The sequence below is a fragment of the Streptacidiphilus anmyonensis genome (assembly GCF_000787855.1).
Lineage (GTDB): Bacteria > Actinomycetota > Actinomycetes > Streptomycetales > Streptomycetaceae > Streptacidiphilus > Streptacidiphilus anmyonensis.
Genome location: NZ_BBPQ01000005.1, coordinates 45,654 through 98,763 on the forward strand (window position 1 = coordinate 45,654; position 53,110 = coordinate 98,763).

Sequence of the window (53,110 nt, forward strand, 5' to 3'; positions counted from 1 at the left end):
GGCCGCGCCATCGGCCTGTGCGCGGCCCCCGAAGCGCTGGTGCTGGACGCCCTGCACCGGGCCTGGCCCCGGCTGCGCGCGGCTCTCGCCGCCCAGGGCCCGGACGCCGGCGGAGCACCCGGCGCGTCCGGGTCACCGCTCCGCTCAGGGCTCACCGTCCACGGCCGGGGCAGCGGCACGCGACCCGCACTCCCCGCCGCCGTCCGCGCCCCCCACAGCGGAGCGGGTGATGCGAGCGCTGCGGGCGGCGGAAACGGCGCAGGGAACGGCGGGGCGAGCCGAACTGACGGCGGCACCGCGACGCTCGCCCGCTCCGCGGACCTGCCGCCCACGACCGGGGGCGCGCCGGGCCTCGCGCGCCTCGATCCGGCCGCGGGCCCTTCGGCCGGCCTTGCGGCGGGACGGGCGACGGTCTCCCCGGCGGGTCCGGTGAGGGGCCCGGCGGGAGGCGCGGCGTCGGGCCGGGCAGGCGACGGGTCGGCGCTGACCGGGGCCGTCGGCCCGTGCGCCGCGCCCAGCCTCGCCGCCCTGCGCGCCGCGCTCGCCCAGGCCGACTGGACGCTCGCGTCCCTGCCCGGCGACGGCGTCGGCGCGAGCGACTCGCTGGACTCCCTCGCCGCGCTGCTGCGCGGCGTGCCCGCCGAGGTCCGCGTCGCCTACCGGGAGCGGCTGCTCGGGCCGCTGACGGCGCACGACCGCGTCAACTCCGTCTCCCTGCTGGAGACCCTGGCGGTCTTCCTGGAGCTCGACGGCTCCTGGTCCCGGGCGGCCCGCGCGCTCCACGTGCACGTCAACACGGTGCACTACCGGGTGCGTCGCATCGAGGAGTTGACGGGGCGTGACCTGGCGCGGCTGGAGGACCGGGCGGACCTGCGGGCGGCCCTGCTGTGCGAACCCTTGTTTAACTGATCGGGTTGAACTATTTTCTCGGCACGCCACCCACGCCACCCATCTGCGCCCCGCACCCGCACACCCGCGCGCGAAGGAGCATGCCCGTGTCCGAGCAGACCGTCGCCTCCCCCACCGTCAGAACCCAGCGCCTGAACGGCGGCGTCCTGGGCATGGTCGACATCGCGGCGGCGACCATGGCCAACATCGGCCCCGCGATGAGCTTCTTCTTCGGCTTCGGCTTCCTGGCCACCACCGCCGGGGTGGCCTCCCCGCTCACCGTCATCGCGGCGGGCATCGCCGTGGCACTGCTGGGTAACACGCTCGCGCAGTTCTCCCGGGCGCACCCCTCGGCGGGCAGCTTCATCACCTTCGTCGGCAAGACCTTCGGCCCCACCAGCGCCGTCACCACCGCGCTGCTGGCCGGCCTCGGCTACATCATCGCGATGGCGTCGGTGATCGCCGTCTCCGGCGGCTTCCTGGAGACGACGCTGAACCACTACCTGAAGTGGAACGTCCCCTGGATCATCTGGACGCTGGTGCTGACCGGCCTCGCCGTGGTGCTGATGGTGCGCGGCATCGCCGTCTCCACCAAGCTGGCCGGGCTCTTCTTCGGCGTCGAGATGCTGGTGCTGGTGGTCGTCTCGGTCGCGGCCATCGTCGACCACGCCGGGCACCTCTCGCTCGCCCCGTTCGAGCCGAGCCGGATCAGCGGCGGCTTCCAGGGGCTCGCCGAGGGCTTCCCGCTGGCGGTCTACCTCTTCATCGGCTGGGAGAACTCCGCCGCGCTCGCCGAGGAGACGCAGGACCCGCGGCGCAACGTCGGGCGGGCCGTCTTCCTCTCCATCGGCGTTATGTCCGTCAGCTACGTGCTCTTCTCCTACGCCACCCTCACCGGCTTCGGCTACGACGTGACCAAGGTCGGCGCCTCCGCCGTCCCCTTCATCGACGTCGCCCAGGGAACCCTCGGCGTGCTGGCGTTCTTCGCATACCTCGCCGGGCTCACCTCGACGCTCGGCGCGCTGATCGCGGGCACCAACTCCCAGGCGCGGCTGGTCTTCAACGCCGGACGCGAGGGTCTGCTGCCCAGTGCCGTCGGCGCGGTCCACCCCACCCGGCGCACGCCCACCCGGGCCATCCTCACCTTCGTCACCATCTCACTGCTGATCATCGGCGGCTGGGGCCTCGGCCACCTGCTGGGCGGGCACGCCGCTTCAGGCGCGATGGACCCGATGGTCTTCTTCGCCGAGTCGTCCACCATGGGGACCATCCTGGTGCTGCTGGTGTACCTCGCGTCCAACGTCGCCCTGCCGTTCTACTACCGGCGCTACCGGCCCAGCGAGTTCCACTGGGCACGGCACGCGCTGCTGCCCGGCCTGGGCGCGGCGGCGATCCTGGTGCCGCTCTACTACCTGGTCAAACCCGGCCAACCGAACCCCTACGACTGGTTCCCCTATCTCGCCCTCGGCATCCTGCTCGCGGCGCTCGGCTACGCCGCGGTCCTGGTCCGGCGCGATCCGACGCTGGGCGACCGCGTCGGTTCGATCGTCGCGGACAGCCACGCGGGCTGAGCGTGCCGGCCGAGGGCCGGCACGGGTCGGAGCGAGGCGGGTCGGAGCGAGGGTTAGGGTGACCGCGTGGTGAGCACCGCGGGCAAGTTCGGCCCCTACAGCCAGGCGGCTCCGTTCCCCGCCTTCACCGGGGCCGGACCGCAGACCGGCGCCGACCTGGTCCGTTCCCGCATCGCGCTGCTGGTCCGGCTCTCCGCGCTGCGGCCCGGCGACCGCCTGCCGGACACCGGCCGTCTCGCCGAGCAGCTCGGCGTCGGCGAGATGACGGTGCGCCGCGCGTTGGAGGGGATGTGCCAGGACGGGCTGCTGGACCGGCGGCGCGGCCGCACCGGCGGCACCTTCGTCTCCGCCGAGTGGTACGCCGTCGTCCCCGCCTGCCACGACCCGGTCGCGGCAGGCGCGGTCGACGCGTTCCTGCTGCTGCTGGAGTGCGGGCTGGTCGCCCACGCCTCCGGCGAGGTGGCCGCCGAGCAGCTGAAGGGCCTGCGCGATCTGGCGGCCGGCACACGGGAGGTCGGCGCGGACCCGGACCGGCTGCTGGAGCTGGAGTCCCGCTTCCATCTGGACCTGGCCGAGACCCTCGGCGGCCCCGCCGTGCGCGAGGTCACCGCGGACCTGCTCGGCCGGCTCAGCCTGCTGCGGCCGCTGCCGGACGCGGACGCGATCCTGCGCCGGAACCGCTGCCGGGAACGGCTGTTGACGCACCTCGCGGCGGGCAGGACGGACCGCGCCATCGGCGCGGTCAAGGAGCTCCACGCGCCGACGTCCGGACCGGCCGAGGAGGCCGGTCCGGACGTCACGGGCTGAGACGCGCGGACTGTCAGGCGCGGACTGAGAGGCGCGGGCTGAGAGGCGAGCAGTACCGCGTCAGCGCGCGTCGAAGCGGTCGAGGTCCATGACCTTGGCCCAGGCGGCGACGAAGTCCTCGACGAACTTCTCCCTGGCGTCGTCGCCCGCGTAGACCTCGGCGACGGCGCGCAGCTCGGAGTTGGAGCCGAAGACCAGGTCCGCCCGGGTCCCGGTCCACCGGACCTTGCCGGAGGCGTCGCGGCCCTCGAAGGTGCTCGCGTCCTCGGCGACGGGGGCCCAGCTGGTGTCCAGGTCGAGCAGGTTGACGAAGAAGTCGTTCGTCAACGTGCCCGGCCGGTCGGTGAACACGCCGAGGCTGGACCCCTGGTGGTTCGCGCCCAGCACCCGCAGGCCGCCGACCAGCACCGTCATCTCCGGCGCGGACAGCGTCAGCAGGTTGGCCTTGTCGAGCAGCAGGTACTCCGCGCGGAGCGTGTTGCCCTTGCCGAGGTAGTTGCGGAAGCCGTCCGCGAGCGGCTCCATCGCCGCGAAGGACTCGACGTCGGTCAGGTCCTGCGTCGCGTCACCGCGGCCGGGCGTGAACGGCACCTCCACCGTCACCCCGGCGTCCTTCGCGGCCTGCTCCACGCCGACGCCGCCTGCCAGAATGATCACGTCGGCGAGCGAGACCTGCTTGCCGCCCGACAGTTCGGCGTTGAACGCCTGCTGGACGCCCTCCAGGGCGCTCAGCACGACCGCCAACCGGTCGGGGTCGTTGACCTCCCAACCGGCCTGCGGCTGGAGGCGGACGCGGGCGCCGTTCGCGCCGCCGCGCTTGTCGCTGCCGCGGAAGGACGCCGCCGAGGCCCAGGCGGTGGAGACCAACTGCGCGACCGACAGACCCGCGTCGGCGATCTTCTGCTTCAGCTTGGTGAGGTCCGACGCGTCGAGCCGCGAGCGCGACGCGGCGGGGACCGGGTCCTGCCAGAGCAGCTGCTCCTCGGGGACCTCGGGGCCGAGGTAGCGGGCGATCGGGCCCATGTCGCGGTGGGTCAGCTTGAACCAGGCGCGGGCGAAGGCGTCCGCGAAGGCGGCCGGGTCGGCCATGAAGCGGCGCGAGATCGGCTCGTAGATCGGGTCGAAGCGCAGCGAGAGGTCCGTGGTCAGCATCGTGGGCTGGTGCCGCCTGGCCGGGTCGAAGGGGTCCGGGACGGTGCCCGCGCCGCCGCCGTCCTTCGGGCGGTACTGGAACGCGCCGGCCGGCGACTTGAACAGCTCCCACTCGTAGCCGAAGAGGATCTCGAAGAAGCTGTTGTCCCAGGTGGTCGGGGTGTTCGTCCAGATGCCCTCGAGGCCGGAGGTGATCGCGTCGCCGCCCTTTCCCGTGCGGTAGGAGGACTTCCAGCCCAGGCCCTGCTGCTCGATCGGCGCGTCCTCCGGGTCCGGGCCGATGTTGTCGGCGGGGCCGGCGCCGTGGGTCTTGCCGAAGGTGTGGCCGCCGGCGATCAGGGCCACGGTCTCCTCGTCGTTCATCGCCATCCGGTAGAACGTCTCGCGGATGTCGCGGGCGGCGGCGATCGGGTCCGGGTTGCCGTTGGGGCCCTCGGGGTTGACGTAGATCAGGCCCATCTGGACCGCGCCGAGCGGGTTCTCCAGCTGGCGGTCGCCGGTGTAGCGCTCGTCGCCGAGCCAGGTGGTCTCCGGGCCCCAGTACACGTCCTCGTCCGGCTCCCAGGCGTCGACCCGGCCGCCGCCGAAGCCGAAGGTCTCGAAGCCCATGTCCTCCAGCGCGACGTTGCCCGCGAGGATGATCAGGTCGGCCCAGGACAGCGCCTTGCCGTACTTCTTCTTCACCGGCCACAGCAGCCGGCGCGCCTTGTCCAGGCTGGCGTTGTCCGGCCAGGAGTTGAGCGGCGCGAAGCGCTGCTGACCGGTGCCGCCACCGCCGCGGCCGTCGCGGATGCGGTAGGTGCCGGCGGAGTGCCAGGCCATGCGGATGATGAACGGCCCGTAGTTGCCGAAGTCCGCCGGCCACCAGTCCTTCGAGGTGGTGAGCACCTCGCCGATGTCGCGCTTGACCTCCGCCAGGTCGAGCGCGCTGAACGCGGCCGCGTAGTCGAAGTCCTCACCCAGCGGGTTCGCCACGGCCGGGTTCTTCGCCAGGATCCGAAGGTTCAGCTGCTCCGGCCACCACTGGCGGTTCCCCCCGCCCTGCGTGGGATGCGGGGCGCGCCCGTGCGCGACCGGGCAACCACCCGCGCCCCCCTCACTCGCTTCGAGATTGACGTCAATGTTCTCGGACATGGCAATCCTTCCGGGCTGGTCGAGCAAGTCCGAAGTCTGGCTGGCGGAAGGAGCGGGGGCACTCAGGCGCGCCGGGCACACCCGTCCACTTTCGGGCGGACTCGCTGGTCCTGGGTCCATTCTCACGCGCGCAGGTCGCCCCGCGGCGACGCAATGCCGGGGACTAGTTTGGCTCGCGGGAGCGGTCGTCGAGGTCGAGGGAGTGGTGGGGTGCGCGCAGTGGTGATGGACCGGATCGGGAAGCCGGTCGTCGTGCGGGAGGTAGCCGATCCGGTGGCGCCGGCGGGCGGCGTCGTGGTGCGGGTGCACGCGACGGGCCTGTGCCGCAGCGACTGGCACGCCTGGGCCGGGCACGACGACGTCGCACTGCCGCACGTGCCCGGCCACGAGCTGGCCGGGGTGGTCGTCGAGGTCGGGGCGGGCGTCGAGCGGTGGGCGGTCGGGGACCGGGTGACCGTCCCGTTCGTGTGCGGGTGCGGGCGCTGTGCCTACTGCCGCTCGGGCAACGCGCAGGTCTGCCCGGAGCAGGAGCAGCCGGGCTTCACGCACTGGGGCTCCTTCGCCGAGCTGGTCGCGTTGCACGCGGCCGACACGAACCTCGTGGCGGTGCCGGACGGGGTCTCCTTCACGGCCGCCGCGAGCCTGGGCTGCCGCTTCGCCACCGCGTTCCGCGCGCTCACCGGCCGCGCCCGGCTGGAGGCGGGAGAGTGGCTGACCGTGGTCGGCGCGGGCGGAGTCGGCCTGAGCGCGGTGATGATCGCGAAGGCCCTCGGCGCGCGGGTGGTCGCGGTCGACCGGCACCAACGCGCGCTGGACGCAGCCCTCGCCCTCGGCGCGGACGCGGTGCTGCTCGCGGAAACGGACGCGGGCACGGGCGCGGATGGTGGCACGGGCACGGGCACGGGCACGGGCACGGGCGGTGGCGCAGGCACGGGCGGTGGCGCGGGCACGGATGGCGGCGCAGGCACGGGCGGTGGCGCGGGCACGGATGGCGGCACGGGCACGGATGGCGGCACGGGCGGCGGCGCGGGCACGGTGCCTGTCGCCGGCGCGGAAACGGGCACAGCCCTCAGCGCGGTCCCCGGCGCGGGAGCGGGCCCGGCCCCGGGCGCGGGCACCGGAACCGCACCCGGCGCGGGAGGGGGCCCGGCCTCCGGGCCGGACGCGGGCGCCGTCCCCGGGACAGCCGCTGCCACGGCCGCGCTCGCCCGCCCGGTCCCCAGCGCGGGCATCCCCGCCCGGGTGCACGCGCTGACCGGGGGCGGCAGCCATGTCGCCGTGGACGCTGTCGGCAGCGAGCAGACCTGCGCGGACGCGGTGTTGAGCCTGCGGCGTCGCGGACGCCACGTGCAGGTCGGGCTGCTGCCGCCGGTCGGCGGCCACCCGCGGGTGCCGATGGCGCGCGTCATCGCCTGGGAGCTGGATCTGCTCGGCAGCCACGGGATGGCCGCCGCCGACTACCCGGCGATGCTCGCGCTGATCGCCGACGGCGCGCTGGACCCCGAGCGGCTGGTGGAGCGGGTCGTGGGTCTGGAGGAGGCAGCGGCGCTGCTCCCGGTCTTCGACCGGGCCTCCCCCGCCGGAATGACGATGATCGATCCGCTCCGCGGCTGACCCTTGCCGCCTCGGCGGGCGTGGCGTGGGGGTCCGCGCGGGCGCACCGGGTCATGATGGCGCGGTGCGACTTGATCACGTTTCCTACGCGGTGGCCCGCGACAGCTTCGTCTCGACGGTTCAGCGGATCGGCTCGGCCCTGGGGGCGGGTTTCGTGGACGGGGGCGTGCACCCGCGCTTCGGGACCCGCAACTTCGTCCTCCCGCTGGCCGGCGGCACCTACGTCGAGGTGGTCACCACCCTCGACCACCCCGCCGCCGACCGCGCGCCCTTCGGGCAGGCGGTGGCCCGCCGCGCGGCGGAGGGCGGCGGTTGGCTCGGCTGGGTGGTCTCCGTCGACGACATCGGCCCGGTCGAGGCCCGACTCGGCCGCACCTCCGCGGAGGGCCACCGGGTCCGCCCGGACGGCTTCGACCTGCGCTGGAAGCAGATCGGTCTGCTCGAACTGATGGATGATCCGCAACTGCCCTACTTCCTGCAGTGGTTGGTCCCACTGGAGGAGCGTCCCAGCGCGGACCCGCGCACCTCCTCCCGGATCCAGGGGGTCTCCATCGCCGGCGATCCCGGCGCCATCGCCGAGTTCCTCGGCGAACCGGCCGACCACCCGCTGGACCAGATCGACGTCACCTGGGTCGAGGACGAGGAACCCGGCCTGGTCTCCGTCGAGTTCGCCACCCCCAAGGGCCCGGTCACGATCTGACGGCCGCCCAAGCCCGACCACCCCCCTTCCTCGCCGTCGCGCGGTGGTGCAGAGTGGCCGCATGTCGACCGCGTACGCACCGATGCCCGCCGCGTTGGAGACCCGACGGCTGCGCCTCCAACTCTGGACCGACGCCGACGCCGAGGACCTCTGCCTCCTGGCCGCCGAACGCGGCACCGCCGCACCACGGGTCGAGCGCGCGCGGGAGATCCTCGCCGAGGGCCGCGCCGCGACGGCGACGACCGGCCTGGCCCTGCTGCGCATCACCCGCCTCGCCGAGGGCGACTTCATCGGCTACTGCGGGCTCCTGGTCGGACGCGCGAGCGTCGACGAACCGGAGATCGCCTACGAGCTGCTCCAGCGCACCCACGGGCACGGCTACGCCACCGAGGCGGCCGGCGCCGTGCTCGACGCCGCGGCGGCGACGGGCCGCAAGCGGCTCTGGTCCACGGTCCGCCCGTGGAACACCCCCTCCTTCCGCGTCCTCGAAAAGCTCGGCTTCGAGCGCGACCGCGTCTGCGCCGAGGACGGCGACGGCGAGTTGGTCTGGCTCACCCGCGAACTCCCCTGAGACGGCGGACGCTCGCCGGGTGGAGCACGGTCGTCCACCCGCGACCCACCGGGCCGGTGAACACTGATCCTCCGCGCCCATCCGCGACTTTGACGAAGCGTCACCCCAGCGCCATCCAGCGGGGTTACCATCACGCCGCGTGCATGCCAAGAAGGGCGGCACGCGGCCGACCCGTCCCGTCGGCCCCCTTCCGCCGTCCCGGAGGACCGATGGCCGCCTCGCGTCGCCCCGTTCCGCGTCGTCTCGTCTCGTGCCTGCTGACCGCCGCCGCCTGCCTGATCCCCTTCGCCCTGCCCGGCGGGACCGCCGCCGCGCAGGACACCGGCGACCTCTCCCTGGCCGCGGGCACCTCGGTCGGGCTGCACAACACCTACGACGACACGTCCGCCTTCCCCTACCTCGCGCAGGCGCTGGACGCGGGCACGTCGCTGGTCGAGCTCGACACCTGGGTCGACCCGTTCACGCACGAGTGGAAGGTCAGCCACGCCAACCCGCTCGGCAACAGCAACAACTGCGTCGACGCGAGCAGCGCCGCCGACCTGTACCGGGGCGGGGCCAACAAGGACCTCGGCAGCTGCCTGGACGACATCCGGATCTGGCTGGCGGCGCACCCCGGCCACCCGCCCATCATGATCAAGCTGGAGATGAAGGCGGGCTTCGACGCGACCGTCGGCCTCGGCCCCACCCAGCTGGACTCCCTCGTGCAGGCCCACCTCGGCTCCGACGTCTACCGGCCGGCCGACCTGATGGCCGGCTACCCGAGCCTGGACGCGGCGGCCCGCGCGAACGCCTGGCCCAAGCGCTCCGCGCTCGCGGGCAAGGTGATCCTGGAGGCCATCCCGGGCACCTTCGAGCAGGCGAACCCCTTCGACCACCTGTGGACCGACGTCGAGTACGCCCAGCACCTCGCCGCCCTCCAGTCCGCGGGCCAGCTCGGGAACGCCCAGATCTTCCCCTCCGTCCTCGGCGCCGCCTCCGGCGACCCGCGCACCCGCTACTCCGACGCGACCCTGCGCCCGTGGTTCGTGGTCTTCGACGGCGACGCGCACGCCTTCGTCGACGGCGGCATCGACACCTCCTGGTACGACACCAACCACTACCTGCTGGTGATGACCGACGCCCAGAACGTCGACCCGGCGCTCTCCGACACCGCCCCCTCCCAGTCCGACGCCACCGCCCGGGTCGCGCAGCTGGCCGCCGCGCACGCGTCCTTCGTCTCCACCGACTGGACCGGCCTGCCGTCCGTGCTGTCCGAGCAGCTGCCGCGCGGGTAGCGGAAAAGTCCCCGGGGCCGGGTGTCACACTCAGGCGCTGCCGTTTGTCATACACGTGGAAGCGTCGAAAACGGCAAGGAGATCGTCATGGAAGCCCGTCTGAACCTCTTCGGCAGCAGCATCGGCCCGGCCCTGTTCAAGTACGTCAACTCCGCCGGCAAGGTCGTCTCGGACTCGACCCTGCCGCACGCCACGCAGGAACTGGTGAAGATCCGAGCCAGCCAGATCAACGGCTGCGGCTTCTGCACCGACATGCACACCAAGGACGCCACGGCCGCGGGCGAGACGTCCCTGCGCCTCAACCTCGTGGCGACCTGGCGTGAGGCCACGGTCTTCACCGAGGCCGAGCGCGCGGCGCTGGAGCTGGCCGAGCAGGGCACCCGGATCGCCGACGCGGCCGGCGGCGTCAGCGACGAGGTGTGGCAGAACGCGGCGAAGCACTACGACGAGGAGCAGCTGGCCGCGCTCATCGGCCTCATCGCGATCATCAACGCCTACAACCGCATCAACGTGATCAACCGCCAGCCCGCGGGGGACTACCAGCCCGGCATGTTCGGCTGAGGCACGACACGAAGCAGCGGGAAGCCCCCGAACCGCGACCGGTTCGGGGGCTTTGCGCCGACCAGGAAAGACCTAGAGGTGCTCGACCTGGAGCTCGGCTCGCCGGTGCGCTTGGTGGGCGTACCAGCACGCCTCCACCGTGCGCCCGTCCGGAAGCGTGTGGTGTGACGGACCCTCGGCCGCCTCGTAGCCGGCGGCTTCGAGCGCCCTTCGGCAGGCGGTGTTCGATCGCTGGGTGCCGGCCCTGACCGTCGTCATGCCCAACTGCTCGTGAGCGATGTCCGCACCCGCGCGGAACAGTTCGGTGCCCAGGCCGACGCCACGGAACCGCGGCGCGAGCCAGCCGCCCACCTCACCGTCCTTCACCTGCACGGACACCGCTCCGGCGCACCGGCCTTCCGCCCTGTCGACGAGCACGAAGAAGGCGCTGTCCTTCCGCCGCCAGTGCCGCACGGACCTGAGGGACGCGGGGAGCTCGCGACTCCGCCGCGCCCGGTTGTGCTCCGTCACCTCCAACAGCCACTGGACCACCTCCGGTCGGGGCCGTTCGAACCAGCCCAGCCAATCCATCGCCTCCGCGTCGTACGCACCCGCGTAGGCCGCCGCGAAGTCGAGCGCGTCGCGGGCGGGCACGGCCTTCAGCCGTGGGGTGTGCAAGGGCTGAAGTGGGAGGTCACGATGCCTCTTGCCGAACAGCCGCATCGTCGAACCTCCGGGGCGCCGTGGTGGAATTCGCAGCCGTGGGCGGCGCGACAGCCCTCAGCATGCCGCCTTGTAGACGTACTTGGCGATCTGCGGATCGTTCAGGTTGTCCTTGGTGATGGCCACCATGGTCGTCCCGATCGACGCCTGCACCGGCTTGCCCGCGAACGCGGCGGCCAGTTGGTCGACCGCCTCGGTGCCGATCGCCGCCGGGTCCTGGGCGACGAGGACCTGGAGCGTGCCGTTCTTCAGCGCGGTGATCTCGTCCGGCTCGGCGTCGAAGGCGGCCACCTTCACCACGCCCTGCTTGCCCGCCTGCGCGAGGCCGGTGGCCACGCCCTGCCCGGTGTTGGTGTTGCCCGCGAACACGCCGCCCAGGTCGGGGTGGGCGGCCAGGGTGGACTGGATCTGGGAGGCCGCCGTCGCCGGCAGGTCGTTGTCGTAGAGGGTCGGCAGCACCTTGATGCCCGGGTACTTGGCCATCTCCTCGGTGAAGCCCTTGATGCGGGCGTCGGTCGTGGAGATGCCGGGCTTGACGCTGATGACGATGGCGGAGCCCTTCTGCCCCATCTGCTTCGCCAGCGCGTCGGCGGCCACCTGGCCGCCCTTCTCGTTGTCGGAGGAGATCCGGGTGATCCCCACGGAGGAGTCGGTGACCGAGGTGTCCACGAGCGCGATCTTCGTGCCCGAGCCCTGGATCTGCCTCAGCGACGGCGTGAGCGCCTCGGTGTCCACCGGGGAGATCATCAGGCCGTCCGGGTGCGACGCGCCGACGGAGTCGATCAGCGGACGCTGGACGGAGACGTCCCACTGCGCGGATCCGTCCGCGGTGAAGGAGATGCCCTTGGCCTTGGCCTCGGCCTGTGCGGCGCAGGTCATGGTGATGTAGAAGGGGTCGCTCTTGACGCCGGTGATCATGGCGATCTTCTTGCCCTGCACACCACCCGCCCCGGCCGGCCCCGGACTGGCCGAGGAGCTGCAGGACGCGGTGGCGGCCAGGGCGAGGGTGGCCAGGGCGGCCGTGAGCAGTGCGCGCTTGCGAGGGGTCGGCAGGATGGTGCTCGACATGGTGGTGGTGTCCTCTCGTGCGGCTCGTGGGCTCGTGCGGCGGTGCGCTCTCGCCCGTCTGCGGTGGTGCGCGCTCCCGCTTCAGCTGCGCTCGCGCGTGCGGCGGCGCATCTGGTCGATGTAGACGGCGGCGACCAGGACCACGCCCACCGCCACGTCCTGCCAGTACTGCTGGACGCCGATGACGATCAGTCCGGTGCTCAGCACCGCCGGGATGAAGACGCCGATGACGGTCCCCAGCACCGAGCCGCGGCCTCCGAAGAGGCTGGTGCCGCCCAGCACCACCGCCGTGATGACCTTGAGGTTGTCGGTGGAGTGGCCGGCGATGGAGGTGGTGCCGTAGGAGGCCAGCCACATCACCGCGCCGAGACCGGCGAGCAGGCCCATCAGCGCGTACACCTTGACCAGGTGGGCGCCGACGCGGATGCCCGCGCGGCGGCTCGCGGCCGGGTTGGAGCCGATGGCGAAGGTGTGGGTGCCGAACCGGGTGGTGCCCAGCACCAGACCGAAGACCAGGGTGACGGCGGCGGCGAGGATCACCAGCCACGGGATGCCGAGCAGCTTGCCGTAGCCGAGGGTGTTCTGCAGGTTGTTCGCCGCGGTGTCGGCGGGGTCCTGGCCGCCGGTGGCGAGTTCGGCGATGCCGAGGGCGGCCCCGAGTCCGCCGAGGGTGACGATCAGCGGCGGCACCTTCTCCGTGGCGACCACGGCTCCTTGGAGGGCGCCCCATGCCGCGCCGACCACGAGCGCGATGACGACGCAGACCGCGACCGTGCCCCAGCCCGCTCCGGCGCCGCCGTGGTGGATGTTCCACTCCCCCGCCGCCACCGCGGCCAGGACGAGCACCGAGCCGATCGACAGGTCGATGCCCGCGGTGATGACCACGTACGTCATGCCGACGCCGAGCACCAGGTAGATGGCCGCGTTGACGGCGATCTGGGTGAGGTCGTAGGCGGTGAAGAACTTGCCGGGGGCGGCGAGGGTGAAGAACACGACGAGCGCGGCGAGGATCAGAAAGGTCCACAGTTCGCTGACGCCCGCCGCGCGGCGCAGCAGGGGCGGGGTCCGGGCGGTCACGGTGTCCGTGTGCGGCGGGCGCCCGGTCTCGGTCGTCGTCATCACGCTTCCTCCTCCGACGGCTGCGGCTCGGGCTCCTGCTGCGGCCGCTCCAGCGGCGTTTCGGGCGCGGCGACCAGGGTGGCCGCGTCGGCCGCGTCGCCGCGGTCCAGGGAGCCGGTCATCGCGCCCACCAGCTCCTCGATCGTGGTGTCCGCCGCCCGCAGCGACGCGACCCGGCGGCCCAGCCGCAGCACCTCCACCCGGTCCGCGACCGACAGCACCTCGGGCATGTTGTGGCTGATGAGCACGACGCCGATGCCACGGTCCGCCACCCTTCGCACCGTCTCCAGCACCCGTGCGCGCTGCACCACGCCCAGTGCGGCGGTGGGTTCGTCGAGGAAGACGACCCGGTTGGCGAAGGCCACCGCGCGGGCCACCGCCACGGACTGGCGCTGCCCGCCGGAGAGCGCGGCCACCGGCACGGTCGGGTCCTTGAGCGTGACGCCGAGCTCGGCGAAGGCCCGCACCGCGTCCCGGCGCATGGCCGGTCGGTCCAGCACGCCGAGCCTGCCGAGCACGCCTTTGCGCACCAGCTCCCGCCCGAGGTAGAGGTTGGCGGGCGCGTCCAGGTCCTGGGCCAGCGACAGGTCCTGGTAGACCGTCTCGACGCCCGCCCGCCGCGCGTCCTGCGGTCCGGCGAAGCGCACCGGCGCTCCGTCGAGCAGGATCGCGCCCTCGTCCGGGGCGAGGACGCCCGAGAGGACGCCGACCAGCGTCGACTTGCCCGCGCCGTTGTCGCCGATCAAGGCGACGACCTCACCGGCGTAGGCGGCGAAGTCGGCTCCCTGCAGCGCGTGCACGTGCCCGAACCGCTTGACCACGCCGCGTGCTTCCAGCAACGGTTCCGCCACGGCACACCTCCCCGCGAAGTGTCGAGGACAACGTTGTCGTTCGTGGCTTCGGATTGAACCGGTAAGCTGACGGCACGTCAATGCCTCCTGCAGGCTTGCCGGTTCTCTCCACGATTAAGGCAACGTTGTCTATGCTGTGCCGCAGTCGGGCGTTCCCGCAGGCGTTCCCCGGAAGGGACGGTGGCCGCAGATGCCAGCCAGCACGGATGGTCCCGGAGCCCCGGTCAGGCCCACCATGAAGGACGTCGCCGCGGCGGCGGGCGTGGGCCTGAAGACCGTCTCACGCGTCGTCAACGGTGAGGCCGGGGTGAGCGAGGCGACGGCCGGGCGGGTGCGCGCCGTCATCGAGCAGCTCGGCTTCCGCCGCAACGACGGCGCCCGGCTGCTGCGTCAGGGCGCGCGGACCGGCAGCGTGGGCCTGCTGCTGGAGGACGTCGCCGATCCGTTCTACTCGCAGCTGAGCCGGGCCGTGGAGGAGGTCGTCCGCGCCCACGGCTCGCTGCTGCTGACCGGCTCCTCCGCCGAGGACTCCGCGCGCGAGCGCGAACTCGCCCTCGGCTTCTGCGCGCGTCGCGTCGACGGCCTGATCGTCGTGCCCACCTCCGCCGACCACGGCTACCTCGCCCCCGAGACCGCCGCCGGCACCGCGCTGGTCAGCGTGGATCGGCCGATGCCGGGCCTGGAGGTGGACACCGTCCTGGCCGACAACCGCGCCGGGGCCGTCGCGGGCACCGCCCATCTGCTGCGCCAGGGCCACCGCCGGGTCGGCTACCTCGGCGACGCCCCGGACATCTTCACCGCCGCGGAACGCCTGGCGGGCTACCGCCAGGCGATGGCGGACAGCGACTGCCCGGTCGAGGAGCCATGGATCGCCATGGGCCGCCCCGATCCGCTCGGAATCCGCTTCGCACTCGCCCGCATGCTCACCGGCCCCACCCCGGTCACGGCGCTGATGTGCGGCAACAACCGCACCACCGTCGCGGTGCTGCGGGAGCTGGCAGGACGTCAGGAACATCCGGCCCTGGTCGGGTTCGACGACTTCGAGCTCGCCGATCTGCTGGCCGTCCCGGTGACGGTGGTGGCCCAGGACCCGACCCTGATGGGCCGCACCGCCGCCGAGCTCCTCTTCCGCCGCCTGCGCGGCGAACCCGCCGCGCCGCAGCACATCGTCGTCCCGACCCGCCTCATCCCCCGCGGCTCCGGCGAACTCCCGCCCTGACGGCGGCTACTCGGCGTACCCGGCCTTGGCGAGGAGGGCTTCGACGCGGGCGCGGTGGTCGGCCTGCCAGTCGTCGAGGGTCTGCGCGGCCTCCTTCGCCACCTTGGCCCGTGCGGCGGAGAGCACCTCGGCGGCGCGGCGGCGCGGAGTCACAACGACGCCCTCCTCGTCGGCGACCAGGACGTCGCCGGCGTGCACGGTGACACCCCCGCACACGACCGGCTCCCCCAGCGGTCGGGCGACGGCCTTGCCCCCGGGCACGGGCACCACGCCGCGCGCCAGCACCGGGAAGCCCATGGCGCGGATCTCCGCCAGGTCGCGGATCACCCCGTCCAGCACGAATCCCGCGATGCCGCGCCGCTGGGCCACCGCGCAGACGTTGCCCCCGGCGAGGGCGTACCGCAGGTCCCCGCCCGCGTCGACGACGATGACGGAACCCGGCTCCGCGCGGTGGATCGCGGCGTGCAGCATCAGGTTGTCCCCCGGCGGGCAGCTGACCGTGAAGGCCGGCCCGGACAGGCGGGCCATGGGCCCGTAGAGCGGACGGATCCCGAGGTCCATCACCTGGTCGGCGCCGAGGACGTCGGCCAGGGTGGTCGGGGAGAGCTCGGCGAAGTCGTCGGTCGTCGTCACCTGATCAACCTAGTGCCTCGTCGGCGGCCGTCACGGGCCGCCCCGGACGTCGACGCGGCGGGCGGCGGGCGGCGGGCGGCGGAACGACCCCGCAGGGGGAAGACTCCTGAGGGGACAGTGTGAGCTGTGAGAGGAGACCGCGCGTGGACAGCCAGGTGACCGGCGAGGCGCGGGTCGGTGAGGCGCAGGTCGCGTCGGCGTTGACGGAGGCCGTGGCGGCGAGCTTCGCCGGGGCGGCCGACCCGCGGACGCGGGAGGTGCTGGAGGCCGTCGTCCGGCACGCGCACGCCCTCGTGCGCGAACTGCGCCCGACCCAGCAGGAGTGGCAGCAGGCCGTCGAGTACCTCACCGCCGTCGGGCAGGCCTGCGACGACACCCGTCAGGAGTTCGTCCTGCTGTCCGACGTGCTCGGGATCTCCTCGCTGGTCGAGGCGGTCAACGGCGACCCGGACGGCACCGCGGGCACGGTGCTGGGGCCGTTCCACATGACCGACTCGCCGGTCCGCGCGCTCGGCGACTCGATCGACCAGGTGGGCACGGGAACGCCGTGCGTGGTGACCGGCCGGGTGACCGGTCCGGGCGGAACGCCGGTGCCGGGGGCCTCCGTCGACGTGTGGCAGTGCGACGAGCACGGCTTCTACGACGTGCAGCAGCCGGACCTGCAGCCGCCGGGCAACGGGCGGGGGCTGTTCACCGCCGACGAGCAGGGCCGGTTCCGTTTCCGGACGGTGGTGCCGAGCCACTACCCGATCCCGACCGACGGCCCGGTCGGCCGCCTGCTGCGCGCCTCCCACCGGCATTCCTTCCGTCCCGCCCACGTCCATCTGATCGCCGCCGCGCCCGGGTTCCGGACGCTGACGACGCATCTGTTCGTCGCCGACAGCCCCTACCTCGACAGCGACGCCGTCTTCGCGGTGAAGCCCGGCCTCGTCGTCGACTTCGCCGAGGTCGACGATCCGGAGCAGGCGGCCCGGCACGGCGTCAGCGCGCCCTTCCGGCAGGCCGACTTCGACGTGCGGCTGGTGCCGGACGAGCGTGCGAAGGTGGAGCAGTGACCATGGGGTCGTTCGTCTACGAGGCCCTGCCCATGCGGGTCGTCTTCGGGCCCGGCGCGCTGGCCTCCCTGCGCACGGAGACGGAACGGCTCGGGCTGCGCCGGGTGACCGTGCTGAGCACGCCCGGCCAGCGCGGACTCGCCGACCGCGCGGCCGCACTGCTGGGCGCTCTGGCGGTGGACGTCTTCGCCGGGGCCCGGATGCACGTGCCGGTGGCGACCGTGGCGGCCGCCGCCGAGGCGGTGCGCGCGGCGGACGCCGACGGCTGCGTCGCGGTCGGCGGCGGCTCGACCGTCGGACTGGCCAAGGCGCTGGCGCTGCGCCACGGCCTCCCCTTCGTCGCCGTGCCGACGACCTACGCGGGCTCGGAGATGACGCCGATCTGGGGGCTGACCGAGAACGCCCGCAAGCAGACCGGACGCGACCGGGCGGTCCTGCCCCGCACCGTCCTCTACGACCCGGAACTGACGCTCAAGCTGCCCGTCCCGGTGTCGGTGACCAGCGGCCTGAACGCGATGGCCCACGCCGTCGAGGCCCTCTACGCACCCGACGGCTCCCCGGTGGTCGCCGCGATGGCCGAGCAGGGCGTGCGCGACCTCGCGGCCGCGCTGCCCGAGCTCACCCGCGGCCCGGAGGACCTGGACGCCCGCACCGCCGCCCTCCAGGGGGCGTGGCTGTGCGGGGCCTGCCTCGGCACGACGACCATGGGCCTGCACCACAAGCTCGCCCACGTGCTCGGCGGCCTGCTGGACCTGCCGCACGCGGACACCCACGCGGTGATCCTCCCGTACGTCGCGGCCTTCAACCTGCCCTCGGCGCCGGACGCCCGCGCGGCCCTGGCCCGCGCCCTCGGCGGGGACGCTGCGGCCGACAAGGACCCGACGCGGGCGCTGGCGCGCCTCGCCGAGCGGCTCGGCGCGCCGCGAACGCTGCGCGAGTTGGGCGTACGGCACGAGGACCTGCGCCGGGTGGCCGACGAGGTGCTGGCCGCGCCCTACGCCAACCCGCGCCCGGTCGGGCGCGCCGAGCTGGACGGACTGCTGGAACGGGCCTGGTCCGGGACGTGACCGGGCGCAGGCCCGGGAGCCCTAGGGCTGCCCGACGTAGCGGACCGTCAGCGTCGCCGGGCGGGCCGTCGCGCTGCCCGGCTCGGGGACGAACGCGACCGTTCCGGTGCCGGAGCAGGGCAGCACCAGGCTGGTCGGGATGGCGGCCTTGACCGCGTAGAAGCCCAGCGTCACCGGCGGGGTCGTCGAGACGGGGCCGAAGTTCACCACGACGTCCGTGGCGGCGGAGCCCGTGTAGCCGACGTCGACGGTGCCGGAGGCGGGCGAGGGCAGCACCTCGACCGTCTGGCCTGGCAGCGGGTGGCCCGTCTCGCCCGTGGTGACGGGGCCGTAGCAGGCCATCTGGATCGCGGCGTCGGCGGTGGCGCCGTTGACCAGCCCGGTGAAGAACTGGTCGGGGCCGATCGGCGCGGGGTCGACGACGCCCGCCGCGTGGGCGGCGGGGGCGACGGCCGTGCCCAGGGCGGTGGCGAGGCCGAGCGTTGCGGCGGCGGTGGCCGCGGCACGGAGCGGGTGGCGCGTGGAGCGGGCGGATGAGCGTGGTGCCATGACTTCCTCCCGATGGTGCGGACCCGTGCGGCGCCCGGGGCCGGGCGCCCGACCGACATGGTGGAGCCCCTGACAGGAACAGGGCAATGGTCCCGCGTTGAACATTCCGGCTTGAACATTCCGGGACGCCGGACGGGCCGCCGCGCCTGCGTCCGATTCGCCCTGCGGATCCAGGCGCGGCGCGGCAGACTGGGCTCTGATGCCCGAGGGTGCCCCTCTCCCCGCCGACGGGCGGGGTGGCCCGGCCGAGCGGACGGAGATCACCATGACCCAGCAGAGCCCCACCGGCGACGACTCGATCATCGCCAGGATCCACGAGCTCGTGGGCGAGGAGCGGGACCTGCGCGACCAACTCGCCGCCCAGCAGATCGACGCCGACACCGAACGCTCCCGCCTGGCCGCTGTGGAGACCCAGCTGGACCAGTGCTGGGACCTGCTGCGCCAGCGGCGCGCCCGCCTCGACGCCGGCCAGGACCCGGACGGCGCCCGCGTGCGTCCGGCCTCGGAGGTGGAGAACTACCTGTCGTAGCGGGGAAATTGGTCGAGCCCGGCAAGGGCCCTGGGGCACGATGGTGCGTATGACGACGACACTGATCACCGGGGCCAACAAGGGCCTCGGCTTCGAGACCGCCCGCCGCCTCCTCGCGGACGGCCACACCGTCTACCTGGGCAGCCGGGACGCCGGACGCGGCCGCGCCGCGGCGGAGCGCCTCGGCGCGCGCTTCGTCCAGCTGGACGTCGACGACGACGCCTCGGTCGAGGCGGCCGTGAAGACGGTCGAGGCGGACGGCGGGCTGGACGTGCTGGTCAACAACGCCGGCATCGAGGTCTACGGGGCGGACGACGGCGTCATCGGCGCGGCGGAGCTCACCGCCGAGGTGATGCGGACCGTCCTGGAGACCAACGTGGTGGGCCTGGTCCGGGTCACCCACGCGTTCCTGCCGCTGCTGGCGCGCTCCGCCGCGCCGGTCGTGGTCAACGTCAGCAGCGGCCTGGCCTTCGTCTCGGAGGTGGCCGACCCGACGAGCTCCCGCTACCACTACCCCGGCGTCGCCTATCCCGCGTCCAAGGCGGCGGTGAACATGATCACCGTCCAGTTCGCCAAGGCGTTCCCCGGTATGCGGATCAACGCCGTGGAGCCCGGCCACACCGCGACCGACCTGAACCGGCACGTGGGACGCCAGACGGTGGAGCAGGGCGCCGAGGTCATCGTCCGGATGGCCTCGATCGGTCGCGACGGCCCGACGGGCGGCTGCTTCACCGCGGACGGCCCGCTGACCTGGTGACCGCCCGGGGCCACCGCCCTGGTGACCCGCCCAGGGCCGCCGCCCTGGTGACCCGCGCTCAGTGGCCCAGTTCGCTCAGCGCGCGGTCGAGCGTCGCGGTGAAGAAGTCGACGGCCTCGGCGTCGATGCACAGCGGGGGCTTGATCTTCAGCACGTTGAGGTGGTCGCCGGTCGGCTGGACGACGACGCCCAGGCCGAGCATCCGGTCGCACAGCTCCGCCGTCTCCTCCGTGGCCGGTTCCAGCGTCGCGCGGTCGCGGACCAGTTCCAGACCGAGGTACAGCCCCGAGCCGTGGACGGCGCCGACGAGCGGATGACGCTCGCCGAGCGCCTCCAGACCGGCCTTGAGCCGTGCCCCCACGCGGACGGCGTTGCCCTGGAGGTCCTCGTCGCGCAGCACGTCGAGCACGGTGCTGCCGACGACGCTGGAGACGGGGCTGCCGCCGGTCGAGGAGAAGAAGTAGCCCTGGTCCCGGTAGCGTTCGGCGACCGCCCGTGAGGTGATCACCGCGCCGAGCGGGTGTCCGTTGCCCATCGCCTTGGCGACGCAGACGATGTCGGGGACGACGCCCTGCTGCTCGAAGCCCCAGAACCAGTGGCCGAGCCGGCCGTAGCCGACCTGGACCTCGTCGGCGACCGCCAGGCCGCCGTGGCGGCGGACGGCCGCGTAGAGCTGCTCCAGATAGCCGTCGGGCAGGGCCACGCCGCCCGCGTTGCCGTAGAAGGTCTCCGCGACGAAGGCCCCCGGGGCCCGCCCCGAGGCGGCGAGGTCCTCGATCACCCGGACCGCCTCGGGGGCGTAGCGGACGGCCTCGGCGCCCCGGTGGCGGCCCCGGTAGGAGTTGGGCGAGTCCACGGTGTGCACCCAGTCGGGCCGCGTCTCCAGCGCGTTGGGGTTGTCCTGGAGGGAGGTGGAGACGGCGTCGGAGGCGTAGGTCCAGCCGTGGTAGGCCTCGCGCAGCGCCACCACGTCGTGCTGCCCGGTCGCGCCGACGGCCAGGCGGATGCCCAGATCCACGGCCTCGGAGCCGGAGTTGACGAGGAAGACGGTGTCCAGCGGCTCGGGCAGCAGCGCGGCGAGGCGTTCGCTGAAATCGACCACCGAGGCGTAGTGGAAGCGCGAGTTGGTGTTCAACCGCCGCAACTGCCGCGCCACGGCGCGCTCGACGGCGGGGTGGGCGTGGCCGATCGCGCTGACGTTGTTGACGATGTCGAGGTAGGCGCGGCCCTGGTCGGAGACCAGGTGGTGCCGCCAGCCGCGCTCGATGCGCGGCGGGTCGTCGTAGTAGTGCCCCTGCACGGCGGCGAAGGACGCCGCGCGGCGGGTCAACAGGTCGCCGTCCTCGGTCCGCCCGGCGCCCGGCAGTCCCAGCAGGGGCGTCGGGTCGGCGGTCAGCGCGAGCCAGCCCGCGGCGTACTCGGGCCGGACCAGCGGCGGCACGTCCGGGGCCTCGGCGGCTTGCAGCGCGACGCGGACGCGGACGCCGCCAGTCAGGGAGAGGAGCGGATCGCCAGGGTGTGCGTCGGCGCCTGGAACGATCAACGTGCGGCCCTCGTCGTACGCCAGACGGAGCGTCAGCTCGCCGCTCCCGAGGGCGAGGTCCAGTCCGTCGTCCTCGGCGCGCAGGACGCGCCCGGCCACGGGGGCCCGCAGGACGGCGTCGCGGCCGAACCAGAGGTCCAGGCCGGTGGGGACGGTCGCCGGCGAGGCGGCGGCGAGCACCCGCGCGCGGCTCGACCGCGGCCGGGCGTAGGGCGCGAGGACCGCGGCCGCGCCGCCCGCGAGCAGCGCGCCCGCGAGCCGGTCCTCGACGCCGCCCTCCAGCCACGCGCCGTGGTCCATGGCATCGGCGTCGGCGGAGAGGTCGAGCAGGGCGACGTCGGTCGGCTTGAGGTCCGCGACGAGCGGCGTGGCGCCCCTGACGATCCCACCCTCGACGACCCCATCCTCGACGACCCCGCGCGCGAGGTCCGCAGCGAGCGGGGCCAGGCCGAGGCTGTCCAGGATGAGGCCCGTCATCACCTCCGTGGGGACGCTCGTCGCCTGCTCGAAGATCCGCCATTCGCGGTCCAGGGCCGCACGGGCGTAGGCGTTGCCCTCGCCGTCGATCGCGGCCTGCTGGCGGCCGCTGGCCACGAGCGTCGCGGCGCGCAGGACCACCAGCGGCCACAGCGCCCGCGCCTCGGCGGCGCCCAGCGGGCGCTCGGCGTGGAAGGCCCGGACGGCGGGCAGCACGTCATGCGGCTCCACTCCGTCGTGGTGCAGCAACGAGGAGAGCGGGATGGCGAGTTCGGTGACGGCCCAGCTCGTGGCGACGTCGCCGAAGTCGATGACGCCGTCCGGGGTGCGCACCGGGTCGCCCACCGCGGCGACCAGGTTGTCGTCGGTCAGGTCCATGTGCACGGCCTGGCGCGGCAGTTGCGCGCGCAGGGGGTCCAGCCCGCGCCACGCGTCCTCGGCGGCGGCCGCGACGGCGGCGCGCTGGGCGGGGTCGGCGACGTGGGGCAGCAGCAGGGCGACGACGCGGTCGGCGTGCTGGAGGTCCCACTGCAGCACCCGGTCGAGCCCGGGGTGGCGGAAGTCCCGCAGGGTGGCGCTGACCCGGCCGGCGATCCGGCCCATCGCGGCGACGGCGCGCGGCGAGAGGTGGCGCGGACCGGTGAGCGTCCCGCCCGGCAGATGCCGCAGCAGCCGGGCCGTGACCGGCCCGGACGCGGTCTCCACGACGGCGGCCCGCGCGGCTCCGTCGGCCGCGCGCAGCACGGTGGCGACGCGCAGGCCGGGGTGGGCGGCGGCAATCCGGTCCGCCGCCTCGTCCTGCGCCTCGATCTCGGCGGGGCCGAACGCCGGGTTGGCGATCTTCAGGACGGCGACGGCCGACCCGTCCTCGCCTCGCACCAGGAAGTTCGCGTCCTGCTGGCTGCCGAGCTCCTCGACCGGCCCGTCGAGGCCCAGGTCCGCGGCGATCCGCCGCGCCTGCTCGGCGCCGACCTGCGGCGCGGGGAGCGCCTCATGGGCGAAGAAGTCGATGGTCATCTGCGTTCCCGGCGGTTCGACGGCGTGGGCGACCCTCCCACCCTACAACCCGATCACGCGAAGGACGAGCTTGTGGCAACTGATTCGATCGTCCAGACGATCGAATCACGTGCGGGACGCCATACCTCCGACCGCTACCGTGGGGCCCGCTCGGCGATGGCGCGGTTGATCCGCCCGATCAGGTCGCCGTGCTGCGCGAGCATCTTGACGGTGACCGGGACGGTGACGCTGCGGCCCGGCGGGCGCAGCGCGGTGAAGGTGAGCGTGGGCGGCGTGGCGCTCCGGCCCCGCCCGGACCCGGCCGTGACCTCGATCGGGCGCATCGACCAGACCTGGAAGGAGTGCACCCGCAGGCGACGCCAGTAGCGGTGCCGCACCGCCTGGACCGGGCGGATCGGCCACCGGCCGTCGACCCGGAACCTCCGCCGGTAGCTGCGCAGCCCCCAGCGGAGGCGGATCACGGTCACGGCGTCCCCCGTGTAGATGATCTCGCAGTGGCGGCAGCGCATGCTGATCTCGTGGCTCAACCCCATGACGAGCACCCCCGCCGTCCACGATCCCCTGTTCCCGCGCCGGAGGACAGACCTTAGGCTGCGCCCATGAGTGATCGTCTGACGGTGGGACTGGTCGGGGCCGGGCCGTGGGCCGGGATGGCGCACGCACCGGCGCTGGCGGCCGGGCCCACGACGGAGCTGGCCGGGGTCTGGGCACGGCGCACGGAGGCGGCCGAGGAGCTGGGCGCACGCTTCGGCGCGCCCGCCTTCGAGCGGCTGGAGGAGCTGTTCGACGCCTGCGAGGCGGTGGCGTTCTGCGTGCCGCCGGACGTGCAGGCCGAGTTGGCGCTGCGCGCGGTCCGGGCCGGCAAGGCGGTGCTGCTGGAGAAGCCGCTCGCGCTCCGGCTGGACGACGCGCGGCGCCTCGCGGACGCGGTCGGCGAAGCGGGTGTCGTCTCGCAGATGGTGCTGACCGCCCGCTACGCGGCGTCCACCCGCGAGTTCCTGACGCGGGCCCAAGCCCTGCGGCCCATGGGCGGCGTCGCCGTCTTCACGGGCGCGCTGGCCGACAGCCCGTTCGCCACGCCGTGGCGGCTGGAGCGGGGCGCACTGCTGGATCTCGGCCCGCACCTGGTGGACCTGCTGGACGCGGCGCTCGGCCGCGTCGTGTCGGTGCGCGCGCAGGGCGACCCGCTCGGCTGGGTGGCCCTGACGCTGGAGCACGAGGGCGGCGCACTGAGCCAGGCGGGCATGACGGCGTTCGCCGGCGGCTCCCTGCCCGCGCCTCGGGTGGAGGTGTTCGGCGCGGGCGGGCACGCGCGGCTCGCCTGGCCGGAGGAGCTCAAGGAGCCGTTCGGGCAGATGATCGCGGAGTTCGCGCAGGCGGTCCGCACCGGCGCGAGCCACCCGCTCGACGCCCGCCACGGCCTGCGCCTGCAGGAGCTGCTGGCGCAGGCCGAAGCCCAGCTCTGACGCGCGTGCGCGGCCAGCCACGCGCGGGCTCCGGGGCCGACAGGCCCGAAACCCCGCGCGGGCGACGGCCTCAAGGGCGCGGGGCGCTGCCGATCCGCGGCTCCGCCGCGTAGGCGCGACCAGCCACGCGCGGGCTCCAGGGCCGACAGGCCCGAAACCCCACGCGGGCGACGGCCTCAGGGGCGCAGGGCGCTGCCGATCCGCGGCTCCGCCGCGTAGGCGCGACCGGCCGCCCACCCACCTGGCGCACCGGACGTGCAGGGCCACCCGGACGCCGGTGGCCTCCCGCGCAGAACCTCAGGGCGCAGACCTCAGGGGCTCAGACCTGCGCGACTGAGGCCTCCGCGACTCAGACCTGCGGGCCGGCCGGGTCGGTGACCAGCGCCCGCGGCGCGAGCGGCGCGTTGGTGGTCGGCGGCGTCTGCACCGGCGGGAACGGACCGTGCAGCGCCTCCTGCTCGATCGTCCACGTCCACACCTCGGCCAGCGCGTTCGGCACGAGCTGGACCAGGTGCGAGGGCGCGAAGTAGTGGTAGCCGTAGTCGAGTCGGGCGTGGTTGTGCCCGTCGACCAGCGGCTCGCTGGTGGCCGTGGCCGCGGTGGCGACCAGACCGGTGTGGCTCTTGGTGCCGTCGGGACCCGCGTAGGTGACCACGACGTCGCCGGGCTTGGCCAGCTCGGGGTGGTCGCCGAGGTCGACGCCGATGCCGCTGTCGTGCAGGTAGTCGTACAGGTTGTGGTACTGCGGCAGATCGGAGATCAGCAGCAGGTCGTACACCTCGCCGTTCGGGGCGTGGTAGGTGAAGTAGTCGTTCTGCGGCGCGTCGGGGCTCAGGCCCGGGATCAGCCCGGCCGCGGCGAGCGAGCGGGCGACGAACTCGGCGCACTGGTAGTTCGGCTGGTCGGCTCCGCCTGCGACGGGCGTGCTGTCGTTCCACGCCGTCCAGTTCCAGTGCGCGTCGGCGTAGCGCACCTCGGCGGCGCGCATCAGCGCGTCGATCGGCGACTCGTCGGCCGAGGCGTGGCGGTGCGTCGACGCGGACGTGGTCCTCGGCGCCGCCGAGGCCGACGCGGCGAGCGCCGGACCGGTGGCCAGCGCGAGCGCGGCGACGAACGCGGCCGCGGCGAGGCGCCGGCCGCCGGGCAGGCGTCGGCCGTTGGTGTGACTCATGGAAGTCCCTTGCGCATGCGACGTCCCGCGCGGCGGGGAGGCGGCCGCGCACGGGCGGACGTCAGTCGATCATGTGCCCCCCACCCACTTGACTACCTCAACCACCCCGCGCGTTGCCCCCACGACGCAGTTGAAGGGTGAGAGTTCGGTAAGCACACGGATCATCAGAGTCCGTATGCCGACGGGCCGCTGTGCGCAAGCCGTTCGGAAGCTGTCGCGACGCCGTAGGGCCGCCCCGCCTCACAGGGCCATCGGCCGGTCGCCCGGCACGACCGGCATCGGCAGCGAGGTGACGCCCCGCGGGCTGAGGTAGGCGTCGACGCAGGCCGCCGCGGCGCGGCCCTCGGCGACGGCCCAGACCACGAGGGACTGCCCCCGGCCCGCGTCGCCCGCGACGAAGACGCCGGGCCGGCCGCCCGAGTAGGCCGCGTCGCGCGCGAAGGCGCCGGCGGGGGTGGTCCGCAGGTCCAGTTGCTCGGCGAGGCCGTGCTCGGGGTTCTCCGGTCCGCTGAAGCCGAGGGCGAGCAGCACCAGGTCCACCGGGATGGTCCGCTCCGTGCCCGGCAGCGGCCGCCGGGTGCCGGTCTCGGCGTCGGCCAGGCTGAGCGACTTCACCCGGCCGTCGGCGTCACCCTGGAAGCGGACGGTCGCGGCGGAGAACACCCGCACGTCGCGCAGCGCCTCCTGCTGCGGCAGACCGCTGCTGTCGCCAGCCAGCACCGCGCCGTCGCGGACCAGCTGCTGCCCCTCCTGGTGGGCCGGGCTCATCCGGTGGACGCGCGCGTGCACCGGCCAGGGCTCGTCGTCGGCGCGGTCGACGCCGGGCTGCGGCTTGATGTCCAGCTGCACCACGGAGGCGGCTCCCTGCCGCAGTGCGGTGCCCAGGCAGTCGGCGCCGGTGTCCCCGCCGCCGATGATCACGACATGGTGGCCCTCGGCGCTGACGGGCGGCCGGTCGTAGTCGCCCTCCTGCACCCGGTTGGCCTGGACCAGGTACTCCATCGCCTGGTGGACCCCGGCCAACTCACGCCCGGACACCGGGAGTTCGCGAGCAGCCGTGGATCCGACCGCGACCACCACCGCGTCGTGACGCCGCATCAGCGCGCCCGCGTCCACCTTGCCGCCCACGTCCATGCCGGTGCGGAAGACCGTCCCCTCGGCGGCGAGCTGGTCGAGCCGCCGATCGAGGAAGTCCTTGTCCATCTTGAACTCGGGTATGCCGTAGCGCAGCAGGCCGCCGACCCGGTCGTCGCGCTCGTACACGACGACGGTGTGTCCGGCGCGGGTCAGCTGCTGCGCGCACGCGAGCCCGGCGGGGCCCGAGCCGATGACGCCCACGCTCTTTCCGGAGAGCCGCTCCGGAGCCTGTGGGCGCACCCAGCCCTCCGCCCAGGCCCGGCTCGCGAGCGCCGCCTCGACGGCCTTGATCGTCACGGGTGCGTCGTCGATCGCGAGGACGCAGCCGCTCTCGCACGGCGCGGGGCACAGGAACCCGGTGAACTCGGGGAAGTTGTTCGTGGCGTGCAGGCGCTCCGCGGCCTGCCGCCAGTCGTCGCGCGCGACGAGACCGTTCCACTCCGGGATGAGGTTCCCGAGCGGGCAGGCGTGGTGGCAGAACGGGATGCCGCAGTCCATGCACCGGCTCGCCTGCTCCTCGACGATCGGCAGCAGCCGGCCGGGCGCGTGCACCTCATGCCAGTCCTGGACGCGTTCCGGCACGGGCCGCAACGGCCACTCCTGGCGCGCCGTCCGCAGAAAGTCCCAGATGTCGGGGATGTGGCGTTCATCCACAGCTCAACGGTAGGTCTCCCCGGCCACGCGCGGCAAAAGCTCGGCCTCCGGCCCGCCCGGGCCTCGACCCGAGCCTCGTTCTTCCCGGGACGCGCCGGGGCTGCTCACCGGCCGTGCTGCCGGCGGTGCGCGGTGACACGCACCCGGGTGCCGCAGCGGGGTGAGCAGTAGCGCTGCGGCGACCGGCGCCCGGTGTCGACGAAGTACCGGTCGCAGTCGGGCGCGGCACAGCGACCCCAGGCGCAGCGGCCGCGTTCGGCCAGCCAGAGCGCCAGGGCGAGCGCCGCCGTGGACAGCAGCCAGTGGACCGGGCCGGCGTCCTGCGGGGTCCGCGCGTGGACCGCCCAGGGGCGGTCCGGGAGCCGGACCAGACGCGGCTGGGACGGGTACCGGTCGAGCAGCGCGTTGACGGCCTCCGCGGCCCGGTCCACGTCGTCCGAGTCCAGCACGGCGCCGAGCAGGGCGGCGGCCTCGCGCAGCTCCGGTACCCGGGCGTCGGCGAGGCGCAGGGCCTGGCCGCCGTGGCGCTCCGCCAGGGACTGGAGCCCCGCCGTCGTCACCTCGGCGCCGCCCTGGAAGGCGTTGACCAAGTCCACCAGGAAGTACAGGCCGAGCGGCCTGCCGCCGACGGGTTCCGGGTCCATGCGTGCCGTTCCTCTCCTCGTGGGCTGCTGCCGCCCCGCCGCACCATGGTAACGTCTAAAACGAGTTTTGCCGTTACTACGTGGAGGGGCGGTTCTCGTGATGGCGTCGGAGACGTCGGTGCTGGTGGTCGGGGGCGGCCCGGTCGGTCTGACGCTGTCCTGCCTGCTGTCGGGCCAAGGGGTCGACCACATGCTGGTCGAGGCCCACCGCACGACCTCGCCGTTCCCCAAAGCCCGGGGCGTCGCGGCGCGCTCCATGGAGATCTTCCGCCGCATGGCGCTGGAGGAGGAGGTCCGGAGGGCGGGCCTCCCGGCCGAGCACGTCTGCTTCTACCGGGGCCGCGACCTCGTCGACCCCGACTTCGTCCGCACCGGCCTCGGCCCGCGCCCCGAGGGCGCGGACGAGCACACGCCGTCCCCGGGCCTGCTCTGCTCCCAGGACGCGCTGGAGCCGATCCTGCTGCGGCGCGCCACGGATCTGGCGGGCCGTCGGATCCGGTTCGGCACGCGCCTGCTCTCCTTCGCCGAGGACGGCGCGGGCGTGCTCGCCGTCGTCGAGGAGACGGGCTCCGGCATCCGGCACCGGATCCGTGCGGACTGGCTCGTCGGGTGCGACGGCGCGGCGAGCGCGGTACGCGACGGCGCGGGCATCGCGATGGAGGGCCCCACCGGGCTGGGCCGCTACCTGAGCATCCGCTTCGAGGCGCCCCTCGGCGACGTCGTGCGCGACCGCGCCAGCGCCTCGTACTTCCTCACCACCCCCGGCCGGGGCGGGTTCCTGGCCGTGGACAACGACCGCCACTGGATCTACCAGCATCCCCTCACCGCTGAGGACGCCGGACCGCCGGCCGCACCCTCGGAGCACGACCGCCTGGTCGACCTCATCCGCGCCGCCTCCGGCGTCCCCGACCTGGACGTGACGGTCCGAGACACCGCGACCTGGCGCATGGACGCCCGACTCGCCGCCGACTACCGCCGCTCACGCGTCCTGCTGGCGGGCGACGCCGCCCACGTCATTCCGCCGACCGGCGGACACGGCATGAACACCGGCATCGGCGACGCCGACAACCTCGCCTGGAAGCTCGCCGCCGTCGCCTCCGGATACGCGGGCGAGGCTCTGCTGGACAGCTACGCCGCCGAGCGACGCCCGATCGCCCGTCAGGTCATCGACATCTCCACCGACAACGCCCGCAACCGCGACAGCTACCGCATCGACGACGAACTGCTGCTCACCGCCGCCTACCGCTCCACCGCGGTCTCCCCCGGCCCCGGCACGCACCACGAGCCCAGCACGCTCCGTGTCGACGGCCTCCACCCCGGTTGCCGTCCCGGCGCGCGCCTGCCCCATGTACGCCTCGCCGACGGCGCCTCCAGCCTCGACCTCCTCGGCCCCGGCTTCACGCTCCTCACCGCCGCCGACAGCCCCGCCTGGCTGCGGCAAGCCGAAACCGCCCGGCAGGCCGGGGTTCCGCTGACGGTGCGCCCCGTCCCCGCTGACGCCTCATCCACCCGCGCACCGTGGTCCCGCCTGCTCGGCGAGGCCGTCCCCACGGCCGCCGTCCTCGTCCGGCCCGACGGACACGTGGCCTGGCGCGGCAGCGACCCGCTGACGGACCTTCAGGCCCTGCTGCGACGCCTTCTCGCCCGCTGACCCCGGCGGGGCCCCGGCCCCGCCCGCCACCGGTTGCGGCCCGCGCGCCCGCGGCGGCCACGCGCGACGGCGGCGCAGATGACCCTCTGATCGACCCCATCTATGCTGTTTTCGTCTGGTTTCAGCCGGATGATCCTTTCCATGCGGTGATCTGCGCAGCCCCGCGCTGCCGAGCGGCGCGGGAGGTGCGTGGGTGTTGAGCCTGACCGGGTCCGGTCTGCTGTGGCTGCTGGTGGCCTGCGTCGTGGTGTCCGTGGCGGCCACGGTGGCGCTGTGGAACCGGGTGCGCGGTCACCGCGTGCTGCGCGTCGTGCAGCGCGTGCTGCTGATCCTGCTGTGCCAGGTGACGGCGATCGCGCTGGTCGCCGCGTGGATCAACAACAACTACGGGCTCTACACCACGTGGGCCGATCTGTTCGGGAACGAGAGCGGCGCCACGGTGGCGATGCCGGGACCGCCCGCGGGACGGGCGGTGTTCACCCGGGCGAGCGACGGCACGCTGCAGACGTACGTCCACGGCGAGGTCTCCCACCTGTCCGGGCAGGTGCTGGTGTGGACTCCGCCCCAGTACGACCAGCCGGCCTACCAGCACACGGCCTTTCCGGTGATCATGCTCCTGCACGGCGTCCCCGGCTCGCCCACCTCCTGGACCGAGGACGGCGGCATGCCCTCCGCACTCGCGCGGATGACGGCCGACGGCGCGGTCCGGCCCGCGATCGTGGTGATCCCGGTCATCGACCCGGCCGGCGTCGACACCACCTGCAGCGACGTCCCCGGCCACGCGAACGCCACCTGGCTGGCCGTGGACGTGCCGACGCTCGTGCGCGACCACTTCCGTGTCCTGCCGGGCCCGCAGGGGTGGGGCCTGGCCGGGCTCTCCACCGGTGGTCTGTGCGCCGTGAAGCTGGCCATGCAGTATCCGCGCCTCTTCGCCGCGGGCGCGGCCATGGACCCGGACCCGTTCACCGGAGACGCCTCCGCGCTGCCCGATCCCACCACCCGCCTGCACAACAGCCCGCTGTGGCTCGCCGGCCAGAAGCCCGACGTCTCGCTGCTCCTGGCCACCAGCGCCCAGGACCCGATCAGCCCGGTCGGCAACCTGGTCTCCCTCCAGGACGCGATCCAGCCCCCGACCACCGTCGCGCCGCTGCTGATCCTCGCCGAGGGCGGCCACAACTGGGGGACCTGGCAGCGGATGTACCCCACCGTCTTCCCCTGGCTCAGCCTGCACCTCGCCGCGCCGGGCCCCGAGCGGCACTGACCTCCACCGTCTGACCTCGACCGTCCGACCTCCGGCGCCTGCTCTCCACCGTCTGCCGCTCCCGGCGCGACACCGGCCAGGCGGCGGACAAGGCTGGGAGGCGGCACCCGGCCGGGAGGTGGACCGCATGGAGAAGAAGTGGTGGACGCTGATCGCGGTGTGCGTCGGCACGTTCATGCTGCTCCTCGACGTGACGATCGTCGTGGTCGCGCTGCCGGACATCCAGCGGGCCCTGCACGCCACCTTCAGCGACGTCCAGTGGGTCGTCGACGCCTACGCCCTCGCCCTCGCCTCGTTCCTGCTCACCTCCGGCGTCCTGGCCGACCGCTACGGGCGGCGGCTGCTCTTCCTGATCGGGCTCGTGGTGTTCACCGCCGGGTCGCTGCTGTGCGGACTGGCCCAGACGCCGCTGATGCTGATCCTGTCCCGGGCGGGTCAGGGCGTCGGCGGAGCGATCATGTTCGCCACCTCGCTGGCGCTGCTGGGCCACAGCTTCCGGGGCCGCGACCGCGGTGTCGCCTTCGGTGTGTGGGGCGCGATCACGGGGGTGGCCGTGTCCCTGGGGCCGATCCTCGGCGGGGTGATCACCACCGGCATCAGCTGGCGCGGCATCTTCCTGGTCAACGTGCCCATCGGCATCGCCGCCCTGGCCGTGACCCGGTGGCGGGTGGACGAGTCGCGCGCCGCGCACCCCGGCCGGCTCGACCTGACGGGCTTCGCGCTGCTGACCCTCGGGCTCGTCGGCCTGGTCTACGGCCTGATCCGGGCAGGGGAGGTCGGCTGGGGCGACGCCGGTGCGATCGCGTCCCTGGCGGCGGGCGTGGTGCTGCTGGTGGGCTTCGTCGTCGTCGAACGGGTCGTCACCGACCCGATGTTCGACCTGGGCCTGTTCCGCAAGCCGACCTTCGTGGGCGGCCTCATCGCCGCCTTCGCCATGAACGGCTCGCTGTTCGCGATGCTGGTGTACCTGGTCCTCTACCTCCAGGACATCCTGGGGTATTCGGCGCTGGACACCGGTGTGCGGCTGCTGGTCTCCAGCGGGTCGCTGCTGGTCGCCGCGACCGTGGCGGGGCGGCTGAGCGAACGGGTGTCGGCCCGGTGGCTGATCGGCCCCGGCCTGCTGGCCGTCGGGGCGGGCCTGTTGCTGATGACCGGCCTGAACGGGGAGAGCTCGTGGACGCACCTGATCCCCGGCTTCATCGTGTCCGGCATCGGCGCAGGGTTCGTCAACCCTCCGCTGGCCTCCACGGCCATCGGCGTCGTCGAACCCGAGCGGGCGGGCATGGCGTCCGGCATCAACTCGACGTTCCGTCAGATCGGCCTCGCCACAAGCATCGCCGCGCTGGGCTCGATCTTCACCACCTCGCTGCACAACCGGCTCACCCAGGGGCTGACGGGCACGCCGCTGGCGACCCACTCGGGGCAGATCCTGAACGCCGTCCGCCAGGGCCAGGTCAGCAGCCAGGTCGGCGCGGGGGCGCTGCCGTCCCCACTGCGCGCCCAGCTCCAGTTGCTGATCCGGTCGAGCTTCACCGGGGCGCTGAACACGCTGCTGGTGGTCACCGGCGTGCTGGCGCTGGCCGGCGGCGTGGCGTCACTGCTGCTCATCCGTGACAAGGACTTCATCGTCCGGCAGCCCACGAGCGAGTCTGCTCCGGTGCGATAACCGTCCGAGCGGCGCCGGAACGACAATCGGGCCGGGCTCGGCCGAACGGGTCCGCCCGTGTCACGCGATCGGAGGATCTCCCGCCCGTTCACGGGCATGTCGGCGCCCCGGGGGCGCGAGTCTCGCTAGCGTGCCAACACCCGGCAGACCGCCGCGGATACGGAACATCACCGACACCGGCAGGCGGGCCATCCCCACGTGGGCGCGAGGAGACCCGTTGTACGCTCAACCCACCGCCGCTGTCGAAGAGGCGACCCGCGAGACCAAGCCCGCCAAACTGGGCACAACGATCATCAAGTGGATGACGACCACTGATCACAAGACCATCGGCACGCTCTACATCGTCACCTCTTTCGCGTTCTTCCTGGTCGGCGGCATCATGGCGCTGCTGATCCGCACCCAGCTGATCCAGCCGAACAACGACGTGCTGTCGAACGAGCAGTTCAACCAGGCGTTCACGATGCACGGCACGATCATGCTGCTGATGTTCGCGACGCCGCTCTTCGCCGGCTTCACGAACTGGATCATGCCGCTCCAGATCGGCGCCCCCGACGTGGCCTTCCCGCGTCTGAACATGTTCGCCTACTGGCTGTACCTGTTCGGCTCGCTGATCGCCGTCGGCGGCTTCCTCACCCCGGACGGAGCGGCCGACTTCGGCTGGTTCGCCTACACGCCGCTGTCCGACGCGATCCACAGCCCCGGCATCGGCGGCGACATGTGGATCATGGGCCTGGCCTTCTCGGGCTTCGGCACCATCCTCGGCTCCGTCAACTTCATCACCACCATCCTGTGCATGCGCTGCCCGGGGATGACGATGTTCCGGATGCCGATCTTCGTGTGGAACGTGCTGCTGACGGCGGTCCTGGTGCTGCTGGCGTTCCCGGTCCTGGCCGCCGCGCTGCTGGCGCTGGAGGCGGACCGCAAGTTCGGGGCGCAGGTCTACAACCCGGCCAACGGTGGCGCCATCCTGTGGCAGCACCTGTTCTGGTTCTTCGGTCACCCCGAGGTGTACATCATCGCGCTGCCGTTCTTCGGGATCATCTCGGAGATCATTCCGGTCTTCTCACGCAAGCCGATGTTCGGCTACACCTCGCTGATCGCGGCCACCATCGCCATCGCCGGCCTGTCCGTGACCGTGTGGGCGCACCACATGTACGTCACCGGCGCCGTCCTGCTGCCGTTCTTCTCCTTCATGACGTTCCTGATCGCCGTTCCGACCGGCGTCAAGTTCTTCAACTGGATCGGCACCATGTGGCGGGGCTCGCTCAGCTTCGAGACGCCGATGCTGTGGTGCATCGGCTTCCTGGTCACCTTCGTGTTCGGCGGTCTGACGGGTGTTCTGCTCGCCTCCCCGCCGCTCGACTTCCACGTCTCGGACTCGTACTTCGTCGTCGCCCACTTCCACTACGTGGTCTTCGGCACGGTCGTCTTCGCCATGTTCGCCGGGTTCTTCTTCTGGTGGCCCAAGTGGACCGGGAAGATGCTGGACGAACGCCTCGGCAAGATCCAGTTCTGGATGCTCTTCATCGGCTTCCAGGCGACGTTCCTGGTGCAGCACTGGCTGGGCGCGGAGGGCATGCCGCGTCGTTACGCCACCTACCTCCCCAGCGACGGCTTCACCACGCTCAACGTCGTCTCCTCCTGCGGCTCCTTCCTGCTGGGCCTGTCGATCCTGCCGTTCCTCTACAACGTCTGGCGGACCGGCAAGTACGGCAAGATCACCACCGAGGACGACCCGTGGGGGTACGGGCGCTCCCTGGAGTGGGCGACCTCCAGCCCGCCACCGCGGCACAACTTCCTCACCCTGCCGCGCATCCGCTCCGAATCGCCGGCCTTCGAGCTGCACCACCCCGCGATCGCGGCGCGCGACTACATGGAGAACGTCGGGGAGGTCCCGCCCCACCTCACCGCCGCCGCCGAACGCGAGGCGCGGCGCAAGTCAGGCGGCGAGGACTAGCGGGAGCCCGGACCCGTGGCCGCCGACGACGAACTCCACGCCCCGGAGCGCACCCACGAGCGCACCGCGGACCAGTCCCCTGACCGGACCCCCGACAGCGCCGAAGGTCTGCGGATGCTGGAGGGCTACCTCTACTGGCAGGCGGAGACCGCCCGCGCGCAGGAGGAGGCCGAGCGCTTCGCCGACCGGCTCCCCTGGCTCACGAGCGGCCAGCGCGAGGACGTCATCCGCCTCTACCGGGAGGAGCGCCTGGTGACCTCCCGGGCCTTCCTCGACCGCATCGCGGAGCGGGTGCGCGGACTCCAGCAGGAGTACGCGGCCCGCTACCAGCAGCTGAAGATCCGTGTCGTGGCCGCGTCCTTCGCGGCCACGGCCGGCCTGGTCGCCGCCGACGCCCTGCTACGCCAGACGGGGTGAGCAGGGCGTATCGGGACAGAGACCGGGCAGGAACCACACAGGACCCTTCTGCCGCGGACGCTTCTCCCACGGACGCTCCGCCGACCGCAGGCGCGCGACCTGACCTCGGCGCGCCTCGAAGAGCCGTACCGGGAAGGATGTGAGCCGCATGGGCGTCGCCCGTCGCTTCACGGACGTCTTCAGGATGAAGGCGAACAAGGCCCTGGACCGCGCCGAGGATCCGAGGGAGGTGCTGGACTACGCCTACCAGCGGCAGTTGGGGCTGCTCCAGCAGGTCAAGCGCGGACTGGCGGACGTGGCCACCAGCCGCAAGCGCATCGAGCTGCAGCGCACGCAGCTCGGCCGGACGGCGCAGACGCTCCAGGCGCAGGCGCAGCAGGCGCTCACGGCCGGCCGGGAGGACCTCGCCCGCGAGGCGCTGAGCCGCCGGAGCGCCGTCCTCGAGCAGGACCAGGAGCTCCAGACGCAGCTGGCGACCCTCCAGGAGGAGGAGCAGAAGCTCACCGTGGCCTCCCAGCAGTTGGAGGCCAAGGTCGACGACTTCCGCACCCGCAAGGAGACCGTCAAGGCGACCTACACCGCGGCGGAGGCCCAGACCAGCATCAACGAGGCCGCGACGGGCATCTCGGGGCAGATGGGCGACATCGGCACCGCGATCCAGCGCGCCCAGGACCGGACCGAGGAGCTTCAGGCGCGAGCCGGCGCCCTGGACGAGCTGATGGCCAGCGGGGCCCTGGAGGACCCGAGCTCCCCCGTCGCCCACGACGAACTGCGCGACCAGCTCGACGCGCTCACCGCCGGTGACGGCGTCGAGGCCGAAATCGCGGCCATGAAGGCCGAACTCGCCTCCGGCAAACCCACGGACGCGCCGCCCTCGCTGGAGCCCGCGCCCGAGGAATCCGGGTCCGCGCCGGACAAAGCCGAGGACGAGCCGGACAAACCAGACAAGCCGTAGCAGGACACGCGACTCCGAGCCGACGCTTCCCGGCCATCAGCCTGGCCGAAGGGCATGTGCATGACGACTTGTTCGGCTACGGTGGGTCATGGGTGTATCACCGGGCGACACGGGGACGGACTTGGTTTTGGCGCGCATGTCCTTATGGCACACCGAGGAGAGCCGACCGGAGGGCACCCCGCCCGGCGCCGGCGGGTGGGCTCCACGGGTCTTCGCGATCGGCCGCAGGCTCGCCGTGCGCGGCGGACAGCGCTGCACCGACCTGATCGACTCGCTCGATCCGCTCCCCGACCCCCGTTACGTGCTCTACCTGCGCCCCTTCACCAACGACATCACCCTGGCGCAGGCCCTGGTGCGCCGCTTCGCGCGGTTCGGACGCGTCGTGGCGGTCGGACGGCCCGGGGAACGTCCGCCTCCGGTGGGCGCGCTGCGCGGGCAACTGCCCCGCGACGACTGGCAGGGGCCGGTCAGCACACTGATCGCCGGGGCCCACGTCGTGCTGATGGCGGCGGGCCCCGGACCCGGCACGGTGTGGGAGTTCACCGAGGCGGTGCGGCTGCTGGACCCGGCCCGGCTGGTGCTGCTGATCTACTGCGACGCCGAGACCTACGACCGCTTCCGCGGGGCCGTCGCCGCCGAGTACCGGCGCCGCCTGAACGCCGAACCACCGGATCCCGACCGGCCGTGGCCACTGCTGCCCCCGCTGCCGGACTACCCCGGACCCGTCCGGCCGGGGCGGACCGCCGGCGCCCGCTGGGACCTCGTGCTCAAGGGCGTCGTCGTGTTCGCCCCGGACTGGACCGCCGGCTTCATCCGCTTCGTGCCGACGCCGCGCCGCCTGCCGGGCCCGCGCCCCCTGGACCGCCTGGTCGACCACGCGCTCCGGCCGGTGATGGCGCAGTTGGACGGCTTGGCCGCGCCGCGCCGCCACCCGAGCGGCACCGACCTTCCCGACTGACCGACGAGCGATCCGACGACAGAGGTCTTTGCCGATGGCGATTCCCCAGCAGGGCAGGGCGTTCAGCACCGAGCCGATGGCCCACGGGCTCGACGAGTCGGTCATCGTCGTGGTCGAGCTCTACAAGCTCGCGGTCGAGATGGCCGACCGCGTCTCGGCCCGCCGCTCGGTCGCCAACGCGTTCTTCCTCTCCATCCAGACGGCGTTCCTCGGCGCGGTCGGGGTCACCCTGGCGAGCGTGCGCAGTGAGCCCGGATGGCTCGCCCCCGTCATCACCCTCGCCGGATTCGCGATCTCGGCGGCCTGGTGGCTCCAACTGCGCAGCTACCGCGACCTCAACGCGGCGAAGTTCCAGGTCATCAACAAGGTCGAGACACAGCTCCCGATCCGGATCTTCTCCGACGAGTGGGCCCTGCTCAAGCCCGCCTCCGCCGCGTCCCCCGCCGCGGTGTCACCCGCCGCGGTGTCGCCCTCCGCGTCGGCCACCGCGACGGAGGCCGGGCCGCCCTCCCTGAAGGGCCACCACTACACGGAGTTGGGCGCCAGCGAGCGGACCATCCCGTGGATCTTCGCAGCCTTGCACGCCCTGCTGCTGCTCGGAAGGATGCTGGGGTGACGTATCTCAGCGATGACGCGGCGCTCATCAGAGGCAACCTCCCCGCAAGCGCCCAGCCGCCGTCCGACGCGGACGCGCTGTTCCTGCTGTACGCGGTGCTCATGCGCGCCAAGGGCGAGCAGGTGACCGCGTCGGACGTGCACGACGCCTGGGCGGCGTGGCAACAGAGCCTGAACCCGGAACATCCGGCCCTGGTCCCCTTCCGCGAGCTGGCCCCGGCCGTTCAGGACGAGGACGAGCCCTACGTGGCGGCGATCCATGCGGCGACCCGCATCCTGGCGGCGCAGAGCCGGGTGTGACCGGGCGACCACACCGGGTGGAAACCACTCGCAGGGGTGCATGCTGACCTCTTCCCCGGTTCTGACCTGCGGCGATATGGTGCTGGAACTGGTTTTGAGCGGCCAGTGAGCCCCGGTGCGACCCCCCGACGCACCGGGGCCGACCGCTGTCCGGCGTCCGCCGGTCCCCTCGGGTGCACCTCAGCCGTTCGGCTCAGCGCGGAACGCGGGCGGTCGGCGATCCGGCGAGGCTTGTTCAGGAAGCCCGCTTCTCCGCCGGAGGTCCCGCCATGCGCCGCTATCCGCCGATCGCCGACCACGGACTCATCGGAGACCTCCAGACCGCCGCACTGGTCTCCTCCGAGGGCGTGATCGACTGGTTCTGTGCTCCGCGCTTCGACTCACCGAGCCTGTTCGCGTCCCTGCTCGACCACGACAAGGGCGGCCACTTCGCCATCACCGCGGACGTGGAGGATCCGGCGGACGTCACCATCCGCCAGCTCTACCTCCCGGACACCGCCATCGTCATCACCCGGTTCCTGACCGTGGACGGGATCGGCGAGGTCGTCGACTTCATGCCGCTCGACAACCCGTCGACGGCGCACGACCGGCGCCGCATCTTCCGCGCCGTGCGGGTCGTGCGGGGAAGGGTCCGCTTCCGTCTGGAGTGCAGGCCCCGGTTCGACTACGGCCGCGCGGAGCACGAGACGGCGACCGGGCCGAACGGGGTCACCTTCCGCTCGGAGGCGGGGACCGCCCACCTCCAGCCGTTCGGGCCGATCAGCCTGGACGTCGACGACCGCGACGTGGTCACCCGGTTCACCCTGCACCACGGCGAACTCGCGGCCGTGCTGCTGACCACCGGCGCACCGGGCGACCTCGTGCCGGAGCCGCTGGGCGAGGCGGAGGGCCGCGAGCTGTTCTACGACACCATCCGCTTCTGGCACGAGTGGATCAGCCGCTGCCTCTACAAGGGCCGCTGGCAGCAGGTGGTCAACCGCTCCGCGATCACCCTGAAGCTGCTCAGCTACGCGCCGACCGGCGCGTTCCTCGCCGCCGCGACCACAGGCCTGCCCGAACAGGTCGGCGGCGAGCGCAACTGGGACTACCGCTTCACCTGGGTGCGCGACGCCTCGCTCTCCGTCGGCGCGCTGATCGGGCTCGGCTACAACGACGAGGCCGACGCCTTCCGCGCCTGGCTGGGCCAGCGGATGGTGGACGGCGGGACCGCGAACGGCGAGCCGCTGCAGATCATGTACCGGATCGACGGGGACGCGCACCTGGTCGAGGAGACCCTGGACCATTTCGAGGGCTACCGCGGCTCCGCGCCGGTCCGGATCGGCAACGGCGCCGCGGACCAGCTGCAGCTGGACATCTACGGCGAGGCGGTCTACGGCCTGACCCAGAACATGCACGTCGCCGACGTGGCCGGCTACGACGGCTGGGTGAAGGTCGCCGAGCTGCTGGACTGGCTCTGCGACCACTGGGACCGTCCGGACGAGGGCATCTGGGAGACGCGCGGCGGCCGCCGCAACTTCACCTACAGCCGCCTGATGTGCTGGGCCGCCTTCGACCGCGCCATCCGGGCCGCGCAGCGCCTCGGGCGCCCCGCCGACCTGGCACGCTGGACCTCCGTGCGTGACGACATCCTGCGGCAGGTGATGGACCAGGGCTGGAACGAGAAGCGGCAGGCCTTCGTCCAGTCCTACGGGGGCGAGGTGCTGGACGCCTCGCTGCTGTGGATGCCGCTGACGGGCTTCCTGGCCCCGCGCGACCGCCGCTGGCTGGCGACGCTGGACGCGATGGGCGAGGAGTTGGTCTCCGACAGCCTCGTCTACCGCTACAACCCCGAGGCCTCCCCCGACGGCCTGCGCGGCAGCGAGGGCACGTTCTCGCTGTGCAGCTTCCTCTACGTCCACGCCCTCGCCCGCGCGGGCCGCATCGAGCTGGCACGCTACGCCTTCGAGAAGATGCTCACCTACGCCAACCACGTCGGGCTCTTCGCCGAGGAGATCGGCCCCACCGGCGAGCAGCTGGGCAACTTCCCGCAGGCCTTCACCCACCTCGCCCTGATCGAGGCGGCCATGGCCCTCGACGAGGAACTCGACCGCGCGACGGGCCGGGAGGAGTTTCCGGCGCGGCCTCCCCTGGTGTGACCGGCCGTCGGCCATGCGGCCCGTCGTCGGACCCTACGGCTTGCGGGCGAGGCCGGCGTAGGCCATGACCTCGTCGTCCGGCGGGATGGGGCCGTCGTCCGGGTCCGGGTGCCAGTGGTTGATCAGCATCACGCCCGGGTCGTCCAGCTCCAGGCCGGTGAAGAAGCGCTCGACCTGGGCGCGGGTGCGCAGGTGGTTCTCTATGCCCGCCTCGCGGTAGCGCCGGGAGGCGATCTCGGCGCGCGCGGGTGAGGAGTCGGCGGTGCCGGCGGTCAGGGCGAGGTAGCTGCCGGAGGGCAGCGCCTCGACCAGCTCGGCGACGAGCGGCAGCGCGGCCTCGTCGGAGAGGAAGTGCACCAGGTTGATCAGCGTCAGCGCCACCGGGCGGTTCAGGTCCAGGGTCTGACGCAGGGCAGGCTCGGCGAGGATCTTGCCGGGCTCGCGCAGGTCGCCGTCGATGTACGCGGTCCGGCCCTCCGAGGTGCCGGCCAGCAGGGCGCGGGCGTGGGCGAGCACGATCGGGTCGTTGTCGACGTAGACGATCCGGATGGCCGGGTCGACGGCCTGGGCGATCTCGTGCAGGTTGGGCGCGGTGGGGATGCCGGTGCCGATGTCGAGGAACTGCCGGATCCCGTGCACGGCGGCCAGCCGCCGGACCATCCGGTGCATCACCGCGCGGGCCGCGGTCGCGGACGCGCGGGAGCCCGGCCACTCGGCGATGATCTTGTCACCCGCGGCTCGGTCGGCGGCGAAGTTGGTCTTGCCGCCCAGCATGTAGTCGTAGACGCGCGCCGCGTGGGCGACGTCGATGTGCAGGTCGACCGCGCGCACGGCGTCGTGCTCGGACGGGTTCATCCAGTCCCCGGACTCAGGACGCTCCACAGGTCAACCTCCGCGCTTCGGGTGCCGAGGCAACTGAACCACATCTGACCGTGACTCGTCAGCGCTGCCCCACCGCAAGACGCCGCCTGACGCCACGTCATGCCAGGGCGGCGCGGAAGGCCCGTTCTCCGATCCCCGCCATGAGCGGGTTGTCCGCCGAGTGACCGAGAAAGACCAGGCCCAGTGCGAGCGCCCACCCGCGCGCCCGTTCCCAGGTCGCGTCGTCGGCCCTGCCGTACGCCCGCCGGAGATCGGCGCGCTGCTCACGCGGCAGGAGCATCCAGGCGACCGCGAGGTCGGTGGCCGGGTCTCCCGAGGTCAGGTCGCCGAAGTCGATCAGCGCGCTGAGCCGACCGCGGTCGACCAGCAGATTGGCCGGGTGCAGATCACCGTGCAGCCACAGGGGTGGACCGTCCCAGGTCGGTGCCGCGAGGGCGCCCTCCCAGACGCGTCGCGCGGCCTCCCGGTCAGCGGCGTCGGGGACGTGCGCCAGGGCCGCGAGAACGCCCTCCGCCCGCCCGGCCAGCGGGATCCCGCGGAACGCGCTCACCGGGGCGTCCGCCGGGGCCGGGGTGTGCAGGGCGGCGAGGAACCCGCCGAGTGCGGTCGCGGCCGCCCCCAGGTCGTCCGGAGGGGTGGTCGCGGCGATCCGGCCGGGCAGGTAGGGAACGATGCTCCACGCCCACGGGTACGCCTCGCTCGGCTGTCCGGTGCGCACGGGCACCGGCACGGGCAGCGGCAGACGCGCCGCGAGCCGCGGCAGCCACCGCTGCTCGTGCGCGAGCAGTTCGGCCGCCACGGCCCGCCTGGGCAGTCGGACGAGGAACTCCGCGCCGAGCCGGCACACGAGGTTGTCCCAGCCGTTGGCCAGCACCTCGACGCCGAGGCCCGCCAGATCGGGGTGCTGCTCGTCCAGCAGCCGACGCACCAGGCCGACGGAGACGTCGACCTCGGCAGCGGGCATCCGGTGAACGGTCATGCCAGGAGCCTACGTTCACGCGCTACCCCCGCGCGAACACCCGCAGCGACGGGCAGACCGCGACGACGGTCGCGAGCAGCACAGCACGAGGACCACGCCCGGACCTCCCCAGCCCCCACGCCCGACCCGACGATGCCGTGACTCCCGCCCTGTCCCGGCGGCTCCCGGCCGACGGACCCGGCGTCGGGCTCACGGCGTCGACATGGTGGCCAGCAACGGCGCTCCGGAGGACGTGCCGGTGAGGGTGACGGTCGGGTCGGCGGCGAAGGTGTTCCAGCTCGCGTTCACGGTGACGTCCGGCCCCTGGGCCGGACGGACGGTCAGCCGGGCGGTGACGGAGCCGTCGGACCGGTCCCAGACGGCGGTGCCGCTCGTGCTCGCGTCGGCGACCCAGCGGGCGGCGGAGAAGGTGAAGGTGGTCCTGCCGTTCCCAGAGGCCGACCAACTCCCGCCCCGCAGACCGGAGTCCCGTCCGGAGTCGAGGTAGCCCCAGCGGCCGAGGGCGTCGTCGACGGTGGCGACGCCCGTCGCGGCGGCGCTCAGGGCGTCCGGGCCGGCCTGGTCGCCGGGCTGTGCGGTGGCGGGGACGACGTCGGCGAGCTGCTCGGGGTACGTCGCCAGGGTCGGGATCGGCGGCGTGCTGCCGGTGCAGCCGGTGTCGAGGCTCGCGAGCGCGCCGGGATCGGCGGTGAACTGCCGGTAGAGGTTCTGTCCGCACGCCTCGGGGCCGGGCCAGGCGGGGTCGGCCATGGCCGTGATGTGGGTGAGGTTGGGGACGCCGACGAACCGTGCGGAGGGGCCCATCTGCTGGGCGACGCGCTGTCCGCCGACGGCCGGGGTCAGCGAGTCGAGGTCGCCGCCCAGGACCAGGACCGGCAGGTCCGGCGGCGCCAGCGGCGGCGTCGCGGTGATCGGCGGGTCGCTGTGCACGGGGGCGGGCCAGCCCAGGCACCCGGTGAAGGCGTCGGTGTAGGCGTTCACCCCGGCCCACTCGGCCGCCGTGAACGGGGCGAAGGCGTCGGCCGGTTGGCCCGCCTCGGCCTGCTGGAGCTGCCGGGCGCGCTGCGCGGGCGGGGCGGCCATGGAGAACAGCTGCGGGTAGTCGGTGCAGGCGACGGCGAAGTAGAGGCCGTCGGAGTACGAGGGCGGCGCGGGCATGGTGTTGTCGTAGCCGATGGACTGCGCCGCCAGGCGCAGCAGCGGCGCGGAGTCGCCGTGGTCGAGGACGGCGTCGGCGGCCGCGGCGAGGCTCTTGTCGACGGAGCGGTCGAAGCCCGCGTTGGCGACCAGGTCGACGAGGGTGGCGACGGTGACGGTCTCGGTGACGGTGTGTCCGCTCAGGTCGGTGGTGGCGCCGGTGATCGGCGCGGTCCGCAGCTGGGCGGCCAGTTGCGTGATCGCCGTCCACGGGTCCCGCGGCGCGGCGGCCGCGCAGGCGGGCGAGCGCCGGCAGGCGAGGTCGAAGGCCGTGTGGGCGGTGGTGAGCGTGGTCGGGTACCAGGGGTTGAGCCCGAGCACTTCGTAGGAGGCGTCCAGGGTGACCGAGCGCAGCGTCTGCGGGTAGCGGGAGGCATAGGTCTGGGCGAACCAGGTGCCGTAGGAGTCGCCGTACAGGTCGACCTTGGGCAGTTGCAGGCGCTGGAGCACGTCGGCGAGGTCGCGTGCGGCGTTGGCGGTGCCGAAGAGGTCGGCGGCGTGGGCCCAACTGCCGTCGGAGCGCTTCCAGGTGTGGTCGAGCTGGTCGCCGCAGGAGGCGACGGCCTGGCGGAAGGCGTCGCTGTCCGTGGAGCCGTGGAAGTTCGTCAGGCCGGAGCAGTTGATCGGCTGGGACCGGCCGGTGCCGCGCAGGTCGAAGACGAGCAGGTTGCGCTGGGCGCGCAGCGGTCCGAGCAGGCCGAGGTAGCCCGAGCGCGAGGAGGTGGAGCCCCAGCCGGGGCCGCCGTCGACGGCGACGACGGTGCCCTGGGCCGTGCCGGTCGCCGGGTACCACTCGAAGCCGACGCCGATGGTCGGACCGCCCGGGTCGGTGCGGTCCAGCGGCTCCGCGACCTTGCCGCACCAGCCGGTGGGGTTGGTCTCGCAGGCGGACAGGCGCACCGAGCCCACCTGGAGCGACTGCGAGGCGCTCGGCAACGCAGAGGCCGCGGGAAGAGAGGCCGCGGGAGCGGTGGCCGCAGGAAGGGAGGCCGCGACCGCGGGGGCCGCCGGCACCGCCAGGGCCGCCGCGAGCGCGACGACGACCCCGCGCGCACCGCCCGTGCTGATTCGCCGCATGCTTCGACCCATGGCCGCCTTCCGTCGGACGCGTGGAGCGTGACATGTCCGGAGCTACTTGGAGCTTCCCCCACCGAGGCTGTCGGAGAACCCGCCCGACATCGTTCAACATATAAACCGATCCATGAATGCGCAGCTCAGCTGCCACGCTTGAGAGCGCTCTCTGTTCAAGAGATTGACGCGTGCATCCCACCCCGCTTCAATCGGCTTCCAGTTCGTGTCGTGACGCCCACCCGTCCCTCCCACGGATTGGAAGTGCCCGTGCGCCCAGCACGTCGTCACCTCGCCACCTTCACCGGCCTCGCCCTGCTCGGCGGGATCCTCACCGGCGTCGGCGCGGCGCCCGCACCCGCCGCCGCCCGCACGCCGCTCTACCTCGACGCCAAGGCCCCGATCCCCGACCGCGTCGCCGACCTGCTGCACCGCATGACGCTCAAGGAGAAGATCGGCCAGATGGACCAGGAGGCCCTGGTCACCGTCCAGGGCACCTGCAACTGGAGCGGCGGCGCGCTCAACGACGCGTGCCTGCACAGCGTCCTGGTCGACAACGCGGCCGGATCGATCCTCTCCGGCGGCGGCATGCCGCCCGCGGTCAACACGCCCGAGGACTGGGCCCGGATGACCAACACGATCCAGCGCTACGCGATCACCAACTCGCGCCTGCACATCCCGATCCTCTACGGCATCGACGCCGTCCACGGGCACAACAACGTGCTCGGGGCGACCATGTTCCCGCAGCAGATCGGCATGGGCGCCACCTGGGACCCGGCGCTGGAGCGAAGCGTCGAGCAGTCGACGCAGCGCGCCGTGGCGGCCACCGGCATCAACTGGGCGTTCGGTCCGGTCGCCGAGGTCGCCCGGGACCAGCGCTGGGGCCGCTACTACGAGGCCTTCTCCGAGGACCCGCTGCTCACCGGCACCATGGCCGCCTCGGCGGTGAAGGGCCTTCAGGACGCCTCCAGCGGGACGAGGATCGCCGCCACGGTCAAGCACTTCGCCGGCTACTCGCAACCGCTCAACGGCCACGACCGGGTGCCGGCCGACTACTCGCCGCGCTACCTCCAGGACACCATCCTGCCCGCCTACCGGCAGGCGATCGGCGCGGGCGCGCTCAGCGTCATGGCCGACTCCGGCGCGGTCAACGGCGTCCCCGTCACCGCCTCCCACTACCTGCTCACCACCGTGCTGCGCGACCAGTACCACTTCGACGGCGTGGTGGTCAGCGACTGGAGCGACGTCCGCAACCTGCAGACGGCCTATCACATCGCCGCCGACTACCCGGATGCGATCGCCAAGGCGGTCAACGCCGGGGTCGACATGGCGATGGAGCCGACCAACGCCACCGACTTCACGAACTCCGCGCTCGCGGCCGTGCAGCGCGGGCTGATCTCCCAGCAGCGCATCGACCAGGCCGTCTCCCGGATCCTGACCATGAAGTTCAAGCTGGGCCTGTTCGAGCACCCGTACGTGGACGCCTCCAAGGCGGACGCGATCGTCGACGGCGCGGACCTGCCGCTCGCACGGCAGGCGGCGACGGAGTCCTCGGTCCTGCTGCGCAACCAGGGCGGTGTCCTGCCGTTCGGCTCGGACGTCCACAAGATCGTGGTCACCGGTCCGAGCGCCGACAACATCGACAACCAGATGGGCGGTTGGACGATCGGCTGGCAGGGTGTGCCCAGCGGCACGGACGTCGGCGGGACGACCGTGCTCGCCGGTCTGCGCGAGGAGGCCCCCGCCGGAACCTCGATCGACTACCAGGCGGACGCGGGCGCGGCGGTCGGCGACCTGAAGAGCGCGGACGCGGCCGTGGTCGTCGTCGGCGACACCCCGGGCGCGGAGGGCCCCAACGACCACCCGGACCCGGAGCTCGCGCCCGACCAGCAGGCGGAGGTGGCGGCCCTCCAGGCGACCGGCAAGCCCGTCGTGGTCGTCGTGATCGCCGACCGGCCGCTGGTGCTGGGCGGCGCCGCGAACACCGCCGGGCTGCTGATGGCCTGGCTGCCGGGTACCGAGGGCGGCCACGCCGTGGCCGACCTGCTCTACGGCAAGGCGAACCCCAGCGGGCGACTGCCGGTCTCGTGGCCCAAGGCGATCGGCAACGAGCCCGAGTTCTACACCCAACTGCCCGGCACCAACAGCGGCACGGACTCCGGCTACAGCCCCCTGTTCGCCTTCGGGGCGGGCCTGTCCTACACCAGCTACCAGATCGGCGCGCCCACACCGGACCGCACGACCGTCGGCACGCACGGCTCGCTGACGGTGAGCGTGCCCGTCGCCGACACCGGTTCGACGGCCGGTGACGCGGTGGTGCCGCTGTACGTCTCCCAGCCCGTCAGCCAGGTGCTGACGCCCGCCAAGTGGCTGGTCGGCTTCACCCGCGTGCACCTGGACGCGGGCGCGCACACCACGGTGAGGATCACCGTCCCGCTCTCGCTGCTCGCCCACACCGAGGGCGACGTCGACAGTGAGGGCGGGCAGGTCGTCGAGCCCGGCAGCTACACGCTGCTGGCGGGCGACGCCACGACCGGGACGTCCTTCACGGTGAGCTGAGGCTGCTCCGACGGCCGAGCCCGGCGGGTCCGCCGGGCTCGGCCCTCAGCGGAGGGCTGCCCTCAGCGGATGACGGCCTTGAGCTCCTCCAGGCCCTCGCGCATGAGTTCGTCGAGCTTGCGCGTCTCGCCCGGGGCGACCCAGCGCTGGAAGGAGACGTGGAAGACGCCGATGCCGGCCTGGGCGGTCAGGCTCGCGGCGGGCTCGCCGACGCCGCGCTCGCGCAGGGTCGCGGCGATGGCCTCGGTGAGCCTCGCCAGTTTGATCAGTTCGCGCTCCTGGAGCTCCGGATTGACCGAGATCACCGAGTGGCGTCGAAGCGCGAAGTCGCGCCGCCCGTCGAACATCTCCCCCAGCGCGTCCAGCGCGGCGGCCGTCGCCTCCAACGGCGAGGCGGCCTCCGGCGCGGCGGCGGCCGCGTCGACCATCAGCTGCTGGAGCGTCGCCGCCCCGTCGAAGAGCACCTCGCGCTTGTCCGCGTAGTGGCGGAAGAAGGTGCGCTCGGTCAGGCCCGCGCGCTCGGCGATCTCCGCGACGGTGGTCTGGTCGAAACCGCGCTCGACGTACAGGTCCAGTGCTGCCTGCGCCAGTCTGCCGCGCCCGTTCGGCTCCCATCTGCCCATGCCCCGATGATAGGCGAGGTCAGCGGCTGACATCGAGCGCCGGGCTCCAGGCGCTGCGCGCCGCCGCGGCGCGGGGACAGCCGTGCCGCACTGACGGGGGTGCTCAGTCCTGGGCGGAGAACTTCTCCCACGCCGACTGCCGGGCCATCCCCATGGCCTCACCGATCCGGACCCACGGCACCCCGCGCCCGCGCAGCCGGTCGACCCAGACCTGGAGACTCGCGTCCACCTGGCCGCTGACCGAGACGATGCGCGGCAGCAGCGCGAGGATCTCCTCGTCCGTCATGGACTCCGACACGGGGATCTCGGGCTTGTCCCCCGACTCCTCGGGCAGCGCGAGGATGTCGACGCACAGGTCCACGCATTCGTTGCAGATGAAGACCCCGGGGCCCGCGATCACCTTGGCGACCTCCTCCTGCGGCTTCGCACAGAACGAGCAGTGGATCGCCTGCTCGGCGGAGAGCTTTCCTGGCATGCGTACGACCTCCGCTACGGCCATTGTCAGGCGGCGCCTGACGCCTTCCCTACGGAGGCTAGCTCGTCAGGTGGCGCCTGACAAGCATCAACGGGCGTCCTGCGTCTGCTCCGTGGCGAGCTCGGGCAGTTCGTGGTCCGGGAACAGCCCGCTCGCGCGCATGGCCGCGACGGCGCGGGGGTCGAGGAGCAGGAGAAGGCCGTCGTTGCCGCCCGCGTAGAGGGTGTGCGCCCGCACCGGGCTCGCGGCGGCCCCGGCCAGCAGGCGGTTGACCACCGCCAGCGGGCGGACGGTCGCCGGCGTCCAGAAGTCGCGGCCGTCCTCCAGGTCGGCCCGTCGCAGGACCGTGCAGCGCACACCGTTGACGGCGACGACGTAGTCGTCCGGGTGGTCACCGTCAGCCGGGGGCGCCGCCTGCGCGTGGAGCGTCAGCCCGTACCGGGCGAGGGCCGGTGCGATCGAGCGGAGGAACCGCACGACGCCGCCCTCGGCGAGCTCCTCCCCGTCGGCGAAGAACTCGACCTGTCCGTGGAGCAGGTCGAAGCGCAGCGGGTACCCGCCGTCGGCGACCTCGGCCTCGGCGGCCGCCCGCGCCCCGGCCGGCAGGTGGTCCCAGAGCCCGTACCGCGCAAGGGCCTTGGCCAGCACCCGGTGCCGCTCGTCCCCTGTACCGCCGCCCCAGGCGTGCACCGGCCCCTCCAGCCCCTCGTCGTCCCCGTCATCCAGGAGGATGCCACCCGGCGCCGACGGCTCACCCGGCGCCGACGGCTCACGCGGCGCCGGACGCCCGCAGCTCCAGGACCATCGTCAGCCCCCCGCCCGGGGTGTCCTCCGGGGCCAGGCCTGCCCCCATGGCCTCGGCGAAGCCGTGGGCCAGGGCGAGGTGGAGGGTGACGCCCGGACGGGAGCCCGGGGGGCGCGGACCGCCGTCGAAGCTGGGGACGGAGGGTTCGAAGAGGCGCCCCGCCTCCCCCGCGCGCAGGCTCGGGCCGTGGTCGACGACACGGAGTTCGACGCGGTCGCCCAGGGCGCTGCCCGCGACGACGACCTCCGCGCCGTCCGGGCCGTGCTCGACCGCGTCGGCGACGAGGTTGGCCAGCACCCGCTCCAGCAGCGTCGGGTCCGCGTCCACCGGCGGGACCGCGTCGAGGCCGCGTGCGTGGAGCCGGGCCGGGCTACCCGCGAACTCCTCGCGCACCGCCGCGAACGCCGCCGCGGGTTCGGTGCGTTCGGGGCGCGGCACCAGCGCGCCCGCGTGCAGCCTGCTCAGGTCGTTGAGGTCCTCGGCCAGTTGGGCCAGACGTTCCAGCGACTCCTCGGCCACGTCCAGGAGTTCGGCCTGACGCGGCGACGGCGCCGGAACGTCCCCGCAGTCGTCCCCCCGCAGGTCCGCGACGGCAGCCAGCGCGACGCCGAGCGGCTCGCGCAGGTCGTGGCTGACGGCGGCGAGCAGCGCGGCGCGGGAGCGCTGCGCCTCCTGGGCGGGGGCCGCCTCGGCGGCGGCGTGGGCGAGGCGGGCCCGGTCGAGCGCGGCGCGGACGTGCGCGGCGAAGGCCGTCAGCACGCGCCGGTCGGCGGCGGGCAGCGGACGGCCGCGCAGCACGAGCGCGGCGTCGTCGGTGACGGCGACCTCCTCGTCGACCGCGCCGTGGCGCGCCGGCTCCGCGTCCGCACCGGCCGAACCGGCGGATCCCTCGGAACGCCCGCCACCGTTCAGGGTGTCCGTCGCCAGGACCGTCTCCGCGCCCGTCTGGTCGCGGGTGACCAGCGCGACGCGGTCCATCGCGAAGGTCTCCCGCAGCCGGGTCAGCAGCGCCGGGATGGTCTCCTCCCCGCCCAGCACGTCGTGCGTGAGCATGGACAGCAGCTCCGCCTCGGCGGTCGCCCGCGCCGCGCGCTGGGCGAGCTGCGCCGCCCGGTCGACCACGCCCGCCACCACCAGCGCGACCGCGACGAAGGCGACGAGCGCGAGCACGTTGTTGGGCTCGGCGATGGTGAAGCGGTGGATGGGCGGGATGAAGTAGTAGTTGAGCAGCAGGGAGGCGACGACGGACGCCAGCAGCGCGGACAGCATGCCGCCGAGCAGCGAGACGCCGACCACGACGGCGAGGAACAGCAGCGTGTCGCTGGTCAGGTTGACCGCGTGCCGGGCCTGGGCCAGCACCAGGGTGAGCAGCACCGGGACGACCACCGCCGCGACGGGCGCGGCGATCCGCCGCAGCGGCGGCAGCGCGGACTGGGCCCGCGAGGGGTTGCGGCCGCCTCCCGCCGCCTCGTGGGTGACCATGTGGACGTCGATGTCGCCGGACATCGCCACCGTCGTCTCGCCGATGCCGAAGCCGGTCAGGGAGCGGCTGAGCCGGCCGCGCCGGCTGGTGCCGAGCACGAGCTGCGTGGCGTTCTCCGCCCGCGCGAAGTCCAGCAGCGCGGTGGGGACGTGGTCGCCGACGACGGAGTGGTAGCTGCCGCCGATGCTCTCCACCAGCTGCCGCTGCGCGGCCAGCGCCGCCGGGGAGGCGTCGGTGAGGCCGTCGCTGCGGGCCACGTGCACGGCCAGCAGCTCCCCGCCCGCCGAGCGGGCGGCGATCCGCGCGGCGCGGCGGATCAGCGTCTCGCCCTCGGAGCCGCCGGTCAGCGCGACGACGACGCGCTCCTTGGTCTCCCACACCCCGCCGATGCCGTGTTCGGCGCGGTAGCGCTGCAGTCCCTCGTCCACCCGGCCGGCGACCCACAGCAGCGCCAGCTCGCGCAGCGCGGTCAGGTTGCCGACGCGGAAGTAGTTCGACAGCGCGGCGTCGACCTTCTCGGGGCCGTAGACGTTGCCGTGGACCATGCGGCGGCGCAGGCCCTCCGGCGGCATGTCGACCAGCTCGATCTGGTCGGCCCGCCGGACGACCTCGTCCGGGACGGTCTCGCGCTGCGGCACGCCGGTGATCTTCTGCACGACGTCGTTGAGCGACTCCAGGTGCTGCACGTTCACCGTCGTCAGCACGTCGATCCCGGCGGCGAGCAGCTCCTCGACGTCCTGCCAGCGCTTGGCGTACCGGCCGCCGGGGATGTTGGTGTGGGCGAGCTCGTCGATGACGGCGACCTCGGGGCGGCGGGCGAGGACGGCGTCGGTGTCCATCTCGGTGAACCGGGCGCCGCGGTACTCGCGTTCCAGGCGCGGCACGGCCTCCAGCCCGGCCAGCCGCTCCTCGGTGCGCGGGCGGCCGTGGGCCTCGACGAGGCCGATGACGACGTCGGTGCCGCGCGCGGCACGGCGGTGGGCCTCGTCGAGCATCCGGAAGGTCTTGCCGACGCCCGGGGCCGCGCCGAGGTAGACCTTCAGGCGGCCCGGCACGGAGCGGACGTGCGCGCGGGGCTCGGTCACAGCGGTCTCCCCTCTCGGGCCGTCCCGTGGAGGCGTCAGCCGAGTCGGGCGAGGGCCAGGTTGAGGGTCACCACGTTCACGCGCTGCTGCCCGAGGAAGCCGAGAACCCGTCCGTCCACGTGGTCGGCGACCAGTTGGCGCACCACGGCGACGGGCAGCCGGCGGCTCCGCGCGACCCGGCCCACCTGCTCATAAGCGTAGGCGGGCGAGATGTCGGGGTCGAGGCCGGAGCCGCTGCCCGTCAACGCGTCGGGCGGCACCGAGGCGGGCAGGACGCCGTCGAAGAGGGCCAGGGCGACCCGGCGCGCCTTGACGAGCTTGGTGAGGCCGGAGTCGTTCGGGCCGAGGTTGGACGCGCCCGAGGCCAGGGCGTCGTAGCCGTCGGTCCCCGCGGCCGACGGGCGCGGCTGGAACCAGCGCGGGTCGGGCAGGGCAGGGGCCTTGGGGTCGATCCTGCGCAGGTCGAAGTTCTGGCCGAGCAGGCTGGAGCCCACGACCTGGCCGTTCAGCCTGACCTGGGAGCCGTTGGCCTGGCCAGGGAAGATCAGCTCACCGATGCCGGTGATGAGCAGCGGGTAGGCGATGCCGCAGACGACGGTGAAGACCAGCAGCAGCAGCAGGCCGGTCAGGTGCAGCCGGACCAGCGGCGGAAGGGGTTTGGCCATGACCGTGCTCCTTTCGGTGCGGCTTCAGTGCAGGCCGGGGACGAACTGGACGACGAGGTCGATGACCTTGATGCCGATGAACGGCAGGATCAGCCCGCCGACGCCGTAGACGCCGAGGTTGCGGCGCAGCAGCGCGGAGGCCGAGGAGGGCCGGTAGCGCACGCCGCGCAGCGCCAGCGGGATCAGGCCGATGATGATCAGGGCGTTGAAGATGATCGCCGAGGTGATCGCGGACGTCGGGCTGTGCAGGTGCATGATGTTGAGGCGGCTGAGCCCCGGGTAGACGCTGGCGAACATGGCCGGGATGATCGCGAAGTACTTGGCCACGTCGTTGGCGATGGAGAAGGTCGTCAACGCGCCGCGCGTGATGAGCAACTGCTTGCCGATCTCGACGATCTCGATGAGCTTGGTCGGGTTGGAGTCCAGGTCGACCATGTTCCCGGCCTCCTTGGCGGCCGAGGTGCCGGTGTTCATCGCCACCCCCACGTCCGCCTGCGCGAGCGCGGGCGCGTCGTTGGTGCCGTCGCCCGTCATCGCCACGAGCTTGCCGCCGGCCTGTTCCTGACGGATCAGCGCCATCTTGTCCTCGGGAGTCGCCTCCGCGAGGTAGTCGTCGACGCCGGCCTCCTCGGCGATCGCGGCGGCCGTCAGCGGGTTGTCACCCGTGATCATGACCGTCTTGATGCCCATCGCCCGCAGGTCGTCGAAGCGCTCCTTGATGCCGTGCTTGACGACGTCCTTGAGGTAGATGACGCCGAGCACGTCGGCGGGCTCGGCGCCGCGCTTCTCGGCGACGACCAGCGGCGTGCCGCCGAGGTTGGAGATCCGGTCCACCACGGTGTCGAGCGCGCCGTCCGCCTGCCCGCCGTGGTCGCGCACCCACGTCGCGACGGCCGCCGCCGCACCTTTGCGGGTCGCGTGCACGCCGCCGGACTCGACGACGTCGACGCCGGACATGCGGGTCTGGGCGGTGAACTCGATCCACGTGGCGTGTTCGAGCTCGCCCTGGTGGCGGGCGCGCAGGCCGTACTTCTCTTTGGCCAGCACCACGATGGAGCGGCCCTCGGGGGTCTCGTCGGCGAGCGAGGAGAGCTGGGCGGCGTCGGCGAGCCGGTTCACGTCCACGGCCCCGACCGGCAGGAACTCGGCGGCCTGGCGGTTGCCGAAGGTGATGGTGCCGGTCTTGTCCAGCAGCAGGGTGGAGACGTCGCCCGCGGCCTCGACGGCGCGCCCGGACATCGCCAGCACGTTGCGCTGCACCAGCCGGTCCATGCCGGCGATCCCGATCGCCGAGAGCAGCGCGCCGATCGTGGTCGGGATCAGCGCGACCAGCAGGGCGACGAGGACGACGATGGTCTGCTCGGCGCCGGCGTAGGTCGCCATCGGCTGGAGGGTCACCACGGCCAGCAGGAAGACGATGGTGAGGGACGCCAGCAGGATGTTC

Annotated in this window: 43 protein-coding genes and 4 pseudogenes; 26 read left to right on the forward strand and 21 right to left on the reverse strand. The window is 73.2% G+C overall.

Features of this window, described 5'->3' with window-relative positions; all coding sequences use genetic code 11:
* From TR50_RS48510 to TR50_RS07730, 3 genes are all read left to right on the forward strand, one after another.
* On the forward strand, positions 1-909 hold a 909-nt coding region (locus TR50_RS48510), incomplete at its 5' end, for a PucR family transcriptional regulator (RefSeq protein ID WP_236654315.1).
* Positions 910-1,061: 152 nt separating this feature from the next.
* Positions 1,062-2,459 (forward strand): APC family permease, encoded by a 1,398-nt coding sequence (locus TR50_RS07725; RefSeq protein WP_152648312.1) that lies wholly within the window; start codon positions 1,062-1,064, stop codon positions 2,457-2,459.
* 66 nt (positions 2,460-2,525) lie between these two features.
* The gene (locus TR50_RS07730) at positions 2,526-3,266 is read left to right on the forward strand and encodes a FadR/GntR family transcriptional regulator (RefSeq protein ID WP_042416518.1); all 741 of its coding nucleotides are present in this window, start codon (positions 2,526-2,528) and stop codon (positions 3,264-3,266) included.
* A gap of 60 nt (positions 3,267-3,326) precedes the next feature.
* Here TR50_RS07730 and katG read toward each other — a convergent pair whose 3' ends face one another.
* Entirely contained in the window at positions 3,327-5,552 is a 2,226-nt protein-coding gene (katG, locus tag TR50_RS07735; RefSeq protein ID WP_042416521.1) for a catalase/peroxidase HPI, read from the reverse strand.
* Positions 5,553-5,762: 210 nt separating this feature from the next.
* Between katG and TR50_RS50340 the strand changes: the two are divergent.
* The 6 genes and pseudogenes from TR50_RS50340 to TR50_RS07765 form a co-directional block, all read left to right on the forward strand.
* Positions 5,763-6,479, forward strand: a pseudogene (locus TR50_RS50340) (alcohol dehydrogenase catalytic domain-containing protein); the annotation flags it as partial.
* 312 nt (positions 6,480-6,791) lie between these two features.
* Positions 6,792-7,166: pseudogene (locus tag TR50_RS50345) on the forward strand (zinc-binding dehydrogenase); the annotation flags it as partial.
* Positions 7,167-7,230: 64 nt separating this feature from the next.
* On the forward strand, positions 7,231-7,866 hold the full coding sequence (locus TR50_RS07750; protein WP_042416524.1) for a VOC family protein: 636 nt from the start codon (positions 7,231-7,233) through the stop codon (positions 7,864-7,866).
* A gap of 61 nt (positions 7,867-7,927) precedes the next feature.
* Positions 7,928-8,437 carry a GNAT family N-acetyltransferase gene (locus tag TR50_RS07755; protein ID WP_042416526.1) on the forward strand — a complete coding sequence of 170 codons (510 nt, stop codon included), beginning with the start codon at positions 7,928-7,930 and terminating at the stop codon, positions 8,435-8,437.
* Between the two features lie 209 nt (positions 8,438-8,646).
* A complete protein-coding gene (locus TR50_RS07760; protein ID WP_042416532.1) occupies positions 8,647-9,711 on the forward strand; it encodes a phosphatidylinositol-specific phospholipase C domain-containing protein in 1,065 nt (354 codons plus the stop codon).
* Between the two features lie 87 nt (positions 9,712-9,798).
* On the forward strand, positions 9,799-10,272 hold the full coding sequence (locus tag TR50_RS07765) for a carboxymuconolactone decarboxylase family protein (RefSeq protein ID WP_042416535.1): 474 nt from the start codon (positions 9,799-9,801) through the stop codon (positions 10,270-10,272).
* Positions 10,273-10,344: 72 nt separating this feature from the next.
* Here the strand turns inward: TR50_RS07765 and TR50_RS07770 are convergent, their stop codons facing one another.
* The 4 genes from TR50_RS07770 to TR50_RS07785 form a co-directional block, all read right to left on the reverse strand.
* Complete coding sequence (locus tag TR50_RS07770) at positions 10,345-10,929, reverse strand: GNAT family N-acetyltransferase (protein WP_160311092.1); 585 nt, start codon at positions 10,927-10,929, stop codon at positions 10,345-10,347.
* Between the two features lie 102 nt (positions 10,930-11,031).
* The gene (locus tag TR50_RS07775; RefSeq protein ID WP_042416538.1) at positions 11,032-12,042 is read right to left on the reverse strand and encodes an ABC transporter substrate-binding protein; all 1,011 of its coding nucleotides are present in this window, start codon (positions 12,040-12,042) and stop codon (positions 11,032-11,034) included.
* 81 nt (positions 12,043-12,123) lie between these two features.
* Positions 12,124-13,161 carry an ABC transporter permease gene (locus tag TR50_RS07780; RefSeq protein WP_042416541.1) on the reverse strand — a complete coding sequence of 346 codons (1,038 nt, stop codon included), beginning with the start codon at positions 13,159-13,161 and terminating at the stop codon, positions 12,124-12,126.
* Positions 13,161-14,012 carry an ATP-binding cassette domain-containing protein gene (locus TR50_RS07785; RefSeq protein WP_084699903.1) on the reverse strand — a complete coding sequence of 284 codons (852 nt, stop codon included), beginning with the start codon at positions 14,010-14,012 and terminating at the stop codon, positions 13,161-13,163. The genes TR50_RS07780 and TR50_RS07785 overlap by 1 nt, the downstream gene beginning before the upstream one ends.
* Before the next feature lie 190 nt (positions 14,013-14,202).
* Between TR50_RS07785 and TR50_RS07790 the strand changes: the two genes are divergently transcribed.
* Positions 14,203-15,231: a LacI family DNA-binding transcriptional regulator gene (locus TR50_RS07790; RefSeq protein WP_042416544.1), complete on the forward strand. Its 1,029-nt coding sequence runs from the start codon at positions 14,203-14,205 to the stop codon at positions 15,229-15,231.
* Positions 15,232-15,237: 6 nt separating this feature from the next.
* Here TR50_RS07790 and TR50_RS07795 read toward each other — a convergent pair whose 3' ends face one another.
* Positions 15,238-15,864 carry an RraA family protein gene (locus tag TR50_RS07795; protein ID WP_042416547.1) on the reverse strand — a complete coding sequence of 209 codons (627 nt, stop codon included), beginning with the start codon at positions 15,862-15,864 and terminating at the stop codon, positions 15,238-15,240.
* A 143-nt stretch (positions 15,865-16,007) separates the two neighbouring features.
* Here TR50_RS07795 and TR50_RS07800 point away from each other — a divergent pair, with 143 nt between their 5' ends.
* Both TR50_RS07800 and TR50_RS07805 read left to right on the forward strand, forming a co-directional pair.
* Positions 16,008-16,919 carry a dioxygenase family protein gene (locus tag TR50_RS07800; RefSeq protein WP_236654316.1) on the forward strand — a complete coding sequence of 304 codons (912 nt, stop codon included), beginning with the start codon at positions 16,008-16,010 and terminating at the stop codon, positions 16,917-16,919.
* 2 nt (positions 16,920-16,921) lie between these two features.
* Complete coding sequence (locus TR50_RS07805) at positions 16,922-17,986, forward strand: maleylacetate reductase (protein WP_042416550.1); 1,065 nt, start codon at positions 16,922-16,924, stop codon at positions 17,984-17,986.
* A gap of 21 nt (positions 17,987-18,007) precedes the next feature.
* Here TR50_RS07805 and TR50_RS07810 read toward each other — a convergent pair whose 3' ends face one another.
* Positions 18,008-18,535 carry a hypothetical protein gene (locus TR50_RS07810; protein ID WP_042416553.1) on the reverse strand — a complete coding sequence of 176 codons (528 nt, stop codon included), beginning with the start codon at positions 18,533-18,535 and terminating at the stop codon, positions 18,008-18,010.
* A 265-nt stretch (positions 18,536-18,800) separates the two neighbouring features.
* On the opposite strand from TR50_RS07810, the gene TR50_RS07815 reads away from it, so the two are divergent.
* Both TR50_RS07815 and TR50_RS07820 read left to right on the forward strand, forming a co-directional pair.
* The gene (locus TR50_RS07815) at positions 18,801-19,064 is read left to right on the forward strand and encodes a DUF2630 family protein (protein WP_042416556.1); all 264 of its coding nucleotides are present in this window, start codon (positions 18,801-18,803) and stop codon (positions 19,062-19,064) included.
* 49 nt (positions 19,065-19,113) lie between these two features.
* Positions 19,114-19,821 (forward strand): SDR family NAD(P)-dependent oxidoreductase, encoded by a 708-nt coding sequence (locus TR50_RS07820; protein ID WP_042416559.1) that lies wholly within the window; start codon positions 19,114-19,116, stop codon positions 19,819-19,821.
* 58 nt (positions 19,822-19,879) lie between these two features.
* Here the strand turns inward: TR50_RS07820 and TR50_RS07825 are convergent, their stop codons facing one another.
* Both TR50_RS07825 and TR50_RS07830 read right to left on the reverse strand, forming a co-directional pair.
* Positions 19,880-22,858, reverse strand: coding sequence for an aminotransferase (locus TR50_RS07825; RefSeq protein WP_042416562.1), 2,979 nt, complete (start codon positions 22,856-22,858; stop codon positions 19,880-19,882).
* Between the two features lie 134 nt (positions 22,859-22,992).
* Positions 22,993-23,391, reverse strand: coding sequence for a hypothetical protein (locus tag TR50_RS07830; protein ID WP_152648305.1), 399 nt, complete (start codon positions 23,389-23,391; stop codon positions 22,993-22,995).
* 66 nt (positions 23,392-23,457) lie between these two features.
* Here TR50_RS07830 and TR50_RS07835 point away from each other — a divergent pair, with 66 nt between their 5' ends.
* On the forward strand, positions 23,458-24,324 hold the full coding sequence (locus tag TR50_RS07835; RefSeq protein WP_042416568.1) for a Gfo/Idh/MocA family protein: 867 nt from the start codon (positions 23,458-23,460) through the stop codon (positions 24,322-24,324).
* Positions 24,325-24,673: 349 nt separating this feature from the next.
* Here the strand turns inward: TR50_RS07835 and TR50_RS07840 are convergent, their stop codons facing one another.
* The 3 genes from TR50_RS07840 to TR50_RS07850 all read right to left on the reverse strand — a co-directional run bounded on the left by TR50_RS07840 (position 24,674) and on the right by TR50_RS07850 (position 27,930).
* Complete coding sequence (locus TR50_RS07840; RefSeq protein WP_042416571.1) at positions 24,674-25,495, reverse strand: amidase domain-containing protein; 822 nt, start codon at positions 25,493-25,495, stop codon at positions 24,674-24,676.
* A gap of 240 nt (positions 25,496-25,735) precedes the next feature.
* Positions 25,736-27,271, reverse strand: a complete 1,536-nt coding sequence (locus TR50_RS07845) for a glutamate synthase subunit beta (RefSeq protein WP_042417035.1) — start codon at positions 27,269-27,271, stop codon at positions 25,736-25,738.
* Positions 27,272-27,390: 119 nt separating this feature from the next.
* Complete coding sequence (locus tag TR50_RS07850) at positions 27,391-27,930, reverse strand: CGNR zinc finger domain-containing protein (RefSeq protein ID WP_042416573.1); 540 nt, start codon at positions 27,928-27,930, stop codon at positions 27,391-27,393.
* Between the two features lie 100 nt (positions 27,931-28,030).
* Here TR50_RS07850 and TR50_RS07855 point away from each other — a divergent pair, with 100 nt between their 5' ends.
* The 10 genes and pseudogenes from TR50_RS07855 to TR50_RS07900 all read left to right on the forward strand — a co-directional run bounded on the left by TR50_RS07855 (position 28,031) and on the right by TR50_RS07900 (position 39,845).
* On the forward strand, positions 28,031-29,581 hold the full coding sequence (locus tag TR50_RS07855; protein WP_042416577.1) for an FAD-dependent monooxygenase: 1,551 nt from the start codon (positions 28,031-28,033) through the stop codon (positions 29,579-29,581).
* Between the two features lie 193 nt (positions 29,582-29,774).
* Positions 29,775-30,842, forward strand: coding sequence for an alpha/beta hydrolase (locus TR50_RS07860; RefSeq protein ID WP_439654204.1), 1,068 nt, complete (start codon positions 29,775-29,777; stop codon positions 30,840-30,842).
* A 127-nt stretch (positions 30,843-30,969) separates the two neighbouring features.
* A complete protein-coding gene (locus tag TR50_RS07865) occupies positions 30,970-32,508 on the forward strand; it encodes an MFS transporter (RefSeq protein ID WP_042416582.1) in 1,539 nt (512 codons plus the stop codon).
* 295 nt (positions 32,509-32,803) lie between these two features.
* Positions 32,804-34,465: pseudogene (gene ctaD / locus TR50_RS07870) on the forward strand (aa3-type cytochrome oxidase subunit I); the annotation flags it as partial.
* Positions 34,466-34,480: 15 nt separating this feature from the next.
* A complete protein-coding gene (locus tag TR50_RS07875; RefSeq protein WP_369405704.1) occupies positions 34,481-34,882 on the forward strand; it encodes a hypothetical protein in 402 nt (133 codons plus the stop codon).
* 148 nt (positions 34,883-35,030) lie between these two features.
* On the forward strand, positions 35,031-35,837 hold the full coding sequence (locus tag TR50_RS07880; RefSeq protein WP_042416588.1) for a PspA/IM30 family protein: 807 nt from the start codon (positions 35,031-35,033) through the stop codon (positions 35,835-35,837).
* Between the two features lie 136 nt (positions 35,838-35,973).
* A complete protein-coding gene (locus tag TR50_RS07885; protein ID WP_052440839.1) occupies positions 35,974-36,795 on the forward strand; it encodes a hypothetical protein in 822 nt (273 codons plus the stop codon).
* 34 nt (positions 36,796-36,829) lie between these two features.
* Complete coding sequence (locus TR50_RS07890; protein ID WP_052440840.1) at positions 36,830-37,411, forward strand: RipA family octameric membrane protein; 582 nt, start codon at positions 36,830-36,832, stop codon at positions 37,409-37,411.
* Positions 37,408-37,710 carry a DUF7701 domain-containing protein gene (locus TR50_RS07895; RefSeq protein ID WP_042416589.1) on the forward strand — a complete coding sequence of 101 codons (303 nt, stop codon included), beginning with the start codon at positions 37,408-37,410 and terminating at the stop codon, positions 37,708-37,710. The genes TR50_RS07890 and TR50_RS07895 overlap by 4 nt, the downstream gene beginning before the upstream one ends.
* Positions 37,711-37,979: 269 nt before the next feature.
* Positions 37,980-39,845 carry a glycoside hydrolase family 15 protein gene (locus TR50_RS07900; RefSeq protein ID WP_042416592.1) on the forward strand — a complete coding sequence of 622 codons (1,866 nt, stop codon included), beginning with the start codon at positions 37,980-37,982 and terminating at the stop codon, positions 39,843-39,845.
* Between the two features lie 33 nt (positions 39,846-39,878).
* Here TR50_RS07900 and TR50_RS07905 read toward each other — a convergent pair whose 3' ends face one another.
* From TR50_RS07905 to TR50_RS49675, 3 genes are all read right to left on the reverse strand, one after another.
* Positions 39,879-40,700, reverse strand: coding sequence for an SAM-dependent methyltransferase (locus TR50_RS07905; protein WP_042416595.1), 822 nt, complete (start codon positions 40,698-40,700; stop codon positions 39,879-39,881).
* Positions 40,701-40,824: 124 nt separating this feature from the next.
* A complete protein-coding gene (locus TR50_RS07910) occupies positions 40,825-41,706 on the reverse strand; it encodes an aminoglycoside phosphotransferase family protein (RefSeq protein ID WP_236654318.1) in 882 nt (293 codons plus the stop codon).
* A 189-nt stretch (positions 41,707-41,895) separates the two neighbouring features.
* Positions 41,896-43,980 (reverse strand): alpha/beta hydrolase, encoded by a 2,085-nt coding sequence (locus TR50_RS49675; protein ID WP_042416608.1) that lies wholly within the window; start codon positions 43,978-43,980, stop codon positions 41,896-41,898.
* 261 nt (positions 43,981-44,241) lie between these two features.
* On the opposite strand from TR50_RS49675, the gene TR50_RS07920 reads away from it, so the two are divergent.
* On the forward strand, positions 44,242-46,530 hold the full coding sequence (locus tag TR50_RS07920; RefSeq protein ID WP_052440841.1) for a glycoside hydrolase family 3 N-terminal domain-containing protein: 2,289 nt from the start codon (positions 44,242-44,244) through the stop codon (positions 46,528-46,530).
* A 62-nt stretch (positions 46,531-46,592) separates the two neighbouring features.
* Here the strand turns inward: TR50_RS07920 and TR50_RS07925 are convergent, their stop codons facing one another.
* The 6 genes and pseudogenes from TR50_RS07925 to kdpB all read right to left on the reverse strand — a co-directional run.
* Positions 46,593-47,153, reverse strand: a complete 561-nt coding sequence (locus TR50_RS07925) for a TetR family transcriptional regulator (RefSeq protein WP_042416609.1) — start codon at positions 47,151-47,153, stop codon at positions 46,593-46,595.
* 340 nt (positions 47,154-47,493) lie between these two features.
* Positions 47,494-47,628: pseudogene (locus TR50_RS48530) on the reverse strand (ClpX C4-type zinc finger protein); the annotation flags it as partial.
* A gap of 87 nt (positions 47,629-47,715) precedes the next feature.
* On the reverse strand, positions 47,716-48,318 hold the full coding sequence (locus TR50_RS07935) for a hypothetical protein (RefSeq protein ID WP_042416616.1): 603 nt from the start codon (positions 48,316-48,318) through the stop codon (positions 47,716-47,718).
* Between the two features lie 79 nt (positions 48,319-48,397).
* Complete coding sequence (locus tag TR50_RS07940) at positions 48,398-51,001, reverse strand: sensor histidine kinase (protein WP_042416619.1); 2,604 nt, start codon at positions 50,999-51,001, stop codon at positions 48,398-48,400.
* Between the two features lie 35 nt (positions 51,002-51,036).
* Positions 51,037-51,666: a potassium-transporting ATPase subunit KdpC gene (gene kdpC / locus TR50_RS07945; RefSeq protein WP_042416623.1), complete on the reverse strand. Its 630-nt coding sequence runs from the start codon at positions 51,664-51,666 to the stop codon at positions 51,037-51,039.
* A 24-nt stretch (positions 51,667-51,690) separates the two neighbouring features.
* Positions 51,691-53,110: potassium-transporting ATPase subunit KdpB (gene kdpB, locus TR50_RS07950; RefSeq protein WP_042416627.1), on the reverse strand; the 1,420-nt coding region annotated here is incomplete at its 5' end.

Excerpts from the sequence above, each read along its gene's own strand:
- TR50_RS07725 (WP_152648312.1), top strand. The coding sequence starts at position 1,062 with ATGGTCGACATCGCGGCGGCGACCATGGCCAACATCGGCCCCGCGATG.
- katG (WP_042416521.1), bottom strand. The coding sequence starts at position 5,552 with ATGTCCGAGAACATTGACGTCAATCTCGAAGCGAGTGAGGGGGGCGCG.
- TR50_RS07755 (WP_042416526.1), top strand. The coding sequence starts at position 7,928 with ATGTCGACCGCGTACGCACCGATGCCCGCCGCGTTGGAGACCCGACGG.
- TR50_RS07760 (WP_042416532.1), top strand. The coding sequence starts at position 8,647 with ATGGCCGCCTCGCGTCGCCCCGTTCCGCGTCGTCTCGTCTCGTGCCTG.
- TR50_RS07765 (WP_042416535.1), top strand. The coding sequence starts at position 9,799 with ATGGAAGCCCGTCTGAACCTCTTCGGCAGCAGCATCGGCCCGGCCCTG.
- TR50_RS07775 (WP_042416538.1), bottom strand. The coding sequence starts at position 12,042 with ATGTCGAGCACCATCCTGCCGACCCCTCGCAAGCGCGCACTGCTCACG.
- TR50_RS07780 (WP_042416541.1), bottom strand. The coding sequence starts at position 13,161 with ATGACGACGACCGAGACCGGGCGCCCGCCGCACACGGACACCGTGACC.
- TR50_RS07790 (WP_042416544.1), top strand. The coding sequence starts at position 14,203 with ATGCCAGCCAGCACGGATGGTCCCGGAGCCCCGGTCAGGCCCACCATG.
- TR50_RS07805 (WP_042416550.1), top strand. The coding sequence starts at position 16,922 with ATGGGGTCGTTCGTCTACGAGGCCCTGCCCATGCGGGTCGTCTTCGGG.
- TR50_RS07810 (WP_042416553.1), bottom strand. The coding sequence starts at position 18,535 with ATGGCACCACGCTCATCCGCCCGCTCCACGCGCCACCCGCTCCGTGCC.
- TR50_RS07815 (WP_042416556.1), top strand. The coding sequence starts at position 18,801 with ATGACCCAGCAGAGCCCCACCGGCGACGACTCGATCATCGCCAGGATC.
- TR50_RS07820 (WP_042416559.1), top strand. The coding sequence starts at position 19,114 with ATGACGACGACACTGATCACCGGGGCCAACAAGGGCCTCGGCTTCGAG.
- TR50_RS07825 (WP_042416562.1), bottom strand. The coding sequence starts at position 22,858 with ATGACCATCGACTTCTTCGCCCATGAGGCGCTCCCCGCGCCGCAGGTC.
- TR50_RS07830 (WP_152648305.1), bottom strand. The coding sequence starts at position 23,391 with ATGGGGTTGAGCCACGAGATCAGCATGCGCTGCCGCCACTGCGAGATC.
- TR50_RS07835 (WP_042416568.1), top strand. The coding sequence starts at position 23,458 with ATGAGTGATCGTCTGACGGTGGGACTGGTCGGGGCCGGGCCGTGGGCC.
- TR50_RS07840 (WP_042416571.1), bottom strand. The coding sequence starts at position 25,495 with ATGAGTCACACCAACGGCCGACGCCTGCCCGGCGGCCGGCGCCTCGCC.
- TR50_RS07850 (WP_042416573.1), bottom strand. The coding sequence starts at position 27,930 with ATGGACCCGGAACCCGTCGGCGGCAGGCCGCTCGGCCTGTACTTCCTG.
- TR50_RS07855 (WP_042416577.1), top strand. The coding sequence starts at position 28,031 with ATGGCGTCGGAGACGTCGGTGCTGGTGGTCGGGGGCGGCCCGGTCGGT.
- TR50_RS07865 (WP_042416582.1), top strand. The coding sequence starts at position 30,970 with ATGGAGAAGAAGTGGTGGACGCTGATCGCGGTGTGCGTCGGCACGTTC.
- TR50_RS07880 (WP_042416588.1), top strand. The coding sequence starts at position 35,031 with ATGGGCGTCGCCCGTCGCTTCACGGACGTCTTCAGGATGAAGGCGAAC.
- TR50_RS07885 (WP_052440839.1), top strand. The coding sequence starts at position 35,974 with ATGTCCTTATGGCACACCGAGGAGAGCCGACCGGAGGGCACCCCGCCC.
- TR50_RS07890 (WP_052440840.1), top strand. The coding sequence starts at position 36,830 with ATGGCGATTCCCCAGCAGGGCAGGGCGTTCAGCACCGAGCCGATGGCC.
- TR50_RS07900 (WP_042416592.1), top strand. The coding sequence starts at position 37,980 with ATGCGCCGCTATCCGCCGATCGCCGACCACGGACTCATCGGAGACCTC.
- TR50_RS07905 (WP_042416595.1), bottom strand. The coding sequence starts at position 40,700 with ATGAACCCGTCCGAGCACGACGCCGTGCGCGCGGTCGACCTGCACATC.
- TR50_RS07910 (WP_236654318.1), bottom strand. The coding sequence starts at position 41,706 with ATGACCGTTCACCGGATGCCCGCTGCCGAGGTCGACGTCTCCGTCGGC.
- TR50_RS49675 (WP_042416608.1), bottom strand. The coding sequence starts at position 43,980 with ATGCGGCGAATCAGCACGGGCGGTGCGCGCGGGGTCGTCGTCGCGCTC.
- TR50_RS07925 (WP_042416609.1), bottom strand. The coding sequence starts at position 47,153 with ATGGGCAGATGGGAGCCGAACGGGCGCGGCAGACTGGCGCAGGCAGCA.
- kdpC (WP_042416623.1), bottom strand. The coding sequence starts at position 51,666 with ATGGCCAAACCCCTTCCGCCGCTGGTCCGGCTGCACCTGACCGGCCTG.